This is a genomic window from Tardiphaga sp. 866_E4_N1_4, from assembly GCF_052076075.1.
Taxonomy (GTDB): domain Bacteria; phylum Pseudomonadota; class Alphaproteobacteria; order Rhizobiales; family Xanthobacteraceae; genus Tardiphaga; species Tardiphaga robiniae.
In genome coordinates this window covers 1,463,220-1,518,047 of record NZ_CP197242.1, presented here as the reverse complement: position 1 = coordinate 1,518,047, position 54,828 = coordinate 1,463,220, and the positions used below count along the sequence as shown (strand labels likewise).

Below are 54,828 nucleotides of genomic sequence, written 5' to 3'. Positions count from 1 at the left end.
GCATTCGATGGCCGATACGCTGGTGACGCCGATCAATGACAGCTTCCTCGATTTCGACGTGCTCGGCGCCGTCGATGCTACAAGCTACAAGGTGACCGGCGAGAGCCACTATTCGAAGATGGCACGCGAAGCGCGGCGCAAGCGCCGCCAGCACGATGGCTCCACCACGGACTGGATCGTGGTGCGCAACCGGCTCTCGATGCTCGGCTCGCACAACAAGATGCTGGTTGCCGGCGTCCTCGATCAACTTTCGCTGCAGCTCGGTTTCCGCGCCATCGACGGTCTCGCCGAGCGCGTGATGTATCGTGAGTTCTTCCCGCGTGGCCTGACGGCGCTCGACGATCTCAACGAAGCTACGCTCGGGCGACGCCCGAGCATGGGCCATGTCACGGCGCGCGAGGAAGTCATCGAACTGCTGCGCAAGTTGAAGCTGCCGCTCGATGAGCGTGGCCGTCGCCGCGCCGCCAACCGCGCCGAGTGGTTTGCCCAGGTCGACAAGCCGCTCGACGTTCACGACATCCTTGGCAACTGAGTCGCGTTCACGGTGCAAAGCCAGCGCTGCGCGTTCGGCGGGCTATGAACGATCCCGCACTCAACTTCACGCTGATACCACAGGTATCATTTTCTTTTACCGGGGAACGAGTCACCCCTTCGACAGTTGATTTGTCGTTGAAAACAGGGCGTTTTTGAAATTCCGATCCCTTGCGAAACTTGTTCAAAATCGCTCAATTCGACCGTGGCTTTCTTTAGCAACTGCACAAGAAACGGGTGCGGCGCACAATAACATGGCTCGGAATTCACAATATTTAGCCTTTCTGTCACCGGGCTGTGACATATATGCTGTTGAAGCAGCCGCTTGAGGCCATTCCGGCCCATAAGTGCTGTAGCCGGCTGAGACCTATCTCTAGCTGGCCGATCAGGGACGAACATGAAACGCGGACTTCTCATTCTGCTTTCGGTTTGCGTGCTGACCACCGCCGCGTATTTCACCGCGTCGAAGTGGGCCATTCGGCATGAGACGCTGACGTTCTTCGACGCGTCGCGTAATCGTCCTGTGCAGGTCGACATCGCCGTTCGTCGCGACAAGGAAATGCAGGCCAATGCCGGCATGATCACTCTGCCGGTCGCGGTTCTCAATCACGGTAACACCGTCAAGTTCACCGAATACTCGTTCCTGGCAAACGTGTTTGCGGCGCGTGGCTATATGGCCGTCAGCATCCAGCACGATCTCGATACCGACGCTCCGCTCGTGACCAAGGTCGGCGAGCTCTATGTTGGCCGTCTGCCGGTCTATGAGCGCGGCGTTCAGAACATCAAATACGCGGTGAAAGAGCTGAAGAAGATTCAGCCGAACTCCGACTACGATCATCTCACGCTGGTCGGCCATTCCAACGGCGGCGACATCTCGATGTTCTACGCCAAGGAATTCCCTGATGACGTCAAGAAGGTCGTGACGCTGGATAACCTGCGCGTGCCGTTCATGACCGATGGCAAATTCAAGATCCTGTCGTTCCGTTCGCACGATACGGTGTTCAAGCCGGATCCCGGTGTCGTGCCGGATGACGAGATCTGCGAGAAGGCCGGTATCACGGTCGTCAACACCGGCGCGCAGCACACCGACATGAGCGATCGCGGTCCGGAAACCCTGAAGACCAAGATTCAGGGGCTGCTCGACAAGTTCCTTGACGACGACAGCAAGCTGTCGCCGGTCACCGGCAAGCCGAAGATCATCGAGCAGCCTGCGCAGCAGAGCAATGCGGCTGACCCGAACAAGATCGCGCAGTATACGCCGAGCGTGAATTGAGTCCTTTGCGGCGCGGTTGACCGCGCGGCCTATGCTCGCCACATGAAGCTTGCACCAAACGCGAGTTGTCATGGCCAGCGATCCCACGATCCCCAAATCGAAAACCGATACGCTGACCCAACCGTCGGCATCGGCCGACATCGCAGCATTTGTAGCAAAAGCGAAAGCCATGGCGCCGCATGCAGCGGGCGGGCGCGGGCGGCTGGTGTTTGCGCTCGATGCCACCATGAGCCGACAGCCGACCTGGGACATGGCCTGCACGCTGCAGGCCGACATGTTTCGCGAAGCCGCATCGATCGGCAGTCTCGATATCCGTCTCGTCTATTTCCGTGGTCTCAGCGAGTGCCGCGCGACCGGCTGGATTTCGGATACCGCACAACTGGCGCGGCTGATGGGCAAGATCTCGTGCCAGGGCGGTCAGACCCAGATCGGCAAGGTGCTGTCGGAGACCCGGCGCGAGGCGGTGGCCTCAGGCGTGCGTGCATTGGTGTTCGTGGGCGACGCCATGGAGGAGTCCGTCGACGAGCTCTGTGCACGAGCCGGCGAGCTCGGCCTGCTGAAAGTACCGGTCTTCATGTTCCAGGAAGGGCAAGACCCGGCGGCCGAACAGGCGTTTCGCGAAATCGCCCGGCTGACCGGGGGAGCCTGGTGCCGGTTCGATCCGGGAGCGGCTGCGCAGCTCCGCGAATTGCTGCGCGCGGTAGCCGCCTATGCCGCTGGCGGACGTGAGGCGCTGACGCGGCTGGCATCGTCGGCGCCGGGTGCGGCAAAGCTGCTCGGCCAGATGCGATAAACGGTCTGCAAAACCGTTTCGCGGATCGCGGCAACCGACTATCTATCCCTCATGCCTACTTTGATCGCCGGCGCGCTCGCCGTCTTTGTGCTCTACATGCTGCTGCAGATGTTCCGCTCGGCCAACCCGGCGCTGCTGGCGCGCGGCATCAAGCTGGCCGGCGGTGTGCTGGCGCTGGCCGTCGCGGCCTTCACTGGGATCAAGGGCGAACTGGCGGTGGCGATCCCGCTCGGAATCTTCGGCGCGGGTCTCTTGGGCTGGGCGCCGTTCGGCACGGCGGGTTTTGGCAATATCGGCGGCATGTTCGGAGGCGGGACAAAATCGTCTGGCCAGACCTCGCAGGTCCGCTCGGCGTTTCTCGACATGACCCTCGATCATGACAGCGGCCAGCTCAGCGGACGGATCGTCGCCGGCCCTTATGCGGGGCAGTCGCTCGATGCATTCGACCTGCCGCAACTGGCGGCGATGATGGCCGGCTTCGACGCGGAGAGCGTGGCGCTACTTGAAAGTTATCTTGACCGCCGGTTTCCCGCCTGGCGTCAGAACGCGCAGGGCGATACGGCAGGGCGGCACGACCGCGCGGCGTCTGGCAGTAAAATGACGGAAGAGGAGGCTTATCAGATCCTTGGCGTGAAGCCGGGTGCGACCCGCGACGAGATCAGCCGCGCGCACCGATCCCTCATGAAGAAACTGCATCCCGACCAGGGGGGCTCGACGTACCTGGCGGCCCGTGTCAACGAGGCCAAGGACACTCTGCTTCGCACGCATCGCAGCTAACTCCAGCACGCTTTTACGCTACAACTGCGAGCAGCTTCCGTTTCTCTGAGAACGCCCCATCGCCCGCCGTTGTCCGGCATGGTCGATCAATCCCCGTCTGTATTTTGTACTGGCTAAGTCTTGACGAGAAGTTGTCACCACGGGGATTTATGGTGACCAAAAGCAAAATGGCCGGGACAATGTCCCGGCCATTTGCGTATCCGACGGTATCAGTCGATCAGTTCTTGATGGTGATGCAGGAAATCTCGGAACGCTTCAGCGTCTTGCAGACAGCTTCGGCTTTTTCGCGATCAAGGCCGGCGAAGCGGGCACGGTAGAGTTTCCTGTCGCCCTTGCCGACGACCGCTTCAGTGAACGGGTCGGCCTTGCCCAAGAGGCCACGGGCTTGTTCACGCGCGGCGTCGAGGCGGATCCGTGCTTCGCTCTCGCTCTCCAGTGCGCCGACCTGAATGATCCAGCCGGTGTGGATCGCGGCGGGTTTGATAGCGCCGCCCTGTTGTACCGTCTGCGGAGCGGGAGCCTGAGGAGCTGGCACGTTACGCGGGGCAGGGTCGGCATAGGCCATCTGGGTGCCGCTCTGAGCGGCGCCAGAGGCTGGAAGAACACCGAGAAGTCCATTGCCGGTTCCGAAGCCTGCCGGCTGGCGCGGCATCTCCGAGCGGGCATAGAGCGAATTGGTGGTCTCGGGCGAGCGGGCGGCGGGCTCAGAGCGCGCCGTGATGGCATTGGTGGCGGCCGGAGGGGCGGGTTGCTCGCCGCCGGCGGAGGCCAGCTTGTACTGACCGGACTTGACCTGGACGGTGCGGACCCGAACCGGCTTCATCGGCTCTGACGAGCCCGGAATGGTCGAGATGGGCTCGGATTGGATGACACCTGAATTCAGCGGGCCAGGCTCGGGCTTGCGGGCCTGCGGCATCGGCGCTGCCGGGGGCAGGGCTGCGGTGGCAGCGGCGAAGACGGACGGGCGCGCCGCTGGCGCGGCGGGACGAGCCGGGGGCTCGGAGACCGGTTCAGCGACGACCGGCGTTGCAGCAGCCACCTGGATGGCGCCGTTGACCTGTTTGGTTTCGATCGGACGCGCCTGGGCCTCGGCTTCGGCGACCTCGGTCGCGGCTTCGGACGGATTGCGCTCGGTGATCGCGGCCACGGTGCGGCGGGTGGCACCCTTGTCCAGGTTCTCGGCAAGCAGGTTGCGCATGGCCGCGTCGCGGGCGCCGCCGCTGCGGCCGCCAAGCACGACGCCGACCAGATGGCGGTTGCCGCGCTTCATCGACGAGACGAGGTTGAAGCCGGAGGCGCGGGTGTAGCCGGTCTTGATGCCGTCGACGCCTTCGACTGACCCGATCAGGCGGTTGTGGTTGCGGATGTTGCGGCCGCGATAATTGAAGGAGGCGGTGGCAAAGTAGCGGTAGTAGCGCGGGAAGCGATCCTGGATGGCGCGGCCGAGTACCGACTGGTCGCGCGCGGTGGTTACCTGCGCATCGTCAGGGAGGCCGGAAGCATTGCGATATACCGTGCGGCTCATGCCGAGCGCGCGGGCCTTCTTGGTCATCAGTTTGGCGAAATCGTCTTCGTCGCCGGCAATGGCTTCGGCGATGACAACGGCGGCGTCGTTGGCGGAGCGGGTCACCAGGGCCTTGATGGCATCTTCGACGCGCAGCGTCTGACCAGGGCGCAGGCCCAGTTTGGTCGGAGCCTGCACGGAGGCGTGCTGCGAGACGTCCATTTCGCTGTCCAGCGTGAGCTTGCCGGATTCCAGCTTCTCGAACAGCATGTACAGCGTCATGATCTTGGTCAGCGACGCCGGATGGCGCGAACCGTCGGGATTGTTGGACGAGAGAACCGCACCGGAATTGCCATCGACGATGATCGACGAGAAAGCGGGATTGTAACTGGAGACGCGCGCGACGTGGCTTCGCGATTTATGTCGGCGGCGGGCATCCGCACTGTCAGTCGTAAAGATGACCGCGATGCTGAGAGTTGCCAGCCCAAGAGCGCACACCCGCAAGGTGCGCGACGAAGCAAACGTTGTGCGAAGCATGGACTTCCCCGTCAGATCAGTCTCATTCCCCGGATCGTGAGGCTAAATTATGCCCAACAACCGGGGATGTGTCTCAGTTTTAAGCGTCAGCCTGAGCGGTTCTCTCGGCGGGATGGCAGAAGCATACGCGGCCATTCTGGCTAAGAGTATGTACTCATGCAGTTTTTGGGCTTTTTGGCCCCAACGCACCAATGCAAGAAATCAGGGTAGGTCCGGCGAGTTTCCAAAAGGTTAAGCAACCCTTGCCAGTTACCCGTGCATTTATTGCCAATGGTAAAAATTGTGCATCGCACAGGATTCTTGACGTCATTGTGCACCGCACGATAGATGGGCAGGTCAGATCAGACCGGGGTCCACCCGGCCGCGGCTGACCCGTTCAATCCGGGAAAGGATTTGCAGTGATCAAGGTCGAAGACATCCAGCAGTACGGCAAGGAGCAGTTCGAGAGTGCTGTCGCATCGGCAGCCACGCTTCAGAACGGTGCACAGGCTATCGCTGTCGCGGTTGGCGACTACACCAAGAAGTCGTTCGAGGACGGCAATGCCTTCGTGACCAAACTGTCCGGCGTGCAGTCGCTCGACAAGGTGCTCGAAGTGCAGACCGAATACGCCAAGTCGGCCTATGAATCCTTCGTCGCTGAATCGCACAAGATCAGCGAACTCTATGTCGATCTCGCCAAGCAGGCCTACAAGCCGTTCGAAGGCTTCGTCGCCAAGATGACCCCGGCGCGCTAAACGATACGGTCTTCAAATCAAAACGCCCGGCCTGATGGCCGGGCGTTTTTGTTTGAAGGTGCGCTCGGTCTTACTTGGCGACGCGGAGCTTGTTCAGCGAGTTGCCGATCGCTGTGAACGCTGCGGCGATGCCGGCGTTGGTGCTTGTAGGAAAGAAATTACCGGCATCGGCACAGGATTTCAGAACTGCGGATTCCGGGTCGCCGCCGGTGTTGACCTGGATGGTGTAGACAACGATTGCCTGATTATTGCTGTCAGGCTTCTTGATGTTGGCACACAGTAATTTCTGTCGATCGTCAACCTGTGTCGACCAATTACTGCCGTCACCATACCATCGGTCCTTGGTATTCATGCCGTCCGACAAGATGATAAGTGCATCTGTGTATTTGTAGTTCGAATCCTTGACCGGTGCCGGAAATGGATCGCTACCGATCTGCAAGGTGCGCCAGGCCCATGCCATGCCGATAGCCTGGTTGGTGCCGCCGTTGGCGGTTAAGTCGGTGATCTTCTTCTTGAGCGTATCAGCGTTGCTAACATTGTTGGTCGAACCATAGACCGACGTCATCCCCAGAATGGCTGCGGGGCATGCATCGTACTGGTAGGCCGGATAGCGTGCCGTGCCCGACGGGGCTTCGTTGGTGGTGTCGTAAGGCTGATCGCGGTCAGTGACGCAGCCATTCCAGGCGTTCTTGTTGGAGCTCGCGTTCCAGGTTTTGTTAGCCGCTTGGCACTCGGCTTTGGTATCGTAGTACGAACTGCTGCAGGATCCATATTCGTCCCATTTGAGCCAGGTCGCGTTCTTGTTCGACGCGCCGACATTGACCATCTGCGCAAACGGAATGATCGAGACATAGGTGTCCTCGGTCATGCGCGAGTTGGCGCTCAGTGTATCGATGAGGCCCGTTGCTGCGTCCTGCATCGCCTTCAATTTTCCGGTCCCCATACCCATCGACCCGGTGACGTCGAGCGCCATGGCAACGCGCATGCGCGTCGAGCCCCAGGTCGTGGTCGAGCCGCTGCTAATCCCTAGTTGCGGGAAGCCGACCATCTTCATGAAATCGGTTGCGACGGCACCGGAGCCGTTGACCGTGACCGTGGAGCCGTCCTTGGTGTTGGTCGTGTAGCTCGCCGTTACCGTGATCTGGCCGGCATTCGTATTGGTGTACAGCGCCTTGAAATAGGCGGTCGCCTTCGAGGTGACATCGGTCGTCGACATGGTCGGATTGGCGGACAGGTCCTTCGAAACCATCAGGGCTGCAGAGTCGAGCGCCGCCTGCATCGCCGAGCGGGCCGCGTTGGCCCGGGAGTAGTCGACGGCGGCGCCCACGAAGCCGAGCAGGGGCACCAGAGCGACGGCGAAGGTCATCGCGATATTGCCGCCGTCGTGGCGTGCAAATCGGGATGCGATGCGCTTCGCGTGGCTTGAAATCGATTGAATAAACATCGTGACCGCCAATGGTGAGTTTCTGGAGGTCATTTCGGGGGCGGCGGCTGAACAGGTGGTAAAGGCGTCCTCAGAAAATCGGTAAAAGGCCAACTATTGGCGTGCCGCTGCGTCAGCGCCCGGTATTATCGTGAACGACGGTTAAATGGCTCGTTTGCTTATCCGGTCAAATCGAGCACAATCGGTTAACCCTGACCGAACCGGGGGCCATCAGGCGGGGTGCGCGGCGAGCCATTCAAGGTGCTTGCAGTGCGCTTGCGAGAACGGCCACAGGAACCCATATTGGCTCCATCGGTCCTGTAACGGACAGCGTCGCACCCATGCGGCGACCCGGGGCGCCTCTGTGCCCGAGGCGTCCGGCAGCACGTCGTGGCTGGGGACGCTGTCAATTCGGGGCTGGCCAATATCGGCTAGGGACTTTTATACAGGCGCTATGTTCCAGAAACCTTCGAAATTCATGCCTGACGGCATCCTGATGCCTGTGGCCGGCGCCCTCGACGATCGCCGCCGGCGGCCGCATGGCATGGCAGAGGACGACAACCGGTCCAATGCGCCCGGTGGGCCGGCCACCTCGGTCATCACCAAGGTCAAACCCAAGACCAAGCGTCCCAACCTCTATCGCGTGCTGATCCTCAACGACGATTACACGCCGATGGAATTCGTCGTCCATGTGCTGGAAAAGTTCTTCCAGAAGGACGCCGAGGCGGCGACGCAGATCATGCTCCACGTTCATCATCACGGGATCGGGGAATGCGGCGTTTTCACCTATGAGATCGCCGAAACCAAAGTGACGCAGGTGATGGATTTTGCGCGCAAGCACCAGCACCCTTTGCAATGCGTGATGGAAAAGAAGTAGCCTCGCGTGAATTCCCGGAAACTGGGAACGGGTCTTGCATTGAACTGATGTGAGTCGAACGCGGTCGTTCGGCTGCGTCAACAGCGCATGTGACAATGCGCTGGAATGAACAGACGTGCTCTGCGGACGCGTCACAACAAGCAGCGGGAACCAGCCTTTCACCACGATCAGACATCACTATATGTGAGAAAGGTTCTTGTTGCCTGACCCGGCAACGACGATCATGATGGTGGGGGCCAACGAGGACGCGGAATGCCAACTTTTTCTCAAAGCCTTGAACAATCGCTGCATCGGGCGCTCTCGATTGCGAACGAGCGGCACCACCAATATGCGACGCTGGAGCATCTCCTGCTGTCGCTGGTGGATGACAGCGACGCAGCGGCAGTGATGCGGGCGTGCAGCGTCGATCTCGACAAGCTGCGCGGCAGTCTGGTCAATTATCTCGAAACCGAATTCGAAAACCTGGTGACGGATGGCGGAGATGACGCCAAGCCGACTGCCGGTTTCCAGCGCGTGATCCAGCGCGCCGTCATTCACGTGCAGTCGTCGGGTCGCGAAGAAGTGACCGGCGCCAATGTGTTGATCGCGATCTTCGCCGAGCGCGAAAGCCATGCCGCGTATTTCCTGCAGGAGCAGGACATGACGCGTTACGACGCGGTGAATTACATCAGTCACGGCATTGCCAAGCGGCCGGGCGTTTCCGAGGCGCGGCCGGTGCGCGGCGTTGACGAAGAGACCGAGACCAAGAACGGCGACGACGCCAAGAAGAAGGGCGAGGCGCTCGACACCTATTGCGTCAACCTCAACAAGAAGGCGCGTGACGGCAAGATTGATCCGGTGATCGGGCGTACGGCCGAGATCAATCGCGCGATCCAGGTCCTGTGCCGTCGTCAGAAGAACAACCCGCTGTTCGTCGGCGAAGCCGGCGTCGGCAAGACGGCGATCGCCGAAGGTCTGGCCAAGCGCATCGTGGACGGCGACGTGCCGGAAGTGCTGTCGGCTGCCACCGTGTTCTCGTTGGACATGGGCACGCTGCTGGCCGGCACGCGTTATCGCGGTGACTTCGAGGAACGCCTGAAGCAGGTGCTCAAGGAACTCGAAGCGCATCCGAATGCGATCCTGTTCATCGACGAAATCCACACGGTGATCGGCGCCGGCGCCACCTCGGGCGGCGCGATGGATGCCTCGAATCTGCTCAAGCCGGCTCTGGCTTCGGGTGCGATCCGTTGCATGGGTTCGACCACCTACAAGGAATATCGCCAGCACTTCGAGAAGGACCGTGCTCTGGTGCGCCGGTTCCAGAAGATCGACGTCAACGAACCCACTGTTGAAGACGCGATCTCGATCCTGAAGGGGCTCAAGCCGTATTTCGAGGATTACCACAAGCTCAAATATACCAACGAAGCCATCGAGGCCGCGGTGCAGCTCTCGTCGCGCTACATCCATGACCGCAAGCTGCCGGACAAAGCGATCGACGTAATCGACGAGTCGGGTGCGGCGCAGATGCTGGTGGCCGAGAGCAAGCGCAAGAAGACAATCGGCATCAAGGAAATCGAGACCACGATCGCGACCATGGCGCGGATCCCGCCCAAGAGCGTGTCGAAGGACGATGCCGAGGTGCTGCGGCATCTTGAGTCGACTTTGAAGCGCGTGGTGTTCGGCCAGGACAAGGCGATCGAAGCCTTGGCGGCATCGATCAAGCTGGCGCGTGCCGGCTTGCGCGAGCCGGAGAAGCCGATTGGCAGCTACCTGTTCTCGGGCCCCACCGGCGTCGGCAAGACCGAAGTGGCGAAGCAGCTGGCGTCGTCGCTGGGTGTCGAGCTTATTCGGTTCGACATGTCCGAATATATGGAGCGGCACACCGTGTCGCGCCTGATCGGCGCGCCTCCCGGCTATGTCGGCTTCGATCAGGGCGGTCTGCTCACCGATGGCGTGGACCAGCATCCGCATTGCGTGGTGCTGCTCGACGAAATCGAGAAGGCGCATCCTGATCTGTACAACGTGCTGCTGCAGGTGATGGATCACGGCCGGCTGACCGACCATAACGGCAAGCAGGTCTCGTTCCGCAACGTGATCCTGATCATGACGACCAATGCCGGCGCCGCCGACATGGCGCGTGCGGCCTTCGGCTTCACCCGCGGCAAGCGGGAAGGCGAGGATCAGGAGGCGATCAACCGGCAGTTCGCGCCGGAATTCCGCAACCGCCTCGATGCAGTCGTGTCCTTCGCACATCTGAATTCGGATGTGATCGGCATGGTGGTGGAGAAGTTCGTGCTGCAGCTGGAAGCCCAGCTCGCGGACCGCGACGTCACCATCGAACTGTCCGATCCCGCCAAGGCCTGGCTGATCCAGCACGGCTATGACGAGCAGATGGGTGCGCGCCCGATGGGCCGCGTGATCCAGGAGCACATCAAGAAGCCGCTGGCCGACGAACTGCTGTTCGGCAAGCTCAAGAATGGCGGCCACGTCCGCGTCATCCTGAAGAAGGACGAGGCGGTGCTTGGTGTCGAGCAGGAAAGCATCGGCTTCGAATTCGTCGACGGTCCGGTGACGCCGAAACCGGAGAAGCTGCCGGCCAAGCGCGGCGCCGCCAAGAAGCCGAAGTCGGGCAAGGGCTCGGGTTCGGCCAAGGGGCCGCTGGAGAAGGCGTAAGCCATCGGGCGATTGAACAATTGAAAACGGCCGGTGAGAAATCACCGGCCGTTTTTGTTTTGGGGGATACGCTCTCTGTCCTCATGGTGAGGAGGCGCCTCTTCGGCGCCGTCTCGAACCATGAATGCATATGCACCCATCCTTCGAGACGCGCGCAAGCGCGCTCCTCAGGATGAGGGCTGAGTTTGCGGTTTTGTTATTTGGCCAAACGCCTTACTGCCCCAGCAGTTTCTGAATCTGCTTTTGCAATTCGCGCTTTTTCTTCTCGCTCTTGCGCAGGCGCTCTTCGATGTCGGAGCTTTCCTTGCTCTCCTCCGGCGGATCGGTGAAGGCGACGCCGACGATGTTGTCGCGCCACCAGACGATCCTGGCGAGGAACGAGCGGCCCTTTCGCGCGATGTTGAGTGTCAGCTCATCCTTCGGCAGCCGCGCGCCGCTTCCAAATTCGATGCGGGCGCCGTCTTCGGAAATGTCGCGCACGACACATTCCTTGGCCTTCTGGTCCTTGGACGCGACGGCACCGTAGATCACCTTGTCCCTGACGTTCTTGCGCCGCTCGTCCATGTCCTGAGGCCCCCTGAGGTTACAGGCGGGGACTGTACGCAGTTCCATCCGGCGGGGAAGGCTCTCGCGCGGATTGAGCGGATTTAACGTAAACCAAAGTTAAGGGCGATCGCCGAAAGACGGGGTGATCGGCCTCAGGGCGGGCTCAGGCCGCCGTCTCGCGCAATCCGCGGGCAATGTCCTTCTGCTTGTCGAATTCGGCCCGGCGGCGCGCCAGTTCCTCGGCGCTGAGCAGGGCGACATTGTTGTAGTCGCGCTTCCAGACGGCATCCCTGGCCCAGCGCTGCGGCGACTGCAGGGTCGTCTGTGATCCCACAGCGGATTCCAGCAGGCGCAGCGCCAATTCCAGAGTTTGCGCCTGGGAGGCCTTATCATGCGGCTTGCCGGCGGAGTTACCCAGGGGAAAGTCGCTGAACAGGAAACGGGGCACGGCAGCGTGTTCGACAATGTCCTTGGCGCAGCCCGCTACCACAGTGGCAATGCCATTGGCCTCCAGCTCGCGGGCGACGAGACTGATGGTCTGGTGGCAGACCGGGCAATTCGGCACCAGGACGGCGACATCAACACCATCGGCTTTGGCGCGCTTGACGATCTCCGGCGCGTCGGTCTCAAGGGTCACGCGGTGGCTGCGATTGGTCGGCGCGCCATAGAAGCGCGGCGCGACACTGCCGATGCGGCCCGACGCCGCGAGTGCGCGTAGCGCCGGCAGGGGAAACCAGGTGCCGCTGTCGTCCGCCGTCGTGTGCACGCGATCATAGGCAATGTGCGAGATGCGCAGGTCATGATCGACCGACGTATCGCCGTCATAGACCTGATAGAACTTGGCGCCGCCATTATAGAGCGCGCCCGGACCCTGATCGCCCTTGGCGGGATCGAAGGGGGCTGCGGTGGTGACGATGGCGACGCGCGACTGCGCCAGCGGCTTCTTCAGCGGCTGGAACGGCGCGTCGATGTGATGGGCCCAGCGATAGGGAACATCATAGCCGATCGCCTGATAATAGGCGCGGGTGCGGGCCATATACTGGATCGGAACATCGTCGTCGCTGGCAAAGCCGGATGTGTCGTCGCGCGCGTCGGCCATTGTTTGCACTCCCGCTTTTGCCGTCTTTCATTCATAGCTAGCTGCTGGGGTCCCGCTGTCAAGGCGCGGGGAATCCGCGCGGGATCAGGCATGGCGTTCGGAAGCATCATCGGCCGGATAATTTGCCTCGCGGCGCTGTTGCTTGCGCCGGTCGCGGGCGTGCGCGCCGAAGAGCTGCCGGTCAGCGAATTGGCGAAGCCCGGCGCGGACCGGATGATGCCGATGGCGGCGCCGTCGAAGCCAAATCTGGCACGTGACAGTGACGCACGCGAGTCGATGTGTCTGATGATCGAGTCCGCAGCGCGGGCTAACGACCTGCCGCTGGAATTCTTTGCCCGTGTGATCTGGCAGGAGAGCCGGTTTCAGCCCGATGCCGTGGGTCCCGTGACGCGCAATGGCCAGCGCGCGCAGGGCATCGCACAATTCATGCCGGGCACGGCCAATGAGCGGCGTCTGCTCGATCCGTTCGATCCGGTGCAGGCGCTGCCGAAATCGGCGGAGTTTCTCAGCGAGCTGCGCAACCAGTTCGGCAATCTCGGCCTCGCGGCTGCGGCCTATAATGCAGGACCGCGCCGTGTGCAGGACTGGCTCGACGGCAAGGGATACATGCCCGGCGAGACGCGCAACTATGTCTCCGCCATTACGGGAGCGACGGTCGAGGACTGGCAGGCTATGGGCCGCAACGGCAAGACGCCGCCGCGTGCCGCGACGTCGAGCTGCCGTGAATTGATGGCGCTGCTGCAGCGCGCGCCCAATCCCTTCGTCACGCAACTGGAAGCGCGCGTGAAGCTCGGCGAAGCACGGCCATGGGGTGTGCAACTGGCGGCAGGCTTCAATCGTGATCGTGCTCTGATGTCCTATGCGCGCGTGATGCTGCGTTTGCGCACGGTGGTCGGCGAACGCGATCCCAATCTGTTGAGTTCGCTGTTCCGAAGCCGCGGCACGCGAACCTTCTATCAGGTGAGGATCGGGACCGACACGCGTGACGAGGCCAACGATCTCTGCGGCAAGATCCGCCGGGCCGGGCAAGGCTGTCTGGTGCTGCGCAATGGCAGAGCGTGACTGCTGGCACCCCATGCATTGGCGCCTCTTGACGCCGGCGGCTTTCGGCAGCCTATGACACGTCGCATCAACCAAGAAGAAACAAACCCACGTGTCGCTTCCTGCACTGGATTCACCGAGATGGCAGGGCAGTGCGGCGGCCTTCCTTTACGGCATGCGGTCGGTCACCACGACCATCCTGACGCTGGTACTGTTCGCGACCTATATCGGCATCGGCGCGCTGGCCCATGACACGCATTTCAGCCTGTTCTGGGCGCTCGCCAGCACATTGTTCGTCTGGGCCGGCCCCGCACAGATTATTCTTCTCGTCGCGCTCGGCTCTGGCGCCACGGTCATTCAGGCGGCGCTCGCGGTCACCGTGAGTGCGATCCGTTTGTTTCCCATGGTGGTGTCGGTGCTGCCGATGCTGCGCATGCCGGAGACCAAAAAGCGGCAACTGATCCTGCCGTCGCATTTCATCGCAGTGACGCTGTGGGTGGAATGCTTCCGGTTAATGCCGCTGGTCCCGCGCGAGCGACGCATCGCCTTCGTCAACGGTCTCGGCCTCGGACTCGTCTTGTCGTCGCTGACCGCGACGTTCATCGGCTATCATCTCGCAGCCAATCTGCCGCCGCTGTTCGGCGCGGCGATCCTGTTGCTGACGCCGCTGGCATTTCTGCTATCGACGGCGCGCAACTGCAAGCAGCTCGCCGATGTCGTGGCGCTCGTGCTCGGTCTCGCGCTGTTTCCTGTCGTGTCGCTCTTCAACACCGGTGTCGATATTCTGATCTCCGGCGTCTCGGCCGGGACGATCGCCTATGGCGTGCATCGCTGGAGGCGGCGATGAGCGACTTCATCGGCGACTGGCATGCGCTCCTTGTACTGCTGCTGGCGGGTTTCCTGCCCAATGAAGTCTGGCGCATGCTCGGCCTGTGGCTCGGTGGCGGCGTCGATGAAGAGTCCGAAATCCTAGTCTGGGTGAGGGCGGTGGCCACTGCAATCCTCGCCGGTGTCATCGCGCAAATTCTTGTCGTGCCGCCCGGCGCACTCGCGAGTATTCCGCCGCCGCTGCGCTATGGTGCGGTGGCTGTCGGCCTCGTCGTCTTTGTCGCTTTCCGGCGCTCGATCTTTCTCGGCGTCGCATGCGGCGAGCTGGTGATGGTCACCGGCAAATACATCCTCGGTTGATAGACGACAGCGTCAGGCTGTATCGGCCTTGTATGACTGCGTGAACGCGATAGTCTCCGCTCAACTTAAAAATAGGGGTTGGGAGCCGATATGAGATCGCGCGCAAGTTCTGCCTTGATAACCGGCATCGTTATCGCTGCGCTGGGTTTTGCCGCGCCGCTCGCCCGTGCGGCGGAATATCCGACGCGCACGATCAAGCTCGTGGTGCCCTATGCAGCCGGCGGGCCGACCGACGTGCTCGCGCGTCTCGTGGCGGATTATCTCGGCCGCGACCTCAAGCAAACGACGATCGTCGAGAACAAGCCGGGCGCGCAGGGTGCCATCGCCGCCGAAATGGTGACGCGTGCAGAGCCCGATGGCTACACGCTGTTTGTCACGGCCGCGTCCATCATGGTGCTCAATCCGCTGCTCTACAAAAAGCTGTCCTACGATCCGCAGAAAGATCTGCGGATGCTGACGGTGGTGACCGATCTGCCCGTCGTGATGGAAGTGCATCCGTCCGTGCCGGCCAAGACGGTGAAGGAATTCGTGGCTTACGCGAAGGCCAATCCGGGCAAGCTGAATTTCGGCTCGGCCGGCACCGGTGGCACCATTCATCTCGCAGGTGAGATGTTCAAGCAGATCGCTGGCGTCGAGATGACCCATGTGTCCTACAAGGGGGCGGGACCGGCGCTGACCGATCTCCTCTCCGGCAATATCCAGGTGATGTTCGACACGCTCTCTACGGCGTTGCCGCCGGTGAAGGCCGGGTTGCTGCGGCCGCTCGGCGTCAGTTCGAAAGAACGCAGTCCCGATCTGCCCGACGTGCCGACCGTCATCGAGAGCGGCTACCCCGATTATCAGGTCGGCGTCTGGTTCGGTCTGGCGGGATCGTCGAAACTGCCGGACGATGTCGTCAAGACCGTGATGGCCAGCATGGATCGCGCCCTGAACGACAACACCTTCCGTGCCTCGCTGGAAAAGATTGGCTTCCCGGTGCTGCGACCGAAGACGGTCAAGGAGATCAACGAATTCGTTGACGAGGACCGGGCGCGGTGGTCGAAGGTGATCAAGGCGCAGAACATCTCGCTGGATTGATCAGAATGGTGGGCAATGGTTCGTGAAAGTGAAATCCGCGCCGGCGAACTCGCCGTCGATGCACCGAAGCCGAACCATGCGGGCCTCGTCTATATCGGGCGCATCCGCACGCCCTGGACGTCGCGGCTGGAAACGCCGCGGCAGGGCCGCCATGACGGCCCGGTGTGCCGGCTCGAGATCTTCGAGCCGTGGGTGCCGGGGCTGAAAGACCTCGACCTCTACAAGCATCTCGAAGTGATCTACTGGCTGCACCTGTCGCGCCGCGACCTGGTGCTGCAGAGCCCCAAGAACGACGGCAATGCGCGCGGCATCTTCTCGCTGCGCACGCCGGTGCGGCCAAACCCGCTCGGCACATCCATGGTGAAGCTGGTGGGGATCGAGGGATCGACCGTGCTGGTGCGCGGGCTGGATTGTCTGGACGAGACGCCGCTGCTGGACGTGAAACCCGACCGCTGCGAGTTCACACCGCTGGCGCCGCCGCAGCCGGGCGACTTTCAGACGGAGTAGGGCTCGGCCGCCCGCTCTCTGCCCTCATCCTGAGGAGCGACCTCTTGGTCGCGTCTCGAAGGATGGCCGCAAACTCAATCATGGTTCGAGACGGCGCCCGAGATGGGCGCCTCCTCACCATGAGGATGGTGTTTGTGGCTACAGCGCCGCCAGTGCCGCGATCAGTTTCGTCGCGTTGTCTTCCAGCACCTTCGGGTCTTCCTTGCGCGACGCAGGCGGCAGCAGGCCGACATTGTCGTGGCGCGGCATCACATGCATGTGCAGGTGAAACACCACCTGGCCGCCGGCGGCCTCGGAATATTGTGCGACGGTCATGCCGTCGGCCTTGAAGGCCTGTTTGCAGGCAGCGGCGATCTTGTGGGCGGCGCGGATGACATGGGCGTAATCGTCCGGCGTGATGTCGAAGATATTGCGCGCCGGCGCCTTGGGGATCACCAGCGTATGGCCGGGGGAGCGCGGCATGATGTCGAGGAAGGCCAGCACGTGGTCGTTCTCATAGACCTTGTAGCAGGGGAATTCGCCGCGCAGGATCTTGGCGAAGATGTTGTTCGGGTCATACGCGGTCATGGAATCCTCCGGAGAATTTCGGCGCAAATTTGGGCGACTGTCGCTGCCAGAGGGGAGCCGGTCAAGACGGCTTAATCCTGCTCGTCGCCCTTCCTGAACGGGCCGGCTTCGGTCAATTCGCGGACGGCCTCCGCGACATATTCGCGCTCGCGCTGAAGATATTCGCCGACGGCCTGACGCAGTCCGCGATCGGCGATGTAATGCGCCGAATAGGTGGTCTGCGGCAGATAGCCCCGTGCGATCTTGTGTTCGCCCTGGGCGCCAGCCTCCACGGTCTTCAACCCGCGGCGAATGGCGAAGTCGATGGCCTGATAGTAGCAGACCTCGAAATGCAGGAACGGGTGATGCTCGACGGCGCCCCAGTGGCGGCCGAACAGCGTATCCGAGCCTATGAAATTGATGGCGCCGGCGATCCACTTGCCATCGCGCCTGGCCATGATCAGCGCGACGTCATTGCTCATGCTCTCGGCGATCAGCGCATAAAACTCGCGTGTCAGATAGGGGCGACCCCATTTGCGCGAGCCGGTCTCCATGTAGAAGGCGAAGAACGCGTCCCACGCATCCTCGGTGATCTCATTGCCGGTGAGGGGGTGGATGGTGATGCCATTGGCCAGCGCATCGCGGCGCTCGCGCTTGATCGCCTTGCGATGGCGCGAATTCAGCGTTGCCAGGAAATCGTCGAAGGTGGCGTAGCCGTCATTGCGGAAATGAAACTGCTGGTCGGTGCGCTGCAGGAAGCCGCGTGCAGCAAGGAATTGCCATTCGCTCTCGCGCGCGAAAGTGACATGGACAGACGATGCATCGGTGGCCTCGCAGAGACCGACGAGGCCGCCGGCCAGCGCCGCGCCGACGCGTTCCACATCGACGCCGTCGCGGATCAGCAGGCGCGGGCCGGTGGCGGGCGTGAACGGAACCGAGGCCTGCAGCTTCGGGTAATATTGCCCGCCGGCGCGCTCATAGGCATCGGCCCAGCCGCGGTCGAACACGTATTCGCCCTGCGAGTGCGATTTCAGATAGCAGGGCACGACACCGACGATGCGGCCATCACTCTTGGCGATCAGATGGCGCGGTCCCCAGCCGGTGCGGGCGCAGGCCGAATTCGACTTCTCGACGGCCGTGAAAAAGGCATGGGACACGAACGGGTTGTAATTGGCTTTCGAGGCGCAACCATTGGCCGCTGGGGCCAGCGTATCGAGGCTCTCAATGCCACCGAGATCGGCATGACCGGTGGCGCAGGCATCCCAATCCGTGGCCGGAATCTGGCTGATGGACGCCACTGCTTCGAGGGTAATTTCCGATGACGTCATCAATCACTTGAACCGGTCATATGCGATCAACCGTCGCGGTGACCGCTCCTAAGATTGTGCATCGCGCCGGACACTTCAAGTCCCGGCCGCAACGCCTTCAGTTTACGGCACAAAGCCCTCGAAGGTCATCTGGTCGGCATAGTGGGCGGTGATGGCGCGCTGTTCCGGCGTGCGCACGGTCCAGGTCAGGAGCGCGCAGCCGAACAGGTTGCGGGCGATCCAGGGCGCCGGGGCCGGCAGTTCCTTGACCCAGTAGGAGACGAAATGCGGCCGGGTGCGGAAGGCATGGCGGAGATGGCGCATGCCGTCGCGCTGGGCTGGCGTCAGTGTCAGCCACTCGCCGTCGTCATAGCTGCGCTGGGCGGTGATGCCGCGCGGGATCTCGGGGGCGATCTCGCGCATCGCGAGAACCTGATCGGGATCGAACGACATCCAGGCAACCGGGCCGCGATAGGTTTTGAGAATCTCGGCGACGCGGGCGACCAGTTTGCGATCGCCGTTGAAATGGCTCTTGATCTCGATCACGAGCCCGACGCGGCCATCGATCAGAGCGAGCAGATCGCCGAGCGACATCATGCGCTCGGGTGTGTCCTTGAAATTGATCTGTTTCAGTTCGGCGGATGTCTTGGAGAGCAGGGCGCCGGAGCCCTCCGTCAGGCGGCCGAGTTTATCGTCATGATGCACCATCGCCTCGCCGTCGGCGGTGAGCTGCACATCGGTCTCGATGCTGAAATTGCCGGATATGGCGGCGTGCATGGCGCCGGGCATGTTCTCGATGATGCCGCGGGTGTGATCGTGCAGGCCACGATGCGCGACCGGCCGGGCGATAAGCCAGTCAGGTGCGCGCATCGGGATTGTCCTGCATCAGAGCGTTTTCAAGCGAAGTGGATACCGGTTCGCGTGAAGAAAACGCGTCAAAACGAAAAGCTAGATGACTTCGAACACGGCGTCGATCTCGACCGCGCAATCGGCGGGCAGCGAGGCGACGCCGACAGCGGCGCGGGAATGCCGGCCCTTGTCGCCGAAGGCCGCGACCATCAGGTCGGATGCGCCATTGATGATCTTCGGCGCGTCGATGAAATCCGGCGTCGAATTGACGAAGCCGCCGAGACGGACGACGCGGGCCACCTTGTCGAGATCGCCGAGCGCAGCCTTGACCTGGGCCAGGATGTTGATGGCGCAGCCGCGCGCCGCATTGACGCCCTGTTCGAGCGTGACGCCGGCGCCGAGCTTGCCCTTGGCGATCAGCTGGCCGTCGGCGCCCATGCAGATCTGACCGGAGACGAACAGCAGATTGCCCGTGCGGACGAAGCCGACATAGTTCGCTACCGGGCTCACCGGCTCGTGAAGCTTGACCCCCAGATCCGCAAGTTTCTGCTCGACCGTTCCTGCCATCGTGATTCCCCAAACAATTGATGATGTGCCTGAACAAAAGTCCCCAAAGGGTTCAGGCACTGTCTGTTTCACCCATACCGCGTCGCCGCGCAAGTGACGATCCGGCGACACCGGGTCGCCGCCGCAACTGTGCGGATTTGGCAAGATTCGCTGCAGAATATGGCATTTCCGCAGTGCGAATCCGGCGTGGCCGTAGTTGCGACGCAATAGGACGCTCTCTATTGTTGTAGTTCCAGAATCCAGGGAAAACCCATGCGCCGCATTTCCTCCGTTTCGCGCCTCCAGGCCGCTTCGCTGGCACTGACCATTGCGACCTTCGTAGCGCCGGTGTCGGCATTCGCGGCTCCGCCTGCTGCGGGCACGCCGTTCGTCGCGCATCAGGCGCTGTATGAGCTGAAGCTGTTGAAGTCGCGGGGCAATGCCAGCGTCAACAGCGCCAGCGGCCGCATCCTCTATAATTTTACCGGCAGTGCCTGCGAAGGCTACACGTCGGACTTCCGTCAGGTCTCGGAGCTGAACAGCGGCGAGGACAAGACCACGCTGAGCGACCTGCGCTCCACCAGCTGGGAAGCCGGTGACGGCAAGAGCTATCGCTTCAAGATCGACACCCGCATGAATGATGGCGATGCCAGCGCCGTTGACGGCATGGCGGAGCGCGAGGGCGATCACGTCACCGTCAAGCTGAAGCAGCCGGTGGCGAAGACCTTCACGCTGGAGGGCTCCACGGTGTTTCCGACCGAGCAGATCCATCGCATCATTGCCGCCGCACGCGAAGGCAAGTCGGTGCTGGAACTGAATGTCTATGACGGGTCGGATACGGGCGAGAAAGTCTACAGCACGCTCACGGTGATCGGGCAGGCGATCCCCGGCGACCGCAAGGTCAGCGAACCCGATCCTTCGACGGGCGATGACGGGATGAAGAAGCTGACGCGCTGGCCGGTCACCGTCAGCTATTACGACAAGTCGGCCAAATCCTCCGACGGCGGCGAGCAGACGCCGGTCTATGCGATGTCGTTTGAACTCTATGAGAACGGTGTCTCGCGGTCGCTGATGCTGGACTACAATGACTTCGTCATCGGCGGCGCCATGAGCAAGTTCAATGTGAAGGACAGCAAGCCTTGTAAGTGAGGGATGCCCCTCGCCCCGCCGGGCGAAGCTTTGCTTTGCAAGGCGGGGAGAGGGTCGCGCGGACGAAGTCCGCGACGGGTGAGGGGGACTCTCCGAGAGCTGAGCAGGTGGAGAGTCCCCCTCACCCGACTTCCACGCGCTTCGCGTGTTTCAGTCGACCTCTCCCCGCAAGCGGGGAGAGGTGAAGTTCGTCACTCCGCCCGCGACAACCGCATGCTGTCCAGCAAACGCAGGCCACCGCCGCTTTCACTCTTCAGCAGCTTCTTCACCGCGCTCGATGCCGCGATCTCGTAATGGTCGGCATAGGCTTCGTGGTTCTTCTCGATATCGTCGAGACGATACAGATAGTTCACCATCAGACTGGCGGACTCGCGCAGGCCCTTGGCTGAGGTGTCGCCGAGCCAGTCGATACGCTCGAGCCGTGCGCCATTGCCGAGATGGAAGCGGGCGACGGAATCGATCGGGCCGCCGCGCGGGCTCTTGGCTTTCAGGAAGTAGTGCGCGGCGAGCTGCTCCATCACCGGTTTGAGCTGCGCCGTCAGCGCTGTGTCGTTGACCCATAGCGGATCGGCGAGCATGTCGACCAGCGCCTGATCCTCATTGGACAGGTTGAGGTCATCGGCCTTCTTGAGCCACTTCATGAAACCCGGCACCGGTGACAGCGTCACGAACGTATCGAGCTTCGGCAATTCGCGGCGCAGTTCCTCGACCACCTGCTTGATCAGGAAATTGCCGAAGGAAATGCCGCCGAGGCCGCGCTGGCAGTTGGAGATCGAATAGAACACCGCGGTGCGCGCGCGCTCGATCGGCACCGGCTGGCGATCGACGGCCAGCAGCGGCGCGATGGCGCCCGGAATGGTTTCGGTGAGCGCAACTTCGACGAAGATCAGCGGTTCATCGACAAGGGCCGGGTGGAAGAACGCGTAGCAGCGGCGATCGACGGGATCGATGCGGCGGCGCAGATCGTCCCAGTCGTGGATCTCATGCACCGCTTCATATTTGATGACTTTTTCGAGCACATTGGCGGGCGTGGACCAGTCGATCTTGCGCAGCACCAGAAATCCCCTGTTGAACCACGATGCCAAGAGATGAACGACGTCGCGATCGACGGCGTTGAGGTCTTTGTTACCATTCTTCAGATCGAGAAGATCTTCACGCATCTTCACGAGTTCGCTGGTCGCGTTCGGCGCGCGGTTCAGCCGGCGAAACAGTTCCTGCCGCTGCGGCTCGGATGCGAAATGCAATTCGCCGGAGACGTCGCCGGTCGGCTTGGCACGCCATGCTTCGATGGCCTTCTCAAGCTTGTCACGATCGGGACCGTAATTCTGTGCGAGGTTCTCGAAGAAGGTGAGACGACCGGCCTCGTCGAGACTCTTGTAGCGATCGAGCACGCCGCGCGCGAGGACCGTGCCGGACGCTTCGCCGCGTCCGGACAACAGCTCCGTACAGAGTTCGATCAAATCCGATGCGTTCTGTTTGGGATCGACAGATGCGGGACCGAGCCGCAGCAGAGTGCGTCCGCGTTCCGAGATGGATGCGAGGAGGTCGGAGAAGAAGGAGTCATTGCTCATGGTGAATCAATTCCCGGGCTGGCAGTTCAACCAGTCTGCTTCAATATAGCCCATAGCGAGGCATATTGCGCGATCATTTGAAGCATGAAACAATTGTGAGTGGGGAGCGCTTCGGCAAGAGAATTGCATTCGTTTCTGACTGCGGCCGGATCGCTGAAAACAGAGGAATTCAGGATGAAGCGGATCGCATCGAAGCGTGGCGTTGTGGCGGCTCTGGCACTCGGAGCGTTGCTGAGCAGTGGCTCGGCATTTGCCCAACAAACCATCAAGGTTGGCTGGACCATCCCGGCCGAAGAATCCAAATACTGGATGATGAAGCGTCCGCAGGAATTCGCGGATCTCGGCAAGAAATACAATATCGAGTGGGTGCAGTTTCAGGGCACCGCGCCGATGACGCAGGCACTCGCGGCCGGCGCGCTGGATTGCGCGACGCAATCGGTGCTGGCACTGGCGCAGGGCGTGCAGAGCGGCAACCTCAAGGCTTCGATCGTCGCGCAGCACGTGTTCGAAAAGCCGGGCAGCTTTTCGGTCTATTGGGCAGTAAAGGACGACTCGCCGATCAAGACCATCGCCGACCTCAAGGGGAAGACGATGTCGATCAACACGCTCGGCTCCGGCATCTATGGCCCGATGGCGATCCTGCTGAAGCAGGCCGGTCTCGATCCGGCCAAGGACGTCAAGCTGGTTGAAGTCGGCTTCGCGCTCTCGGAAGAGGCGTTGCGTTCGGGCCGCGTCGACTCCGCCGTGATGAACCAGCCTTTCGCCGCGCGCATGGAAGCCAAGGGCGGCACCCGCAAGCTGTTCTCGCTGTCGCAGCAGCAGGACGGCATCGTGCACATTCTCGAAGCCTGCCGTGCCGACTTCATCGAGAAGAATCCGGAACTGGCCAAGATGTATGTACGCGATCTGACGCTGGGCATGCAGAAGGCGCTGGCCAACCGCGACGAAACGCTGAAGGTAGTCAATGAAGTGATGAAGGCGCCGATCCCGGTGCTGGAAACCTATCTGCTGAAGGACAATGATTTCGCCAGGGATCCGGGTGCTGCGCCGAATTTCGACGCGATCCAGAAGATGCTCGACACCTATGTCGAATCCGGAATGCTGCCGAAGAAGCTCGACGTCTCCGAGCTGAAGGGCAAGGTCGTCGCGCCGATCAAGTAACGGCGAGCGACATCGACAATGACGTGATGGTCGGGCATGTCCCGGCCATTTTCGTTTGAATTGTAGGATGGGTAGAGCGGCGTTACGCGCAGCGTAGCGCTGCGAAACCCATCGCCCACATGCACTGAAAGTGATGGGTTTCGCTGCGCTCTACCCATCCTACGCTGGGAGCTGTTCTACTCGCTCACCACGTCCGACATGCCGCTGTCGATCAGGAGATCCAGCGTGTATTTGATGGTCGCGCGCTCGTCGTCGCTGAAGCGCTTCAGCAGCTCTGTCTCATGTTCGAGCGCCGCCTTCTGCACGGGCTTGACGCGCGCGCGGCCTTTCGCGGTCAGGTAGAGCGTGACGCGGCGCCGATCGTTGGATGTGCTCTTGCGCTTCAACAGCTCGTCGCGCTCCATGCGGTCGAGCACCTTGGTGAGACCGGGCTGCTTCATCAGCGCCATCGCGGCGAGTTCGCCGACCGACAGCCCTTCGACATCGGCGAGGCAGGCTAGCACGCGCCATTCCGGCACGGTGAGGTCCCATTCCTTCAACCGCGCATGAAACGAGCTGGATACATTGAAGCTGGCGCGCGCCAGCAGATAGGACAGGTAGCTGCGCGCAAAACTGTTGCTGGCCAGGGCCGGCGCACGTGGCTGTGCCTTGTCGATGCGGCGCAGTTGTCCGGAGTGGAAGACGAGGGGGTCGTGATTGCGTTCGACGAAATGCACGACTTCACCGACCAGGATCGTGTGGTCGCCGCCGGGATAGCGCGCCCAGGTCTTGCATTCGAAGATCGGCGCGAGGCCCTCAATCAGCGGTGCGCCGCTGATGCCCGGCGCATGGGCGATATCAGCAAACTTGTCGGAGCCGCGACGGCCGAAACGCATCGCGAGCTCGCCATGATCGGCGCCGAGAAAGTGAATGGCGAAGGCATCAGCTTCGACGAAGGGATCGTGGCTGGGCGAAGATTTAGCGACGCTCCACAGCACCAGCGGCGGATCGAGCGACACAGATGAGAAGGAGTTCGCGGTCATGCCGACGGGATGGTCGCCATTGGTGGCGGTGACGACGGTGACGCCGGTCGGGAATTGGCCCAGCGCCTGACGAAACGTCGCGGGGTTGACCGCCTGCGCCTTGTCCGGGAGCTTGTTATCCGCGACCTTGTCCTGCGCCGTCTTGTCAAACGCCATGGAATTCGCCGCTCCGCGACACCCGCGACTGCTCAAAATACAGCGCCGGATTGTCCTTCAAGATTAAAAATATTCCTTTTCATATAACATGACCGCGCCTATCATCCAACCATAATCGCTTTAAAACACGGAGAAACGGCATGCTGGCGGATCGCATCGAGGCGAAATGGATCGACGCATTCTGCGAGATCTTCGAGCGCTGCGCGGTCAAGCCCGGCGACACTGCCGCCATCCTCTCCGAGACGCAATCGCGCGCATTGAATGTGCACATTGCCGAATTGGCATTGCTCCGCATGGGCGCGCGGCCGTTCCATGTCGTGGTGCCGACGCCGCGCAACAAGCAGGTCGTGCCGATCCGCTCCACCGGCGCGTCGGAAGCGATCCAGCAGCTCGGGCCGGTGGTGTCAGCATTGCAGCAGGCCGGTTTCGTCGTCGACTGCACCATCGAAGGCCTGATGCATGCGAAGGAAACACCGGAGATCCTGAAGGCCGGCGCGCGCATTCTCGTGATCTCCAACGAGCATCCGGAAGCGCTCGAGCGCATGGTGCCGGACTCGGCGCTCGAGAAGCGCGTGCGCGCGGCGGCGAAGATGCTGCGCGGCACGAAGCACATGAAGGTGACCTCGAAGGCGGGCACCGATCTCGACGTCAACATGGAAGGCGCGGCCACCGTCGGTGTCTGGGGCTGGACCGACAAGCCGGGCACGCTGGCACATTGGCCGGGCGGCATCGTGGTGAGCTTCCCGAAGAGCAAGACCATCAATGGCACCGTGGTGATGGATGCGGGCGATATCAATCTGACCTTCAAGCGCTATCTGACGTCGCCGGTGAAGATGTTGTTCAAGGACGACTATCTCACCGAGCTCACGGGCGAGGGCGCCGATGCCGAGATGATGAAGCGCTATCTCGCCGCCTGGGGCGATCGCGAAGCCTATGCCGTGTCGCATGTGGGCTGGGGCATGAATCCCAATGCACGCTATGAGGCGCTGCAGATGTATGACCAGCGCGACACCAACGGCACGGAAATCCGTGCGGTGGCCGGCAATTTCCTGTTCTCCACTGGCGCCAACGAATTCGCCGGGCGCTACACCGCCGGCCATTTCGATCTGCCGATCTTCAAGACCACAATCACGCTCGATGGTGTGGACGTGATCAAGGACGGCGAGTTGCAGGACGTGTTCGGCTGAGTCCGAACACGTCGCTCCAAGCTCCGGGCTATCTGGTTACGGGCACTATCTCTTCTGCCGAGATCAAGCCAGCCTGAGGCAGCCGATAGCCCTTAACAATTGCATAGATCGCCGGGATCACAATCAGTGTGAGCAGCGTTGACGAGATCATGCCGCCGATCATCGGCACCGCGATGCGCTGCATGATCTCCGAGCCCGTGCCGGTGCTCCACATGATCGGCAGCAGGCCCGCCATGATGGCGACCACCGTCATCATCTTGGGACGGACGCGTTCGACGGCTCCTTCCATGATGGCGTCGTACAGGTCGTTGCGTGTCAGCGGCCGTCCTTCAATATCCCGTTGGGCCTGGATCGCAGTCAATGCTTGATTCAAATAGATCAGCATTACGACGCCGGTCTCGGCGGCAACGCCGGCCAGCGCAATGAAACCGACGACGACTGCAACCGACAGGTTGAAACCGAGCCACCACATCAGCCAAAGGCCGCCGACCAGCGCGAACGGCAGCGACAGCATGACGATCATCGTTTCGGTGATCGACCGGAAGTTCAGGTACAGTAGCAGGAAGATGATCAGCAGCGTCACCGGCACGACGATCTTCAGGCGCGCCGTCGCGCGTTCGAGATATTCGTACTGGCCGCTCCACATCACGTAGTAGCCGAGCGGGAATTGAATGCTCGCCTGGACGGCACGCTGCGCATCGGCCACGTAGCCGCCGAGGTCGCGGTCGCGGATGTCGACATAGATGTAGGTGGTCAACTGTCCGTTCTCGGTACGGATCGACGTCGGCCCTCTCGCCAGCGCAATCCTGGCGACTTCGCCGAGTGGGACCGCGCCACCTCCGGGCATCGGCACCAGCACGTCGCTGGCGATGGCCTGCGGACTGTCTCTGAGGTCGCGCGGGTACCGCATGTTGACGGTGAAGCGTTGCCGGCCTTCCACGGTCGTCGTTACCGTCTGGCCGCCGAGCGCGGTTCCGATCACGTCCTGGACGTCCTGGATCATGATGCCGTAGCGGGCCAATGCCTCTCGATCCGGTGTCACATCGAGGTAGTAGCCGCCGATGCCGCGCTCGGCATAGGCCGACGATGTGCCCGGTACCGCCTTGAGCACCTGCTCGATCTGCTTGGCAAGCCGGTCGATCTCGACGAGGTCGGTGCCGATCACCTTCACGCCGATGGGTGTGCGGATGCCTGTCGACAGCATGTCGATGCGGGCCTTGATCGGCATGGTCCAGGCATTCGACACGCCCGGAAACTGCAGCGCCTTGTCCATCTCGGCGATCAGTCCATCGACCGTGAGACCGGGTCGCCACTCCTCCTTCGGTTTGAGGTTGATGATTGTCTCGAACATTTCAGAGGGGGCGGGATCGGTCGCCGTGGCAGCGCGCCCCGCCTTGCCGTAGACCGAAGCCACCTCCGGAAACGACCGGATGATCCTGTCCTGCATCTGCAGCAGTTCTCCGGCCTTGGTGACGGAGATGCCCGGCAGCGTCGTCGGCATGTACATGAGCGTGCCCTCGTTCAGACTGGGCATGAATTCGGTCCCGAGCTGACGAGCCGGCCAGACACTCGCCGCGAGAATGGCGAGTGCGAGCAGGACGACCAGCGTCTTCGCGCGCATCACAACGGTGATGACAGGCCGGTAGACCCAGATCAGAAAGCGGTTGATCGGGTTCTTGTGTTCCGGAACGATCCGGCCGCGAACGAAGATGATCATCAGGGCCGGGACCAGCGTCACCGACAGGATGGCGGCGGCTGCCATCGAAAACGTCTTGGTGAACGCCAGCGGGCTGAACAGACGTCCTTCCTGGGATTCCAGCGTGAAGATTGGCATGAACGACACGGTGATGATCAACAGGCTGAAGAACAGTGCCGGGCCGACTTCGGAGGCTGCCTCGATCAGGACCTCGACACGCGACTTGCCGGGATCCGCGCGTTCGAGATGCTTGTGGGCGTTCTCGATCATGACGATGGCGGCGTCGACCATGGCGCCTATAGCGATCGCGATGCCGCCGAGACTCATGATGTTGGAGCCAAGACCGAGTAGCTTCATGGCGCCGAACGCCATCAGCACGCCGACCGGCAGCATCAGGATCGCAACCAGGGCACTGCGGACATGCAGCAAGAACAAAATGCAGACGAGTGCGACGACAGCGCTTTCCTCCAGCAATGTGTGCTTGAGCGTGGCGATGGCGGCGTTGATCAGGTTGGAGCGATCGTAAACCGGAACGATCTCGACGGAATTCGGCAGACTGCTGGCGATCTCCTTGAAACGCTTCTTGACGTTCTCGATGACGTCGAGCGCATTGACGCCGAAGCGTTGCAACACGATGCCGCTGGCGACTTCGCCTTCACCATTGAGTTCGGTGATGCCGCGCCGCTCGTCGGGGCCCAGTTCGACGCGCGCGACGTCGCGCAACAGGACTGGCGTGCCGTTGTTCGACTTGAGCACGACATTGCCGAGGTCGTTGATCGACTTCAGATAGCCCTTGCCGCGGATGACATATTCGAATTCGGACAGCTCCACCGTGCGACCGCCGACGTCGGCGTTGCTGGCGCGAATGGCATCCCGCATCTTCTGCATGGTGATGCCGAGGTCGCGCATCCGAAGCGGATCGAGCACGACGTTGTATTGCTTGACGAAGCCGCCAACGCTGGCGACTTCGGCGACGCCTTCGGCTTTGGCGAGCGCAAACTTCAGATTCCAGTCCTGGATCGCCCGTGTGTCGGCAAGGTTCAATTCCTTGGACATGATCGCGTACTGGTAGACCCAGCCGACGCCGGTGGCGTCGGGGCCCATCGTCGGCGTGACGCCGGCGGGCAGGCGGGACGTGGCTCCGTTCAGGAATTCGAGAACGCGCGACCGGGCCCAGTAGATGTCGGTCCCGTCTTCGAAGATGACATAGACGAACGACACGCCGAAGAACGAGAATCCGCGCACCACTTTCGACTTCGGCACCGTGAGCATTGCCGTTGTCAGCGGATAAGTGACCTGATCCTCGATCACCTGCGGCGCCTGGCCGGGATACTCCGTATAGACGATGACCTGCGTGTCGGAGAGATCCGGGATGGCGTCGAGCGGCAGATGCGCGAGCGCGTAGATGCCCGCGGCTGCGGCAAACCCTGTGCCGAACAACACCAGCAGCAGATTGCGCGCCGACCATGCGATGATGCGGGCGATCATTGTGGGCTCCTCGCGTCGGAAAAGCCCTTCAACGCTGCCTTCAGATTGCTTTCTGCATCGATCAGGAAATTGGCCGAAATGACGACTGGTTCGCCGTCTGCGACTCCCTCGCGGATTTCGACATAGCCGCCGCCGCGACGGCCGAGTCCGACGCTGCGCGGTTCGAAGCGCCCCTGTCCTTTGTCGATGAACACCGATTGCTGGGTGCCGGTGTCGATCACAGCGCTCTCGGGGACGGACACGACCGGATCCGCACCTCCGGTCTCGATCGAAGCGTCGATATACATGTCCGGTAGCAGAGCGAGATCGGCGTTTGTGAGTTCGATACGGACACGTGTCGTCCGGGTCTCGCGATTGACCTGCGGGTAGATGACGTTGATCTTGCCGGCAGACTGCCTGCCGGAGAGGCTACGCGTCCGGACGGTCACCGGCTGTCCGACGGCAATGGTTCCAAGATCGCGCTCCGCGACATCGACCATTGCCCAGACCAGCGACGTGTCGGCGATACGAAAGAGGATGTCGCCGGGTTGCGCCCGCATTCCTTCGATGGCGTTGCGCTCAAGAACGATGCCGTCCCGCGGTGCGGCCCAGGCGATGGAGATCGGGACGATACGGCTCTTCTCGATTTCGGCAATCACCGTGTCCGGAACGTCGAGATTCATGATCCGTTGACGTGACCCGCGCCCGTACAGTCCATCGCCGCCCGTCGTCTTCGACGTGATCGTCGCGACGTATTCCGCCGCAGCGGACGAGACCGCGGGGCTGTAGATATCCATCAAGGGCTGCCCGCTGCGGACCTTCGTGCCGGTGGTGACGTCGGCAACCTTCTGCACCCAGCTTTCCGCGCGCATCGAGATCACGGAGATGCGCCGCTCGTCGAGCTGGATCGTGCCGGGTGCACGGATCGTCGTCAGGATCACGCGCCTAGCGGCTGGCTCGGACTTCACGCCCGTGCGCTGTATCTTGCCCGGAGAGAGCTTGACCGATCCATCGTCGGAATCGTCGCCGTCGAATACCGGGATGTAATCCATCCCCATGGAGTCCTTCTTCGGCGTTGGCGACGCGTCAGGAAGTCCCATCGGATTGCGGTAATACTTGATCCTACGCTCCGTACTCACCGAGTTTGGACCCGGCATCGGCTCGGTTACGATATCCTCGAAGCTGATGTCAGCGTTTGCCGGAACGGCGCGGTAGTTGCGGCCGTCCGGCGTTTTCGTCGGCGTCGACGAGTATGCGGGCTTCCCGTCCGGATCCTGATAGTAGATCGGCGCCTGGATTTCTTGTGCCGAAGCGGCAGTGACGGCGACAACGTTGCGCGTCAACGGTCGCTGCGCGATGATGAATCCGCCTCCGGCCGCCGCGATGAACGCGGCGGCGGTACCAGCTAAAACGGCGCGGTTCATTTCTGCGCCGTGATGACGAGCTTGTTCTCGACGGAGCCGGTTTCTCCCTGCACCTTGGCGCCCAGAGAAAGCTGCCAGCGACCGGCCATTCCGAAAGTGGCCTTGAACTTGTAGGTGCCGGGCTCGGCCCCCGATACTGGCGTGACCTTGGTGGCCATCTCCTGCATGCCGTCAGGAGCCATGTCGAGACGGGTTGCGAAAATAACGGCATCCGGCACGGGCTTGCCGGTCTTGGTGTTCATCAAGCGGACGGTGATGATCTTGTCGGGTCCGGCCTGAACGGACTGATCGACGAGCTCGAACGTGTAGTCCTTGATGTCAGCCAGTGCAGCCGTGCTTACGCCGCCCAAAGCGACAGCGATCAACGCGGCCCGGAAGGCGCGCGGGGAGTTAAACCTCTTCATGATTTGGTATCCTCGATTGAATCTGATGTGCCGCGAACGGCATGCGTCATCCGCGCGCCTGGAGGCACGCGGCAGCGACGGCGCTCAGCGCCGCTCAGATCGAAGTGCGAGGAGGGTGGTCTGGAGGCGGGCGGTTGACGCCATCAGTCAGCGCGTCATTCAGCACCGAGTGGTACGTTCGGACGGCGTGGCGAACCGTCATGGGTGGCGCCAGGGAGGGCCCCGCCTGGGCGGTCTTCAATATACAAATCGCGAGAAGGGGACAGTCCTGGCAATCCTTACTCTTCTGTTCGGATGGGCAGCAGGGCATGTCTCCAGACATCGCCGACATGTCGGTCATCGTGGCCGACGGACCGTTGGCAGTCGCCGGAGTCACCATTGGCGCCACCGACAGGCCGATGGTCACGAAGATCGCCAGAAAGAATTTCAGGAGTCGACGAAGATCCATATTCGACCATCTCACGGCCACCACAGCGTGGGAAGCCCGGGCACATCACAACTTCGCAATCCCTATGGGGATTATGTCCTTGGCTTCTCCGGTCCGTCATAGGCGATGCCGCGGATCACCGCGGCGCTGCCGAACTTCTTCCTGAGGTCGTCCATCGCCCGCTCGGCATGCGACGAGCGGCGGTCGAGCATGTTGTCGTCGCCGGCCTCGTTGCCGGGCTTGAGCGCGCTGACGCCGGTGCCGATCAGGCGGAAGGCGGTGCCGTCGATTTCCTTTGCCAGCATCTCGCGACTGATATCGAAGATACGCGCCGCCATCTGCGTCGGCGACTGGATCGACTGCGAGCGGGTGCGCTGGCGGAAATCCGCGGTCTTGAGTTTCAGCGTCACCGTTGTGCCGGACAATTCGCTGCTCTTGAGACGCGATGAAACCTTCTCCGACAGTCGCCACAGAATCTTTTCCAGCGTGGCGTAGTCGCGGATGTCTTCGTTGAACGTCGTCTCGTTGGAAATCGTCTTGGCGCCGCGATCGGCGACAACAAGGCGGTCGTCGATGCCGCGCGCCAGGCGCCACAGCCTGCGGCCTTCGCCGCCGAACTGCTTCATCAGGTCGGTCTCATCGGCGCGCTGCAGATCGCTGATCTTGCGGAAGCCGCGCTGCGAGAGTTTCTCCGCGGTCGCCGGGCCGACGCCGTAGATGAAGCTGACGGGCCGATCCGCGAGCATCGCCACAGCGTCTTCCTGATCGAGCGTGGCGAAGCCGCGCGGCTTGTCGAGGTCGCTGGCAATCTTGGCGAGGAATTTGTTGACCGACAGGCCGACCGAAACCGTGATGCCGACAGTGCGTTCGATATCGGCGGCGAATTTCGCCAGCACCTTGGCGGGAATCATGCCGTGGACGCGCTGCGTGCCCGACAGGTCGAGGAAGGCTTCGTCGATCGACAATGGTTCGACCAGCGGCGTCAGCGCCTGCATGGCATGGCGGACCTCGCGGCCGACGCGGACATATTTCGCCATGTCAGGCCGCACCACGACGGCGTCGGGGCAGAGATCGAGCGCCTTGAACATCGGCATCGCCGAGCGCACGCCATAGGTGCGCGCGATGTAGCAGGCCGCAGACACCACGCCACGCTTGCCGCCGCCGATGATGACGGGCCGATCGACGATGTCGGGATTGTCGCGCTTCTCAACGGTGGCGTAGAACGCATCGCAGTCGATATGTGCCAGCGTCAGCGACGGCAGTGCGTGGTGTCGCACCAGGCGCGGCGACCCGCATGACGTGCAGCGCTTGACGCGTGCATCCAGATCGACAAGGCAATCCCGGCAGAAGCAGCGCGGTCCGCTCAGCTCTGCCGGAGAGGGGCTCACGTAAAGTCCTGCCCGCGGGGATCGAGCGCCTGCCGCGCGGCGGCGATGGTGGTGGGGTCCAGTTGCGACGACGCCGAAAACGCCTTCACGGTCTCGTCGTCGCGCAGCACGAAATCGAGCACGCTGACGAGGAACTGTGGATCCTTGGCAGCCGAGCGGAGAGTCTCCGGACCGATTCCACTCTCGGACAGGAACAGGCCCAGCCGCTCAGGTTCCCCGGCAACGAAGGACAGCGCCTGAATCGCAACGATTTCAGCAACTTCGCTGGGGTGGCGCTGGGGTTTTTTCATCACGCGTGTTTGCCTTTCCGTAACTTATCGTCTCTATTTTAAATCATCATGCCCGAGTCACCGGGGCGATTCCAGTTGCAGGGATATGCGCGGTACACGGGCACTTCGGCGGGTGGCCGAAGTGAATTTGGAAGTTCGCTTCGAACATCACATTGGCCGGTGACGCAGGGCAATCATGCTCCGCGAAACAAGAACGCTCGGGTTCTGGATTGGAGGGCGGGATGGCAAAAACCGTCCTGATCGTGGAGGACAACGAGCTCAACATGAAGCTCTTCCGTGACCTGCTGGAAGCCCATGGCTATCAGACTGTCGGCACGAGCAATGGCTATGAAGCGCTCGATCTTGTCCGCTCGCTGCGCCCCGATCTCATCCTCATGGATATTCAGCTACCGCAGGTCTCCGGTCTCGAAGTAACCGGATGGATCAAGAAGGATCCTGCGATCAGCATGATCCCCGTCGTCGCCGTCACAGCCTTCGCCATGAAGGGCGACGAAGAACGTATCCGCGAAGGCGGCTGCGAAGCCTATTTGTCAAAGCCCATTTCGGTCGGAAAATTTATCGAAACCGTGCGTCGGTTCATCGGTTAGGGAGTTCCCTATGTCAGCGCGTATTCTTGTCGTCGATGACATCCCCGCCAACGTGAAACTTCTGGAAGCCCGTCTCTCGGCGGAGTATTTCGACGTCATCACCGCGTCCAACGGCGCACAGGCGCTGGAAGTCTGCGCGCGGTCCGAATGCGACCTGATCCTGCTCGACGTCATGATGCCCGACATGGACGGCTTCGAAGTCTGCCGTCGCCTGAAAGCCAATCCGAAGACGCATTTCATTCCGGTGGTGATGGTCACGGCGCTGGATTCGCCGTCGGATCGCGTGCGCGGTCTGGAAGCCGGCGCCGATGACTTCCTCACCAAGCCCGTCGCCGATGCCGTGCTGGTGGCGCGCGTGCGCTCGCTGACGCGTTTGAAGATGATGACCGATGAGCTGCGCATGCGCGCCATCACCTCGCTGGAAATCGGCGTGCAGGCGCCTGAGCGCAGCGCCGTGTCTGATCTGGGTGTGGGTGGACGCATCCTGCTGGTTGACGATCGTCCGTCATCCTATGAGCGGCTGGCACCTGTCCTGTCGGCCGAACACACCGTCGATGTCGAACCCAATCCGACCGAGGCGCTGTTTCATGCCGCCGAGGGCAATTACGATCTGCTCATTGTCTCGCTGAGCCTCGAGAATTACGACGGATTGCGGCTGTGCAGCCAGGCGCGTTCGCTGGAGCGCACGCGGCAGATTCCGATTCTCGCGATTGCTGATGCCGATAACAATCCGCGGCTGTTGCGTGGTCTCGAGATCGGCGTCAACGACTACCTGATGCGCCCGGTGGACAAGAACGAGCTGCTGGCCCGCGCCCGCACGCAGGTCCGCCGTCGCCGTTACACCGATCATCTGCGCGACAACGTTCAGCACTCCATCGAAGCTGCGATCACCGACGGTCTGACCGGACTGCACAACCGCCGTTACATGGAAAGCCATCTGGAAACGCTGGCAGAGCAGGCGGCCACCCGCGGCAAGCCGCTGGCGCTGATGATGCTCGACATCGACTTCTTCAAGTCGATCAATGACAATCATGGCCATGATTGCGGTGACGACGTGCTGCGCGAATTCGCCGTGCGCATTCGCAAGTCGATCCGGGGCATCGATCTGGCCTGTCGCTACGGCGGCGAGGAATTCGTCATCGTCATGCCCGAGACAGACATGCACGTCGCCGGTATGGTGGCCGAGCGTCTGCGCCGCTCGATTGCAGGCGAGCCGTTCTCCATCGACAAGGGCAACAAGCGCATCGAGGTCACGATCTCGATCGGGTTGTCGACGCTGGAGAAGAAGGGCGAGCCCGTCGCCGACGTGCTCAAGCGTGCCGACGTGGCGCTGTATCGCGCCAAGCATGATGGCCGCAACCGCGTGGTTGCTGCGGCCGCGTAAGCCACGATCACAGCCGCGTTCGTGCTGACGGCTGCGACCATCGCGACGGCGGCGCGATGGGGCGTGATCCCGTATCGAAAGTCTGCGTGACCTGCCGGGCCGCGCAGTAAGCCGGGCGCGTCATGCGTGCGCGCAGATAGGCGTCGGCTTCTTTCGTCGGCAATTCCTTATCGATCACGAGTTTGTCGAGCGCGCAGGCGAGGGCATCCGCGCCCGGCTTGGTGCCGGTGGCGTCGCAGGTCCAGCCGCTCAGGAATACAGCTCTGGTATCGAAGCGCGAGCTGAAGGCAAGGCACTGTTTCCAGCGGCCATCGGTCTCGACGCGCGTTTCGACGGCATGGACAGGGCCGTAGCGCGTTTCCAGATCGAAGTGCGTGGAGAGCGTCTGGAAGCGCATGTTGCGCAAAAGCTTTGTTTCGCGCGGTTCGAAAGTCGGCCGCGTCTGGAGGCCGCCCGGGGGCGGGAATGCGATCGCCACGGTGAGATCGATCCCGCGATGATCCAGTGCCCCGTATTGCATGACCTCAACACGGCCAAGCAGTCCACTGGTGATGATATCGGAGCTGACGGGTAACCTTGTGAAGCTGCCGTCAGTGATCCTGAAAGCTGGCTTGTCCTGGACCACCTGGACGCGATTGCCCCAGAGCCAGATCACCCCGAAGGCGATGAGCCCGAACACGATCATTCCGAAAAAATAGAATGCGTAGCGAACGAAAACGCCCGCTAGAGACACCGCAGACGTGAACTGGCCAGCCGTCGTGTCTGAATCGCGGAAAGACAAGGGTTGCTCCCGATGCAAATCAATTGCGTCGAATGATACCGACTTGTCGCACGAAATGACGTGAATACCGTTTCAATCGCAGGCTTCATGCCCGCCATAGTTGTGGCAGGGTAAATGCGATACTGCGCGCATCGCTAAAATTGAAACGATTGAGCCGGGCTTCTTGCGAGGAGAGGTTAAAAGAAAACGGGACCCGAAAGGGCCCCGTTCAAAATCCGTCAGCAGCTGTGTTCAGCGCTTACTTGATCTTGGCTTCCTTGAATTCAACGTGCTTGCGCGCGACCGGGTCGTACTTCTTCTTGACCATCTTGTCGGTCATGGTGCGCGAATTCTTCTTGGCGGTGTAGTAGAAGCCGGTGTCCGCGGTGGAAACGAGCTTGACCTTGATGGTGACCGCTTTGGCCATGGCAGAACCTCTGAATGTCGGGAATCGGGTGACAGCCAGAGAACTGGCCGTGTTGGGGCGCAACCTAGCCCCGAACGCCCCAAAGTCAAGGTTTTCTGGGTGGAAAAACCACTCCAATTCAGGCTGGTATCCCGGAAAGAGCCGGTTTTCAGGCTACGGCTGGCCTGAATCTCCGGTCAATCGACATCAGAGCGTCTTGTAGAAAAAGCTGGCCCCATCCCGGGTGCTATTGTCCGGGTTGGTGGCGTAGCCGGGAACTTCGCCGAATTTGGTCCAGCCGAGCCTGGCGTAGAGTCGTACGCCGGCGCCGCCTGTGGCGGTATCCAGTGTCAGCAGCGTATGGCCGATCCGCTGCGCTTCATGTTCCGCCGCCAACAGCAGCGCGGCGCCCAGTCCCTGACATCGCGCACGGCGGTGCACCAGCATCTTGGCAATGTCCGAGCGGAAGGCCTGATTCTCCTGTGGCGCCGGGGTCAATTGCACGGTCCCGTCGATGCGATCCCCGGCCTCTGCCGTAAAGATCAATCGCTCGCCGCGGGTGTGGCTCGCGAGCGTACCGTCCCACCACGCCTCGGCCTTTGCGCGAGTCATCGGCCAGACAAAATTGACCGAGGCCCCGCCTTCGACCGAGTCGACGAGAAGATCGATGAGGCTATCGCGTCTGGCCCACGCCTCGTGCGGCGTGAGGAGATGGATGGCATGCGCACTCATGGATTTGTCCGGGTGGGATCGCAGCATAACAGGCGGGAGCAGTAGCTGATGCGATCCCCCACAGCGGAGTCAAGTCGCGGGAGGGAAGAACCGATTTTCGGGCCGCGGGAGCCCTAGGTTCTCTCTGAGCGTCTTCCCCTCATACTCGGTGCGGAAAATACCCCGTCGCTGCAGTTCCGGAATAACCCGGTCGACGAAGTCGTTCAGGCCCTCCGGCAGGTAGGGGAACATGATGTTGAAACCGTCCGAGGCCTCGGTTTCCAGCCATTCCTGCATCTGGTCGGCGATGGTCTGGGGCGTGCCGACGAAAGCCGAGCCGCCATAGCCGCCGAGGCGTTGGGCGAGCTGGCGCACGGTCAGGTTCTCGCGTTTCGCGAGGGCGATCACGCGCTCGCGGCCGCTCTTGCTGGCATTCGTCTCGGGGATCTCGGGCAGGGGACCATCGGGATCGAAGCCGGACGCATCGGTGCCGAGATTGATCGAAAGGGAGGCGATGGCGTTGGCGTAATGCACCTTGCTGTCGAGCAGCGCGCGCTTTTCCTTGGCTTCCTCGACGCTGTCGCCGACCACCACGAAAGCGCCCGGCAGGATCTTGAGATGGTCGCGGTCGCGGCCGAGCGCGGCCATGCGGCCCTTGATATCCGCATAGAGCTTCTGCGCGTCACCGATCGCGCCGCCGCCGGTGAACACTGCTTCTGCGGTTTCGGCGGCAAGCTGCTTACCGTCTTCGGATGCGCCGGCCTGCACGATCACCGGCCATCCCTGCACGGGCCGGGCAATATTCAGCGGGCCGCGGACCGAGAGATACGGGCCCTTGTGATCGAGCACATGCATCTTCTCGGGATCCATGAAGATGCCGGTCTCGACGTTGCGGATGAAGGCATCGTCGGCAAAGGAATCCCACAGCCCGGTAACGACGTCGTAGAACTCGCGCGCTCGCTTGTAGCGCTCGGCATGCTCCATGTGATCGTCTAGGCCGAAGTTGAGCGCGGCATCAGGATTCGACGTTGTCACGATATTCCAGCCGGCGCGTCCGCCCGAGATGTGATCGAGCGAGGCAAAGCGGCGGGCGACGTGATAGGGCGCGTCAAAGGTGGTGGAGCCGGTGGCAACAAGGCCGATATTGTCGGTGACGGCAGCAAGCGCTGACAGCAGCGTGAAGGGCTCGAATGACGTCACCGTGTGGCTGCGCTTCAGCGCCTCGACGGGCATGTTCAGCACGGCGAGATGATCGGCCATGAAGAAGGCGTCGAACTTGCCGGCCTCGAGCTTGCGGATCATCTGTTTGAGGAAGGGAAAGTTGAAGTTGGCGTCAGGCTGAGCGCCCGGATAGCGCCATGCGCCGGTGTGGATGCTGATCGGGCGCATGAAGGCCCCGAGCTTCAACTGACGCTTCGCCATCTGGAATTCCCCGTGATGCTGGTCGGGAACAGATAGGGACGCCGACGCGCGCAGGTAGATGCTGCTCACGAGAAGATTATTGCGATTTGTGGATTATCTGCAGAACCTCATCCTGAGGAGCGGCGTCTTCGCCGCGTCTCGAAGGATGGAGGCCGGCGCTCATGGTTCGAGACGGCGCTGAAGTAGCGCCTCCTCACCATGAGGACGGAGCTCACACCCGCTTCGGATTCAGCGTTGGGTCCATCGCGAATTGCGTTTCCAGGTAGTCGATCATGGCGCGGGTCTTCTGCGGCACGAAGCGGCGCGAGGGATAGACCGCGCTGATCGGCACCGATTTCGGTTCGAAGGCTTCAAGCAACACTATGAGACGGCCGGTCTCGATCTCATCGGTGAAATGCCAGATCGGCACGAAGCCGATGCCGAGGCCGGACATCACGGCTTCGCGAATGCCTTCCGAACTCTGCGTGCGCACTGGTCCCGTGGCTTCGATGGCGATCGGGCCGTCCGGACTTTCGAAGCGCCAGGTCACGCCGGTGGTGAAGCGCGTATAGGGGATGCAATCGTGACCCGCGAGATCGGTAGGATGCGCCGGCATCGTCTTGCCGCGCAGATAGGACGGCGAGGCCACGAGGATGCGGCGGGTAACGCCGATCTTCCTGGCGATTAGCGCGGGATCGGTGACGATGCCGGAACGGATGGCCAGATCGATGCCGTCCTCGACGAGGTCGCTGAAGCCGTCGCTCATCACGAGGTCGATGCTGACATCGGGATAGCGCGACAGAAATCCCTTCAGATGCGGCATCACACGTAGCCGCCCGAACACCACGGGAAGCGCCAGCTGCAATGTGCCTGATGGTCTGGCCCGGCGTCGTCCTACCGCGCCCTCGGCCTCGGCAACGGCTTCCAGCGCCAGTTTGGCGCGCTCGTAGAAACTGCGGCCGTCATCGGTGAGCGTCAGCTTGCGGGTGGTGCGGGTGAACAATCGGGTGCCGAGATGGTCTTCCAGCGTCGCCACCTGGCGGCTGACGGTCGGCTGACTGGAATTCTGCTCCTCAGCCACACGGGTGAATGAGCCCGCTTCGACGACGCGGATGAAAGCCTGGAAAAGGGCGACTGTATCGGTCATTCATCCAAAATACGGATAAATAATATCCGAACAAGCCCATAACTGCTAACGGGCGAATGGACGATGTTCTCGATGTCGGACGGCGATGGCGCCGCCCCAAAATCAGATGGAGAGCATCATGACCCGCAAACTCGAAGGCAAAATCGCAGTCGTCACCGGTGGCAGCGCCGGCATCGGCCTGGCCGCGGCGCAGCGTTTCATCGACGAGGGCGCCACCGTGTTCATCACCGGCCGCCGTCAGGCCGAGCTCGATGCCGCCGTGAAGCAGCTCGGCCCGAAGGCGGTCGGCGTGAAGGCGGACGCCGCCAAGCTCGCCGATCTCGCGCATCTGTTCGATACGGTGAAGGCTGCCAAGGGCAGGATCGACGTGTTGTTCGCCAATGCCGGCATCTTCGAGGCGACGCCGTTCGGCGGCATTCGCGAGGACGATTACGACCGGATGTTCGATATCAATGTGAAGGGCCTGCTGTTCACGGTGCAGGAAGCGCTGCCGCTATTGAGTGATGGTGCGTCGGTGGTCCTGACGGGCTCGGTGGTCGGCATCAAGGGCTTCCAGGCTTCCACGGTCTACAGCGCGACCAAGGCGGCTGTGCGCTCCTTTGCGCGCTCGCTGACGGCGGATCTCAAGGATCGCAAGATCCGGGTCAATGTCGTGAGCCCCGGACCGATCGCGACGCCCGGTATGGATGCCTATGCCGATGGCGAGACGCAGAAGTACCTCGCGGGTCTCGTGCCGCTGGCACGCCTCGGCAGCGCCGACGAAATCGCCAAGGCGGTTCTGTTCCTGGCATCGGATGACTCCAGCTTCGTCGCCGGCGCAGAATTGTTCGTCGACGGTGGCCTCGCGCAGATCTGACGACGGGCTTGGCAGAGCAGGAAGACGCCGCGGATGCGGCGTCTTCTCGTGTCAGAAATTATGCATGTGCGCGCTGGCGCGATACTCGCTCGCCATCAGCTCTTCGTTTTCAGCGACCTGAATCCACGAGATGGCGAGCTGCAGCAATGCACGAACTTTGCGCGGGTCGGCTTCCACGCTGGCCCGCTGGCTGAGTGCCGACGCCTTGCGACGATACTCCAGCGACGCGCGTGTAAATGTCGAAGGTTCAACCTCCGATGTCCAGTTCATCTGCCCCATAACTGGGAGTTCCTATTAGCGCAAAATTAGCAGCTAGTACTGCGTTGCACCAATTATCCCGCTAAGGAAACAGCTAAATAAGCCGAACATCGTGATCGGATTATCTGATTTTCTCAGATATTTCCCGGCAGCATGTCGAGCTGCATCTTGCCGCTGTACCAATGGAAGAAGGGCAGTGGCGCGTCGTGACGGAGCGGGCCGGTGGCGAGACGCTGCTGCAATTGATTGAGCACGTTCTTCGTCATTGCGTGCGCGTCGGCGAGATGCGCGGAGCCGAGTTCGACCCAGACCAGTTCCACCAGTTCGGCATCGGCATGCACAACGCCCTCGACGCGATGCGCGATCGACGATGCGTCAGCTGTGAAGAAACGCGTATCGAAGCGCTTGATACGGCCGGGTGGTGTGATGGCGCGCGCAATCAGGAACAGGCCTGAGGGATCGGGCAGGAGACCTGCATCGCTGAAGGCTTCCCATACGCCGGGGAGCTTCCTGGTCGCGCCATCAACCTTGCGGCCGAGGCAGAGGCCGGTTTCTTCGCAGGCTTCGCGGATCGCGGCGACAGCGAGCGAACGCGCGCGGGACGGCGGCGTCTTCGGGCTGCCCTTCATCAGGTTGGCTTCAAGCTCCGGCGGCACAGGTGCAGCCACCGGAATCTTGTTGTCGGTCTTGTCGACACTGCCGCCGGGGAAGACGAACTTGCCGGGCATGAACACGACCTTGTCGTGACGCTTGCCAACAAGCACTTTCGGAATCGGGCCGGAGCGATCGACCAGCATCAGGGTCGCAGCGTCGCGCGGACGCTTATAGGGATGGTGGTCGGCTTCCTTGCCGATCTCGACTGCGTCGCTCATTCCGTCTCCTGAAATTCTTCTTATTACGTGTTGTTCAAGTAGACGGAGAACGTATCAGTCGGCCGCGCCGTCGCCAAATCCGTGCATGCGGAATGCCCACTGCAATCCGACCACGGCTCCCTTGACCGGCTGCAGCAGCAACAGCGACGCGATCAGCGTGATCGGCAGGTAGATCGCAAGTTGCAGCGCGACCGATGGCGAGTAGTTGGTCTCGATCCACAATGCGATCGGCACGACGATGTGACCGACGATGACGATCACGAGATAGGCGGGAAGATCATCGGCGCGGTGTGCAGAGAAATCCTGTCCGCACTTGTCGCAGTGATCGGCGGTTTTCAGGAAGGCGCGAAACATCTTGCCTTCGCCGCAGTTCGGGCAACGGCAGGCGAAGCCGCGCTTCATCGCGGTCCACACATTGCGTTTGGCGGAGGAATCCAGCGTCGCGCTCCAGATCTTCGGTGTGGTCAATGTCATCATGACGTTACCCCTTTTTCGGCTTGCCGGGGTTACCACCGGCACGAGCCTTGTCAGCTTTGGCAGCCTGCCGGGCATTGCGACCGGGTTTGGCTTTCTTGGGCGCCTTGACCTTCTTCGACGATTTGAACTTCGTCGCACCAGAAGGTTTGGCACCCGGATGACGCGGCCGGTCTGCAGCGTCATTGCTGCGGGCATGTTCGCGTCGGCGGCTCCGTGGGGCGGCATTGCCCTCGGAGAGCATTTCGAACCGCAAGGCTCCTGCGACCGGTGCCGCCTCGACCAGACGGACGTCGACGACGTCGCCCAGCCGATGCATGGCACCACTGCGTGTACCGACGAGGGCGTGGCGAGCTTCGTCATAGTTGAAGTATTCGGTGCCCAACGTGCGGATCGGGATCAGGCCATCGGCGCCGGTCTCGGTCAATCGGACAAAGAGTCCAGCCCTGGTGACGCCGGAAATCCGGCCGCGGAAGGTGGCGCCGATCTTGTCGGCCAAGAAGTGCGCGATCAGCCGGTCGGACGTCTCGCGCTCGGCCTTCATGGCCCGGCGTTCGGTGGCCGAAATCTGCGCCGAGATTTCGCTCAGCGTTTCCACGGTTTCGGTCTCGGGCAGTGCGCCTTCGCCGAGCCCGAGCGCACGGATCAGCGCGCGATGCACGATCAGATCTGCGTATCGCCTGATAGGTGAGGTAAAATGCGCGTAGCGGCGCAGGTTCAGACCGAAATGTCCGTAATTCTCGGCGGCATATTCCGCCTGGGCTTGCGAGCGCAAAACCACTTCATTCACCAGCGGTTCGGAATCCTGACCTTTGACCTGTGACAGCACCCGGTTGAATACCGATGGCCGCAATGCGCCCGCTTTGGCGAACGGCATGTCGAGGGTCTTGAGGAATTCCTGCAGGTTGTGAACCTTCTCCACGGAAGGCTCATCATGTACCCGATAGATAAGCGGCAGACCCTTCTTTTCAAGCGTCTCCGCTGCGGCCACGTTGGCCAGGATCATGAACTCTTCGATGAGTTTATGCGCATCGAGACGCGCCGGCACGATGACGCGATCGACGGTGCCGTCCTTCTTGAGCAGAATCTTGCGCTCGGGAATGTCGAGGTCGAGCGGATCGCGTTCGTCCCGCGCCAGCTTCACCTGCGCATAGGCCGCATAGAGCGGCTTCAGGATCGGTTCGAGCAGCGGGCCGGTGGTATCGTCGGGATGGCCGTCGACCGCGGCCTGCGCCTGCGCATAGTTCAGCTTGGCCGCCGAGCGCATCAGGATGCGATGGAATGTATGTGACTTCTTGCGGCCATCGACGCCGATGACCATGCGCACGGCGAGGGCGCCGCGCGGCTCGCCCGGCACCAGCGAACACAGGTCGTTGGAGATGCGTTCGGGCAGCATCGGCACGACGCGGTCGGGGAAGTACACGGAGTTGCCGCGGATCAGCGCGTCGTGATCGAGCGCCGAGCCGGGACGCACATAGAAGGCGACATCGGCGATGGCGACGCTGACAATGTATCCGCCTGCATTGTTCGGATCGGAATCGAGCTCCGCGTAAACGGCGTCGTCGTGGTCCTTGGCGTCTGGCGGATCGATGGTGACCAGCGGCACGTCGCGCCAGTCTTCGCGTCCTTGCAATGTCGCAGGCTGCGCGGCTTCCGCTTCCTTCAGCGCATCGCGGGAGAACGCCTGCGGGATATCGTGGGAATGGATCGCGATCAGGCTGACCGCTTTCTCGGAGGAGAGCGAACCGAGCCGTTCCTTCACCTTGCCGGAGCCGAGGCCATAGCCACGCGTGCGAATGAGATCGACACTGACGAGATCGCCGTCCTCGGCGCCATTGGCGTCTGACGCGGCGATGTTGAGTTCGCGCCCGGCCTGCTTCTTGTCGACCGGGATCAGGCGTCCGCCGCCATTCGGCAGCGCGCGATAGATGCCGAGCAGGCGCGTGCGGGCACCTTCGAGGACGCGCACGACGCGGCCCTGATAGCTGGCTAATTCGCCCTCGTTCTCGATCTTCTCGATACGCAGCAGCGCGCGGTCACCGACACCGGCGGCGGTTCCGGGCAGGGGACGGCGCGGCGTGTGAATGCGAATTTTTGGCACCGTCCCGTCTGCCTCGTCCCATTCGACGGGCGTGGCGATCAACTCGCCATCGGTATCACGCGAGGTGATGTCGACCAGCACTGTCGGTGGCAGCGCTGCGGGCTCGCGCACGCTGCGGCCCTTTTTGGCGATGGCGCCTTCGTCGGCGAGTTCGCGCAGCATGCGCTTGAGCTCGACACGGGCGGCGTTCTTCAGTCCGAATTCACGCGCGATCTCGCGGGTGCCGATCTTGCCGGGATACGCGCGAACGAACGCGACGATGGCATCCCTGGTTGGAAAGCTGCTGTCACGTTTCTTGTTCACAATTATCCGTTCTAGCCAGCGCTCTTCTTCGCGACCGTTTTCACAGCCTTCTTGGCGACCGTCTTTTTCGCCTTGACCGGTGCGCGCGCCTTGCTGGCAGCAGCGCCCTCAGCCTTGGGCTTGGCTGCGGCTTTCTTCGCAACAGCCTTCTTGGCCGCCGGCTTCTTCTCGGCTGCGTCGGCCTTCTTGGCGACAGCCTTCTTCGCCGGTGCCTTCTTGGCGCCGCGCTTCGGCTTGATGCCGCCCTTGGCCACACGCTCGTCGATCAGCGCGATGGCCTCTTCGAGCGTGATCGTCTCCTGCGTCTTGTCGCTCGGGATCGTCGCATTGACGCCGCCCGCGGTGACATAGGCGCCATAACGCCCGCCCTTCACGGCAACGCCGCCGAGGGTCGGATGGTCGCCGAGCGGCTTGCCGGGATCGGCGCCGAAGCGGCGGCCTGATGGGCCCTTGGCGATCTTCTCGGCGATCAGCGTGACCGCGCGATTGAGGCCGATATCGAACACCTCGTCGCCGGCTTCCAGGCTGGCATAGGTTTTCTCATGCTTCACGAACGGTCCGAAACGGCCGAGACCTGCGGTGATCGGCTCGCCGGTCTCCGGGTGCTTGCCGATCTCGCGCGGCAGCGACAGGAGCTTGAGTGCCAGATCGAGTTCGACATCGCTGGGCGACGTGTTCTTCGGAATACCGGCACGCTTCGGCTTCTCGCCTTCTTCGTAATCCTTGGCGTCGCCAAGCTGGATATAGGGCCCGAAGCGTCCGGCCTTCACCGCGACTTCGAGACCTGACACCGGATCGGGGCCGAGCACGCGATCGGCGTTGGCGCCGCTATCGGCGGCGAGCGGACGCGTGTAGCGGCATTCCGGATAGTTCGTGCAGCCGACGAAGGCGCCGAACTTGCCGGCCTTCAGATTGAGACGACCGGTGCCGCAGGTCGGGCACTGGCGCGGATCGCCGCCATCTTCGCGCGGCGCGTAGATGTGCGGGCCAAGCATCTCATCGAGTGCGTCGAGCACCTGCGCCACGCGCAGATCCTTGATCTCGTTCACGGCGCCGATGAAGTCGGTCCAGAAATCCTTGAGCACCTGCTGCCAGGAGATCTCGTTGTTGGAGATCCTGTCGAGGTTCTCTTCCAGCGCCGCGGTGAAATCGTATTCCACATATTTGGCGAAGAAGTTCTCGAGGAAGGCGACGACGACGCGGCCCTTGTCCTCGCCATACAGGCGCTTCTTTTCGAGACGAACGTAGCCGCGATCCTTCAGCACCTGCAGGATCGATGCATAGGTCGAGGGACGGCCGATGCCGAGCTCTTCCATGCGCTTGACCAGCGAGGCTTCCGAGAAGCGCGGCGGCGGTTCAGTGAAATGCTGGGTAACCGCGAGGTTTTCTTTCTTCAGCGCTTCACCTTCGCTCATGGCGGGCAGGCGGCGTGAATCTTCATCCTCGGCGTCGTCGTCCTTGCCTTCCTGATAGACGGCAAGGAAACCATCGAACTTCACGACCTGACCGGTGGCGCGCAATTCGAGCAGGCGCGAACCTGCCTTGGCAGCGATATCGACGGTGGTGCGCTCCATCTCGGCGGATTCCATCTGGCTGGCGATGGTGCGCATCCAGATCAATTCATAAAGCCGCGACTGATCGCTATCGAGACGGCCGCGCAGGCTCGCCGGGCGACGCGACATATCGGTCGGACGGATCGCTTCATGCGCTTCCTGCGCGTTCTTGGCCTTGCTCGTATATTGCCGCGCGGCGTCCGGCACATATTGCTTGCCGTAGTCTTCGCCGATGACGGAGCGGGCCTGCGTGATGGCGGAGGGATCGATCTGCACGCCGTCGGTTCGCATATAGGTGATGAGACCGGTGGTTTCGCCGCCGATGTCGATGCCTTCATACAGACGCTGCGCGATGCGCATGGTGTGCGCGGGTGCAAAGCCGAGCTTGCGACTGGCTTCCTGCTGCAGCGTGGAGGTGGTGAACGGCGCCTGCGGATTGCGGCGCGCGGGTTTTGCGTCGACCGTGGAGACCGTGAAGTTGGCGGCTTCGATGGCCTTCTTGAAGTCTTCGGCTTCCGCACCGGTGCCGATATCGAGACGCTGGATCTTCTTGCCGTCAGCGCCGACCAGGCGGGCTTCGAAACTCTCGCCGCGCGGCGTCGCCAGCGTGGTCACCAGCGACCAGTATTCGCGCGGGATGAACTTCTCGATTTCCTGCTCGCGGTCGCAGACCAGGCGCAGCGCGACCGATTGTACGCGGCCGGCGGAGCGGGCGCCGGGCAGCTTGCGCCACAGCACAGGAGAAAGCGTAAAGCCCACCAGATAATCGAGTGCACGGCGCGCCATATAGGCGTCGACCAGTGCGCCATCGATCTCGCGCGGGTTCTTCATCGCGTCGGTGACGGCCTGCTTGGTGATCGCGTTGAACACCACGCGTTCGATTTTCTGGTCCTTCAGCGCGCGCTTCTGCTTGAGGACTTCGAGCACGTGCCAGGAGATCGCTTCGCCTTCGCGATCAGGGTCGGTCGCGAGGATCAGCTTGTCGGCGCCCTTGACGGCCTTGGCGATGTCGTTCAGTCGGCTAGCCGCCTTGGGGTCGATCTCCCAGATCATCTGGAAATTGGCGTCGGGATCGACCGATCCGTTCTTGGCGGGAAGGTCGCGGACATGGCCGAACGACGCCAGGACCTCATAGTCCTTGCCCAGATACTTGTTGATCGTCTTGGCCTTTGAAGGCGACTCGACAATGACGAGATTCATGTGATTCCAATAACTTACAGGGGGAATCCGGCTTGGGTCTGCGAGAGTCGCGCCAGCCGTTTCGCGGCGAACATGGGTGCGAAGGGGTCCCGTGTCAAATCGTGAGTTGTTGATGGCCGCGTCTGTTGGTTCCCAATCACTTACCAAGGGTTGTAAAATGCAACCATTAGGGGTGTGATTTGATGCTTCGTTGGTGCTGATTTCGCCCGGACTGCCCGGGTAGGGAATGCCTATGACACCGCCCATTCCGGACGATCAGGCGCAGGGCGATGGTGGGCCCGAGGAGGCGGCTCTTTATATAAAGAGTGCGGTCCGCGATCTGTCGCGGATGGCGCGCCGCCATCGCCACGACATGCTCGCTTACCTGCTCGACATGGCGCATCTCGAAACCGAGGAAATCCTGCGGCTGCAAGGACTGCGCAAGCCCTCAGGCAGTTGAGGGCACAATCGTGGTGTCGCCATAGCCGAGCAGCCTGCCGTCGGCCGCATGCAGTTCCAGCTTCTTGATCTGCTTGCCACTCTTGCGATCGACCATGATGGTCGTCGGTTCGCCGGGCTTGAACGCATAATCCTCGCCCCACTGGCGCAGCGCCACCATGATTGGATGAACCGCCTGGCCTTTCGGGGTCAGGACATAGTCCTGATAGGCGCTGCCGTCGGCTGCCGGCTCCAGTTTCAGGATGCCGTCCTCCACGAGGGCTTTCAGCCTGACGGCGAGAATGTTCTTCGCCAGTCCGAGACTCTTCTGGAATTCGCCGAAGCGCCGCGCGCCCAGCATGGCGTCGCGGATGATCATCATCGTCCAGCAGTCGCCGATCACCTCCATGGAGCGGGCGACGGGGCAGGTGGAGTCCTTGAGACTGGTGCGTTTGGCCATGCGACTTTCCAGCGGCGGGAAAAAGAAATGCAGTGATTAGCGGACATGTGGTTGCATTATGAAACCATCCGCCCTAAATGGCAATGTGGTTTTAAAAAGCAACCACTTGATCATCAGGAGATCACCATGCGTTTGGCGAACAAGACGGCGCTCATCACGGGCGGCAATAGCGGTATTGGACTGACCACGGCGAAGCTCTTCGTCGCTGAGGGCGCCAAGGTCGCCATCACTGGTCGCGACAAGGCGAGGCTCGACGCGGCGGTGGCCGAACTCGGCCCGAATGCGATCGGCATCGTGGCTGATGCGACTGACATTGCTGCCACCGAGAATGCCGTGGCCAAAGCTGTCGAGAAATTCGGCAAGCTCGACATCGTATTCGCCAATGCAGGCATCAGCGCGCATACGCCAGTGGGTGGCACCGCGCTCGATGTGTTCGAGTCCGTCTTGAAGACCAACATCACCGCCGTGTTCTTCACCGTGCAGGCGGCAGCCGCGCATCTCAACGATGGCGCGTCGATCATTCTCAACGGTTCGGTGATCTCCGTGCTCGGAAATCCCGGCTATGCCGCCTATGCCGCGAGCAAGGCGGGCGTGCGCGCGATGGCCCGCGTGATGGCGTCCGAACTGTCGCCGCGCAACATCCGCGTAAACGTGGTCTCGCCCGGTGGCACGACGACACCGATCTGGGATCGCACCGCGCCGACGCCGGAAGCCAAGGTGGCGCTGGAGGCCAGGATTTCGCAGACCATTCCGCTCGGCCGCTTCGGTAAGCCTGAAGAGGTCGCCAAGACGGTGCTGTTTCTGGCATCCGACGATTCATCGAACGTGCAGGGGGCGGAGATCTTTGTCGATGGCGGCGTCACGTCGTCGCCAGCCGGCGCGCCGGCGTTTCGTGGCTGATCGCTGATCAAACAGTGCAAGAGTGCCGGCGTTCTCGAACGCGTTCGAGGTACGTCGGTATCTCTTGAAGATAATGTTTGGATGCGCTGAACCATTGCGGCTGCCGGTCAGACATTTGAAGCGGGCTGGAGCGACGCACAGGAGGCCACATGACCAAAGTCGCGCGCATCTCCGAACCTGCGGTCATTTCTGCAAGTACCGAAAGTCACCCACTCGCTACGGTCGCACTGTTTAGCGCAATCGGCCTGTTGATCTCGTTGAGCGTTTTGTTGCTCGATAAATATGTGCCGGGTGAGTGGTTCTGAGGTTTCGCTTCCCGACGAGCAAAACCGCTTGAACCGGCGGGCCGGTTCAAGCTCGTTATGGCAGTCTTGGCTTACGCCGCGTGCAGATCTGTCGCTGCCTGCAAGGCACCGGCAACGGCTTTCTCGCGTAGCTCCGGTCCCATCATGATGCCGTCGGCGGCGATGAATTCGAGATTGGTGACGCCGATGAAGCCGAACACCCAGCGCAGATAGGTTTCGAGATGTTCGCCGGCAGCCGTCGGCATGTCCGCGCCGTAGAAGCCGCCGCGTGAAATGGCGACGATGACGCGCTTGCTGCCCGCGAGGCCTTCGGCACCCTTGTCGCCGTATTTGAATGTCTTGCCGGCGACGAGGATGCGATCAATCCACGCCTTGAGCTGGCTCGGAATGGTGAAGTTGTACATTGGTGCGCCGATCACCACGATATCGGCAGCAAGAAACTCCTCCAGCACGGCACTACCGGCGGCGAGATCGGGCTGAAGCGCCGCATCGGGCGCTGCGCCCTGCGCGACGGCGAGATGGGAGCCGGACAGATGCGCCAGCGGCGTGGTGGTGAGATCGCGATAGGTGGTCTCAAGGCCAGGATTGGCCTTGGCCAGCCGGTCGGTAATGGCGGCGGAAACCTGCCGGCTAACGGAATGGGGGCCGAGAACGCTGGAATCGATATGGAGCAGTTTCATGTGGTCACCTCATGGTATAGGTTTGTAACTGACGCTACATGAGTGACTGGCCGAAACCGCACAAGAAGGCACAATTTTGAAACCCGAGCACAAAAAGGTGCCTGCTTTGCCGGCGATTCCGCATCAGGAGAGCGATTGTCGCGGCGTTGCCTCGGTGTTGGCGCGGGTCGGCGACAAGTGGAGCGTGCTGGTGATCATGCTGCTCAGGGACGGCCCGCGGCGCTTTAACGAATTGAAGCGCATGATCGGAGGCATCTCGCAGCGGATGCTGACCCTGACGCTGCGCGGGCTCGAACGCGACGGTCTGGTGACGCGTACCGTGTTTCCGACCGTGCCTCCGCGTGTGGACTATGAACTCACGGATCTCGGCCGAGGCCTGAGCGATCCGGTCATAAAGCTCGGCGAATGGGCGCAGCAACATCTGCCCGATATCGACACGGCGCGGAAAAACTTCGACGGGCGCAATTCGGAGGACTGAGTCCTCAGATCATCGACACCAGCCCGCCGCCATGACGCTCAAGCCGTCCGGCAAGCTCGAGCTCCAGCAGTACGATGCGGACGGTGGCGGCCGACGTGCCGGCGAGGCGGATGAGGTCGTCGATGCCGACCGGGCTTGGACCGAGCAATGCGATCACGCGTGCGCGGTCGCTGCTGTCTGGTTCATCGAATGACGTGACGTCGTCAGGTTCACGGCTCGGCAATTCGATCGGCCGCTCCATGATCGGCGCGACCGCATTGATCACATCGGAGGCTTCGGTCACCAGCGCTGCGCCTTGCTTGATGAGGTCGTTGGTGCCGGCGGCGCGGGGATCGAGCGGCGAGCCCGGCACGGCGAACACTTCGCGCCCCTGTTCTGCGGCCATCCGCGCCGTGATCAGCGAGCCCGAGCGATGCGCCGCTTCGATGACTACGACGCCGAGTGCGGCGCCCGAGATCAGACGATTGCGGCGGGGGAAATCGCGGGCGCGCGGGACATGGCCGAGCGGCATCTCCGAAATCGCGCCGCCGTTGCCCAGCAGGGCGAACAGCAGGTCCTCATGTTCGGGCGGATAGATCTTGTCATGACCGCCAGCCAGCACAGCCACGGTGCCGCCATTCAGACTGGCGCGGTGCGCGGCCTGATCGATGCCGCGTGCGAGGCCCGACACGATCACGAATCCGGCATCGCCGAGATCGCGCGCCAGTCTCTCCGCGAATTTCAGTCCCGCGCCGGACGCATTGCGCGAGCCGACGATGGCGATCATCGGCCGCATCAGCGCGTCCACTTTGCCGCGGATGCCGAGCAGCGGCGGTGCATCGTCGATCCCCGCCAATCGCGGCGGGTAGCCGGGCTCACCGGGCGCGATAAGCGCGACATCCATCTTGCGTCCGAGGTCGAGTTCACGCTGTGCATCGTCGGCGCTGCAGATCCGGCCGGCGCGGGTCGCACCGCCGCGGCGCGCCAGATCGGGCAGTCGCTCCAGCGCGACGCGTGCGCTGCCGAAATGGTTGATCAGCGACCGGAAGGTGCGCGGCCCCACATTGTCGCTGCGGATCAGCCGCAACCAATCGAGCCGCTGGGTGTCCGTAAGCTGTGTGCTGCCCTGTGAGATGCTGTCCAAGCCACGCTCCCCTGTGGAGAGCATCTATCAACTTAAGGATGCATTCAATTGACATTCGCACTTAAGGTGCGAGAGTAGGGGTGAGCCCTGATGGCTTGTGTTCAGTGATGGCAATGCTTTGGGACGTGAACAACTTCCAGCGGATCGGTGCATCGAGCAACGCCGCCGTTGGGCGTGAGTTCGAGGAAGCGGCGCAGATCTTCTTTCATTCCGAGGGCGTGCAGCTTGCGCGCAATTTCGTCGTACCCGTCGGCCACCGGCTGCAGAAGAACAAGCGCTTCGATCTCGGCAGCGCCAGCCCGCGCGTCCTGGTGGAGTGCAAGTCCTACACCTGGACAGTGTCCGGCAATCGGCCGAGCGCCAAGATCCGCGGCATGAACGAAGCCATGCTGCTGTTCGGTGCGGCGCCGCGCGACTATCGGAAGATTTTGTTCGTGCTCAAACATCTTCACCCACATTCGAAGGTGAGTCTGATCTCGCACTATATCAAGAACAACGGCCACCTGATCAGCCGCGGCGTCGAGATCTGGGAGTTCGATCTCGACGCGAAGCAGGGCGCTCGGGTGTTTTAAACCGACACTGACGCCGGGTTGATCGCGGCTAGCCTCGTTTGCCGAATTCCTCAGCCGCGATCCGGACCGCCTGCTGGACGGCGGGATAGCCGCTATAGGGGGCTAGGTTGAGCAATGTCTCCAGAATTTCGTCTCGGCTGGCTCCCACATTCAGAGCGGCATTGATGTGCACGCGAAGCGGTGTCTCGGCGGTCTTCGATCCGACGGCGGCGAGGGCTGCGCAGGCGGTTAGCTCTCGCGTCCTGGCGTCAATCCCCGTGCGCGAAAAGATCTCGCCATAGGAGTGTTCGACAATCATTCGCCCGAGGTCAGGGGCGATATCGTCAAAGCTTCGGACTACGGCATCTCCGGATGCACCCGAGGTCTTTCCGAGCGCCGCGCGTCCGCGCTGCAATCGCATCTGCCGGGTTTCGGTATTGGCCGGGCGGAACGATATAGGCTGGCTTACGGCGGTGTCGCCAAAGGCTTCCTTGGCAACCGCAAAGGCATTCAAGGCGCACGGAAAGCCACGATAGACGCTAACCTGCATCAAAAGTTCAACCACCTCGTCTCGCGTTATGCCTTGGGCTAGTGCGCCTTGGATGTGCTGGCGGAGGGCAGCGGCATGATTGCCGCCTGCCGCCAGCATGGCGACGATCACAAGCGCCTTGGCCTTGAAATCCAGACCCTGTCGCGAAAGTGCTTCGCCGAAAGCGAATTCGACCGAGAGCCGCGCCAGATCGGGCGAGGCTTTTTCAAACTCGCCGAAATATGCCTGCATGTCGCCGCCGGTGAGGCGGCTTACAGCTTCGCTGCCGTTCTGCGCGCGTCCGGTTCCATCGTCCGTGGCGAGCTCGACCGGCACGAAAGCGAGCTTTCGTTCGGCGAAAATGCTGCGCAACAGCCCGATCGCATTGATGGTCGGAGGAAAACCGAGCAAGGCGACGGAGACGAACATCAGTTCGACGAGGACGCGCGGCTCGCCGCCGACATTGAGATAGCCCGCCATATGATACTTCAGTTGCGGCTGGGCACTTCCATCGGCGAGCAGCATTGCCGCCGTACAAAGTTGTCGCAGCGGAAGCGCGAGCCCGGGCCGAGACAGCACGTCGCCATACGGATACTCCACAGTGAAGCGCGCGAGATCCGCAGATACTTCCGCCAGGCTGTTGACGGGGCCGTCGAAATTCTCGCCGCCGACCTTGCGCAGTATGTCGAGGCCGCGTGCGAATCGCTCATTGCCCATTGCTGTTGTTCCTGCATTGGCTTCTTGCGCGCGAACGGCCAACGAAGCCCCCGCTGCGCCGAGCGCTGTGAGAAAGTTGCGGCGGGAGGCAATTTTGTCCGGCGGACTGTCCTCGCTGGCGGGGGCGTCCGCGTTCTCCTGCGGGGCGATCTCAATCTTTAAGGGCGCGCGCGAGCGTTTCGCGGATGTGCCGTGTCTGGTGATCCGTGGCAGCGTCATTGTCCTTCTCCACCGTGTTCAGGCCGGAATAGCCGGCGATTTTGGTGTCGAGGACGGCAAGGCAGTCATGAAGTTCGGCCAGACGAGCACGGACGTTGGTCCGATGTTGCTCGAGGATGAGCCGACGGTCTTCCGTGGTTTGCGAACCTCGCTCGCGCAGCTGAGCGTATCGCAGCATGTCGCGGATCGGCATCCCGGTCGTCCTGAGGCGTCCGAGAAAGGCAATCCACACCAAGATGGAAGCGTCATATTCGCGTTGACGGGAGGCGTTGCGCGGTGCGCCAGGAAGCAGCCCGATCCGCTCGTAATAGCGGATCGTGTGTGCTGACAGGCCGGCGCGCTTTGCGAGTTCTCCGATTTTCATGGTCTGTCTTCTCGTCACGACGCTGACCTTGCTACAGGTTAGAGTGCGCTCTAAGTCAACAGCAAATACTTCTTCGCTCGGAGCTGACGAAGCGGCATTCGCATGCAGTTATCGGCATCAAAAGCGGTGATGCCGGATCGGGATCAGGCCGTGCAGGCAGCACGGTGGTGAAGGATATCGACCGTTCGCGATCACGAACATAGGCAGCCTGACTCAATTTTTCGCGCCGATCTTGCCTTCGGTGCCGTTCAGCAATCGCTTGATGTTCTCGCGGTGCATGAACCACAGCAGCAGCGTCAGCGCGGTGGCCAGCACGGCGAGTTGCGGTGCCTTGGCCCACCACAGGAAGATCGGCGTGATGGCGCTGGCGGTCAGGGCCGAGAATGACGAGTAGCGCGAGGTGAAAGCGCAGGCGAGCCAGGCGAGGCAGAACACGATGGCGGCCGGCCAGTACAGGCCGAACATGATGCCGATATAGACGGCGACGCCCTTGCCGCCCTTGAAGCCGAGCCAGACCGGGAAGAGGTGACCGAGGAAGGCGAAGAGACCGGCGATCATGGCCGGGATTGGACCACCGACGCTGCCGGCGATGATCACGGCGACGGTGCCCTTGAGGGCGTCAAGCAGCAGCGTCGCCGCTGCGAGGCCCTTGCGGCCGGTGCGCAGCACGTTGGTGGCGCCGATATTGCCCGAGCCGATGGTGCGGATGTCCTGCGTGCCGGCGAGCTTGGTCAGCACCAGTCCGAACGGGACGGAACCGAGGAAATAACCGAGCGCGGCGGCGAATATGTAGAGAACGATCATTGGACCTCTATTCTAAAACGCGCTTCGCACTTTCGTGCTCCCAGACGCGCTCCGCGCTTTCGGTGTCCTAAGACACGCATATGGCGTTAGACGTGCTCGTAAACGGTGCGTCCGCCGAC

55 protein-coding genes (2 of these 55 running past the window's edge) are annotated in these 54,828 nt (G+C 62.0%); 23 read left to right on the top strand and 32 right to left on the bottom strand.

Going from position 1 to position 54,828, the window contains the following annotated elements; translation table 11 throughout:
• From AB8B20_RS07545 to AB8B20_RS07530, 4 genes are all read left to right on the top strand, one after another.
• Nucleotides 1–532, top strand: the 3' portion of a protein-coding gene (locus AB8B20_RS07545) for a division plane positioning ATPase MipZ (protein WP_184517799.1). 392 nt of this gene lie to the left of the window's left edge; only the last 532 of its 924 coding nucleotides appear in the window; its start codon lies off the left edge, out of view; it ends in the stop codon at nt 530–532.
• 396 nt (nt 533–928) lie between these two features.
• Nucleotides 929–1,804, top strand: a complete 876-nt coding sequence (locus AB8B20_RS07540) for an alpha/beta fold hydrolase (protein WP_093761275.1) — start codon at nt 929–931, stop codon at nt 1,802–1,804.
• A 70-nt stretch (nt 1,805–1,874) separates the two neighbouring features.
• Nucleotides 1,875–2,597 (top strand): VWA domain-containing protein, encoded by a 723-nt coding sequence (locus tag AB8B20_RS07535; RefSeq protein WP_439072168.1) that lies wholly within the window; start codon nt 1,875–1,877, stop codon nt 2,595–2,597.
• Between the two features lie 51 nt (nt 2,598–2,648).
• Entirely contained in the window at nt 2,649–3,374 is a 726-nt protein-coding gene (locus tag AB8B20_RS07530; protein ID WP_439072167.1) for a DnaJ domain-containing protein, read from the top strand.
• A gap of 217 nt (nt 3,375–3,591) precedes the next feature.
• On the opposite strand, the gene AB8B20_RS07525 is transcribed toward AB8B20_RS07530, so the two are convergent.
• The gene (locus tag AB8B20_RS07525; protein ID WP_439072166.1) at nt 3,592–5,415 is read right to left on the bottom strand and encodes a serine hydrolase; all 1,824 of its coding nucleotides are present in this window, start codon (nt 5,413–5,415) and stop codon (nt 3,592–3,594) included.
• A gap of 398 nt (nt 5,416–5,813) precedes the next feature.
• On the opposite strand from AB8B20_RS07525, the gene AB8B20_RS07520 reads away from it, so the two are divergent.
• Complete coding sequence (locus tag AB8B20_RS07520; RefSeq protein WP_068734393.1) at nt 5,814–6,149, top strand: phasin family protein; 336 nt, start codon at nt 5,814–5,816, stop codon at nt 6,147–6,149.
• Nucleotides 6,150–6,219: 70 nt separating this feature from the next.
• On the opposite strand, the gene AB8B20_RS07515 is transcribed toward AB8B20_RS07520, so the two are convergent.
• Entirely contained in the window at nt 6,220–7,593 is a 1,374-nt protein-coding gene (locus AB8B20_RS07515; RefSeq protein WP_439072165.1) for a TadE/TadG family type IV pilus assembly protein, read from the bottom strand.
• Between the two features lie 523 nt (nt 7,594–8,116).
• On the opposite strand from AB8B20_RS07515, the gene clpS reads away from it, so the two are divergent.
• Nucleotides 8,117–8,449, top strand: a complete 333-nt coding sequence (gene clpS, locus AB8B20_RS07510; RefSeq protein ID WP_068734422.1) for an ATP-dependent Clp protease adapter ClpS — start codon at nt 8,117–8,119, stop codon at nt 8,447–8,449.
• 252 nt (nt 8,450–8,701) lie between these two features.
• On the top strand, nt 8,702–11,101 hold the full coding sequence (gene clpA / locus AB8B20_RS07505; protein WP_439072164.1) for an ATP-dependent Clp protease ATP-binding subunit ClpA: 2,400 nt from the start codon (nt 8,702–8,704) through the stop codon (nt 11,099–11,101).
• 213 nt (nt 11,102–11,314) lie between these two features.
• Here the strand turns inward: clpA and AB8B20_RS07500 are convergent, their stop codons facing one another.
• Both AB8B20_RS07500 and AB8B20_RS07495 read right to left on the bottom strand, forming a co-directional pair.
• Nucleotides 11,315–11,665: a PilZ domain-containing protein gene (locus AB8B20_RS07500; RefSeq protein WP_309945238.1), complete on the bottom strand. Its 351-nt coding sequence runs from the start codon at nt 11,663–11,665 to the stop codon at nt 11,315–11,317.
• A gap of 145 nt (nt 11,666–11,810) precedes the next feature.
• Complete coding sequence (locus AB8B20_RS07495) at nt 11,811–12,746, bottom strand: glycine/sarcosine/betaine reductase selenoprotein B family protein (RefSeq protein WP_439072163.1); 936 nt, start codon at nt 12,744–12,746, stop codon at nt 11,811–11,813.
• 90 nt (nt 12,747–12,836) lie between these two features.
• On the opposite strand from AB8B20_RS07495, the gene AB8B20_RS07490 reads away from it, so the two are divergent.
• The 5 genes from AB8B20_RS07490 to tsaA all read left to right on the top strand — a co-directional run bounded on the left by AB8B20_RS07490 (nt 12,837) and on the right by tsaA (nt 16,559).
• A complete protein-coding gene (locus AB8B20_RS07490) occupies nt 12,837–13,808 on the top strand; it encodes a transglycosylase SLT domain-containing protein (protein ID WP_439072162.1) in 972 nt (323 codons plus the stop codon).
• Between the two features lie 91 nt (nt 13,809–13,899).
• On the top strand, nt 13,900–14,634 hold the full coding sequence (locus tag AB8B20_RS07485; protein WP_176454522.1) for an AzlC family ABC transporter permease: 735 nt from the start codon (nt 13,900–13,902) through the stop codon (nt 14,632–14,634).
• Nucleotides 14,631–14,975: an AzlD domain-containing protein gene (locus AB8B20_RS07480; RefSeq protein WP_068734408.1), complete on the top strand. Its 345-nt coding sequence runs from the start codon at nt 14,631–14,633 to the stop codon at nt 14,973–14,975. Before AB8B20_RS07485 ends, AB8B20_RS07480 begins: the two co-directional genes overlap by 4 nt.
• A gap of 90 nt (nt 14,976–15,065) precedes the next feature.
• Nucleotides 15,066–16,052, top strand: coding sequence for a Bug family tripartite tricarboxylate transporter substrate binding protein (locus tag AB8B20_RS07475; protein ID WP_439072161.1), 987 nt, complete (start codon nt 15,066–15,068; stop codon nt 16,050–16,052).
• Nucleotides 16,053–16,067: 15 nt separating this feature from the next.
• Nucleotides 16,068–16,559, top strand: coding sequence for a tRNA (N6-threonylcarbamoyladenosine(37)-N6)-methyltransferase TrmO (gene tsaA, locus AB8B20_RS07470; protein ID WP_092144388.1), 492 nt, complete (start codon nt 16,068–16,070; stop codon nt 16,557–16,559).
• Nucleotides 16,560–16,697: 138 nt separating this feature from the next.
• On the opposite strand, the gene AB8B20_RS07465 is transcribed toward tsaA, so the two are convergent.
• From AB8B20_RS07465 to AB8B20_RS07450, 4 genes are all read right to left on the bottom strand, one after another.
• On the bottom strand, nt 16,698–17,126 hold the full coding sequence (locus AB8B20_RS07465; protein WP_089263737.1) for an HIT family protein: 429 nt from the start codon (nt 17,124–17,126) through the stop codon (nt 16,698–16,700).
• 71 nt (nt 17,127–17,197) lie between these two features.
• Nucleotides 17,198–18,433, bottom strand: coding sequence for a GNAT family N-acetyltransferase (locus tag AB8B20_RS07460; protein ID WP_439072160.1), 1,236 nt, complete (start codon nt 18,431–18,433; stop codon nt 17,198–17,200).
• Between the two features lie 102 nt (nt 18,434–18,535).
• Complete coding sequence (locus tag AB8B20_RS07455; RefSeq protein ID WP_439072159.1) at nt 18,536–19,282, bottom strand: glycerophosphodiester phosphodiesterase; 747 nt, start codon at nt 19,280–19,282, stop codon at nt 18,536–18,538.
• Nucleotides 19,283–19,360: 78 nt separating this feature from the next.
• Nucleotides 19,361–19,828, bottom strand: coding sequence for a RidA family protein (locus AB8B20_RS07450; RefSeq protein ID WP_089263740.1), 468 nt, complete (start codon nt 19,826–19,828; stop codon nt 19,361–19,363).
• Between the two features lie 252 nt (nt 19,829–20,080).
• Here AB8B20_RS07450 and AB8B20_RS07445 point away from each other — a divergent pair, with 252 nt between their 5' ends.
• The gene (locus tag AB8B20_RS07445) at nt 20,081–20,956 is read left to right on the top strand and encodes a cell envelope integrity EipB family protein (protein ID WP_093761299.1); all 876 of its coding nucleotides are present in this window, start codon (nt 20,081–20,083) and stop codon (nt 20,954–20,956) included.
• 191 nt (nt 20,957–21,147) lie between these two features.
• Here the strand turns inward: AB8B20_RS07445 and AB8B20_RS07440 are convergent, their stop codons facing one another.
• On the bottom strand, nt 21,148–22,527 hold the full coding sequence (locus AB8B20_RS07440; RefSeq protein WP_068732361.1) for a malonyl-CoA decarboxylase: 1,380 nt from the start codon (nt 22,525–22,527) through the stop codon (nt 21,148–21,150).
• A 174-nt stretch (nt 22,528–22,701) separates the two neighbouring features.
• Here AB8B20_RS07440 and AB8B20_RS07435 point away from each other — a divergent pair, with 174 nt between their 5' ends.
• Complete coding sequence (locus AB8B20_RS07435; RefSeq protein ID WP_120292027.1) at nt 22,702–23,688, top strand: ABC transporter substrate-binding protein; 987 nt, start codon at nt 22,702–22,704, stop codon at nt 23,686–23,688.
• 176 nt (nt 23,689–23,864) lie between these two features.
• Here AB8B20_RS07435 and AB8B20_RS07430 read toward each other — a convergent pair whose 3' ends face one another.
• A complete protein-coding gene (locus AB8B20_RS07430; protein WP_439072158.1) occupies nt 23,865–24,866 on the bottom strand; it encodes a flavin reductase in 1,002 nt (333 codons plus the stop codon).
• Nucleotides 24,867–25,006: 140 nt separating this feature from the next.
• On the opposite strand from AB8B20_RS07430, the gene AB8B20_RS07425 reads away from it, so the two are divergent.
• Entirely contained in the window at nt 25,007–26,053 is a 1,047-nt protein-coding gene (locus AB8B20_RS07425; protein ID WP_439072157.1) for a peptidase M29, read from the top strand.
• A 28-nt stretch (nt 26,054–26,081) separates the two neighbouring features.
• On the opposite strand, the gene AB8B20_RS07420 is transcribed toward AB8B20_RS07425, so the two are convergent.
• The 5 genes from AB8B20_RS07420 to AB8B20_RS07400 form a co-directional block, all read right to left on the bottom strand.
• On the bottom strand, nt 26,082–29,237 hold the full coding sequence (locus tag AB8B20_RS07420) for an efflux RND transporter permease subunit (protein ID WP_439072156.1): 3,156 nt from the start codon (nt 29,235–29,237) through the stop codon (nt 26,082–26,084).
• Nucleotides 29,234–30,640, bottom strand: a complete 1,407-nt coding sequence (locus AB8B20_RS07415; protein WP_439072155.1) for an efflux RND transporter periplasmic adaptor subunit — start codon at nt 30,638–30,640, stop codon at nt 29,234–29,236. The genes AB8B20_RS07420 and AB8B20_RS07415 overlap by 4 nt, the downstream gene beginning before the upstream one ends.
• On the bottom strand, nt 30,637–31,044 hold the full coding sequence (locus AB8B20_RS07410; protein ID WP_439072154.1) for a FixH family protein: 408 nt from the start codon (nt 31,042–31,044) through the stop codon (nt 30,637–30,639). The genes AB8B20_RS07415 and AB8B20_RS07410 overlap by 4 nt, the downstream gene beginning before the upstream one ends.
• Nucleotides 31,045–31,563: 519 nt before the next feature.
• A complete protein-coding gene (locus AB8B20_RS07405; protein ID WP_309945264.1) occupies nt 31,564–32,859 on the bottom strand; it encodes a DNA polymerase IV in 1,296 nt (431 codons plus the stop codon).
• Nucleotides 32,856–33,149: a DUF3572 domain-containing protein gene (locus AB8B20_RS07400; protein ID WP_089263750.1), complete on the bottom strand. Its 294-nt coding sequence runs from the start codon at nt 33,147–33,149 to the stop codon at nt 32,856–32,858. The genes AB8B20_RS07405 and AB8B20_RS07400 overlap by 4 nt, the downstream gene beginning before the upstream one ends.
• A gap of 221 nt (nt 33,150–33,370) precedes the next feature.
• Between AB8B20_RS07400 and AB8B20_RS07395 the strand changes: the two genes are divergently transcribed.
• Together AB8B20_RS07395 and AB8B20_RS07390 are read left to right on the top strand one after the other, a co-directional pair.
• Nucleotides 33,371–33,736, top strand: coding sequence for a response regulator (locus AB8B20_RS07395; protein WP_068732379.1), 366 nt, complete (start codon nt 33,371–33,373; stop codon nt 33,734–33,736).
• Between the two features lie 10 nt (nt 33,737–33,746).
• On the top strand, nt 33,747–35,120 hold the full coding sequence (locus tag AB8B20_RS07390; RefSeq protein ID WP_439072153.1) for a PleD family two-component system response regulator: 1,374 nt from the start codon (nt 33,747–33,749) through the stop codon (nt 35,118–35,120).
• Between the two features lie 7 nt (nt 35,121–35,127).
• On the opposite strand, the gene AB8B20_RS07385 is transcribed toward AB8B20_RS07390, so the two are convergent.
• The 5 genes from AB8B20_RS07385 to AB8B20_RS07365 all read right to left on the bottom strand — a co-directional run bounded on the left by AB8B20_RS07385 (nt 35,128) and on the right by AB8B20_RS07365 (nt 39,545).
• On the bottom strand, nt 35,128–35,901 hold the full coding sequence (locus tag AB8B20_RS07385) for a hypothetical protein (protein WP_439072152.1): 774 nt from the start codon (nt 35,899–35,901) through the stop codon (nt 35,128–35,130).
• A gap of 238 nt (nt 35,902–36,139) precedes the next feature.
• A complete protein-coding gene (gene rpmG, locus AB8B20_RS07380) occupies nt 36,140–36,307 on the bottom strand; it encodes a 50S ribosomal protein L33 (protein ID WP_068732385.1) in 168 nt (55 codons plus the stop codon).
• Between the two features lie 186 nt (nt 36,308–36,493).
• Nucleotides 36,494–37,018, bottom strand: coding sequence for a GNAT family N-acetyltransferase (locus AB8B20_RS07375; protein ID WP_439072151.1), 525 nt, complete (start codon nt 37,016–37,018; stop codon nt 36,494–36,496).
• A gap of 69 nt (nt 37,019–37,087) precedes the next feature.
• Complete coding sequence (locus AB8B20_RS07370; protein WP_439072150.1) at nt 37,088–38,419, bottom strand: LLM class flavin-dependent oxidoreductase; 1,332 nt, start codon at nt 38,417–38,419, stop codon at nt 37,088–37,090.
• Nucleotides 38,420–38,630: 211 nt separating this feature from the next.
• A complete protein-coding gene (locus AB8B20_RS07365) occupies nt 38,631–39,545 on the bottom strand; it encodes a LysR substrate-binding domain-containing protein (protein ID WP_439072149.1) in 915 nt (304 codons plus the stop codon).
• 118 nt (nt 39,546–39,663) lie between these two features.
• Here AB8B20_RS07365 and AB8B20_RS07360 point away from each other — a divergent pair, with 118 nt between their 5' ends.
• Nucleotides 39,664–40,401 (top strand): SDR family oxidoreductase, encoded by a 738-nt coding sequence (locus AB8B20_RS07360; RefSeq protein ID WP_439072148.1) that lies wholly within the window; start codon nt 39,664–39,666, stop codon nt 40,399–40,401.
• Between the two features lie 51 nt (nt 40,402–40,452).
• Here AB8B20_RS07360 and AB8B20_RS07355 read toward each other — a convergent pair whose 3' ends face one another.
• The 5 genes from AB8B20_RS07355 to topA all read right to left on the bottom strand — a co-directional run bounded on the left by AB8B20_RS07355 (nt 40,453) and on the right by topA (nt 47,162).
• Nucleotides 40,453–40,680, bottom strand: a complete 228-nt coding sequence (locus AB8B20_RS07355) for a hypothetical protein (RefSeq protein ID WP_439072147.1) — start codon at nt 40,678–40,680, stop codon at nt 40,453–40,455.
• 113 nt (nt 40,681–40,793) lie between these two features.
• Entirely contained in the window at nt 40,794–41,531 is a 738-nt protein-coding gene (locus tag AB8B20_RS07350) for an NUDIX hydrolase (protein WP_439072146.1), read from the bottom strand.
• A gap of 54 nt (nt 41,532–41,585) precedes the next feature.
• Nucleotides 41,586–42,008 carry a DUF983 domain-containing protein gene (locus AB8B20_RS07345; RefSeq protein ID WP_439072145.1) on the bottom strand — a complete coding sequence of 141 codons (423 nt, stop codon included), beginning with the start codon at nt 42,006–42,008 and terminating at the stop codon, nt 41,586–41,588.
• Nucleotides 42,009–42,012: 4 nt separating this feature from the next.
• Complete coding sequence (gene rnr, locus AB8B20_RS07340; RefSeq protein WP_439072144.1) at nt 42,013–44,409, bottom strand: ribonuclease R; 2,397 nt, start codon at nt 44,407–44,409, stop codon at nt 42,013–42,015.
• 11 nt (nt 44,410–44,420) lie between these two features.
• A complete protein-coding gene (gene topA / locus AB8B20_RS07335) occupies nt 44,421–47,162 on the bottom strand; it encodes a type I DNA topoisomerase (RefSeq protein WP_439072143.1) in 2,742 nt (913 codons plus the stop codon).
• 232 nt (nt 47,163–47,394) lie between these two features.
• Between topA and AB8B20_RS07330 the strand changes: the two genes are divergently transcribed.
• A complete protein-coding gene (locus AB8B20_RS07330; protein ID WP_244528458.1) occupies nt 47,395–47,601 on the top strand; it encodes a hypothetical protein in 207 nt (68 codons plus the stop codon).
• Here the strand turns inward: AB8B20_RS07330 and AB8B20_RS07325 are convergent.
• The gene (locus AB8B20_RS07325) at nt 47,590–48,039 is read right to left on the bottom strand and encodes a winged helix-turn-helix transcriptional regulator (RefSeq protein WP_093761332.1); all 450 of its coding nucleotides are present in this window, start codon (nt 48,037–48,039) and stop codon (nt 47,590–47,592) included. The genes AB8B20_RS07330 and AB8B20_RS07325 overlap by 12 nt on opposite strands.
• A gap of 126 nt (nt 48,040–48,165) precedes the next feature.
• On the opposite strand from AB8B20_RS07325, the gene AB8B20_RS07320 reads away from it, so the two are divergent.
• Entirely contained in the window at nt 48,166–48,939 is a 774-nt protein-coding gene (locus AB8B20_RS07320) for a glucose 1-dehydrogenase (protein WP_089263762.1), read from the top strand.
• 149 nt (nt 48,940–49,088) lie between these two features.
• Entirely contained in the window at nt 49,089–49,244 is a 156-nt protein-coding gene (locus tag AB8B20_RS07315; RefSeq protein ID WP_439072142.1) for a hypothetical protein, read from the top strand.
• A 71-nt stretch (nt 49,245–49,315) separates the two neighbouring features.
• Here AB8B20_RS07315 and AB8B20_RS07310 read toward each other — a convergent pair whose 3' ends face one another.
• On the bottom strand, nt 49,316–49,924 hold the full coding sequence (locus AB8B20_RS07310; RefSeq protein ID WP_120292059.1) for an FMN-dependent NADH-azoreductase: 609 nt from the start codon (nt 49,922–49,924) through the stop codon (nt 49,316–49,318).
• Between the two features lie 97 nt (nt 49,925–50,021).
• Between AB8B20_RS07310 and AB8B20_RS07305 the strand changes: the two genes are divergently transcribed.
• A complete protein-coding gene (locus AB8B20_RS07305; RefSeq protein ID WP_231080341.1) occupies nt 50,022–50,402 on the top strand; it encodes a winged helix-turn-helix transcriptional regulator in 381 nt (126 codons plus the stop codon).
• A 4-nt stretch (nt 50,403–50,406) separates the two neighbouring features.
• Here the strand turns inward: AB8B20_RS07305 and dprA are convergent, their stop codons facing one another.
• Nucleotides 50,407–51,549, bottom strand: coding sequence for a DNA-processing protein DprA (dprA, locus tag AB8B20_RS07300; protein ID WP_439072141.1), 1,143 nt, complete (start codon nt 51,547–51,549; stop codon nt 50,407–50,409).
• 83 nt (nt 51,550–51,632) lie between these two features.
• On the opposite strand from dprA, the gene AB8B20_RS07295 reads away from it, so the two are divergent.
• The gene (locus tag AB8B20_RS07295) at nt 51,633–52,097 is read left to right on the top strand and encodes a hypothetical protein (RefSeq protein WP_439072140.1); all 465 of its coding nucleotides are present in this window, start codon (nt 51,633–51,635) and stop codon (nt 52,095–52,097) included.
• 28 nt (nt 52,098–52,125) lie between these two features.
• Here the strand turns inward: AB8B20_RS07295 and AB8B20_RS07290 are convergent, their stop codons facing one another.
• From AB8B20_RS07290 to AB8B20_RS07275, 4 genes are all read right to left on the bottom strand, one after another.
• The gene (locus AB8B20_RS07290) at nt 52,126–53,322 is read right to left on the bottom strand and encodes a carboxymuconolactone decarboxylase family protein (protein ID WP_439072139.1); all 1,197 of its coding nucleotides are present in this window, start codon (nt 53,320–53,322) and stop codon (nt 52,126–52,128) included.
• Between the two features lie 151 nt (nt 53,323–53,473).
• A complete protein-coding gene (locus tag AB8B20_RS07285; protein ID WP_120292065.1) occupies nt 53,474–53,905 on the bottom strand; it encodes a MerR family transcriptional regulator in 432 nt (143 codons plus the stop codon).
• Between the two features lie 213 nt (nt 53,906–54,118).
• Complete coding sequence (plsY, locus tag AB8B20_RS07280) at nt 54,119–54,709, bottom strand: glycerol-3-phosphate 1-O-acyltransferase PlsY (protein WP_439072138.1); 591 nt, start codon at nt 54,707–54,709, stop codon at nt 54,119–54,121.
• Nucleotides 54,710–54,795: 86 nt separating this feature from the next.
• Nucleotides 54,796–54,828: the final stretch of a dihydroorotase gene (locus tag AB8B20_RS07275; protein ID WP_439073040.1), read on the bottom strand. Its footprint extends 1,269 nt past the window's final position; the window shows 33 of its 1,302 coding nt (coding positions 1,270–1,302); the start codon falls outside the window, past its right edge — the gene reads right to left on this strand; the stop codon is at nt 54,796–54,798.

What these genes read in the sequence shown, in the direction of transcription:
- AB8B20_RS07540 (WP_093761275.1), top strand. Translation starts at nt 929, where the DNA reads ATGAAACGCGGACTTCTCATTCTGCTTTCGGTTTGCGTGCTGACCACC.
- AB8B20_RS07535 (WP_439072168.1), top strand. Translation starts at nt 1,875, where the DNA reads ATGGCCAGCGATCCCACGATCCCCAAATCGAAAACCGATACGCTGACC.
- AB8B20_RS07530 (WP_439072167.1), top strand. Translation starts at nt 2,649, where the DNA reads ATGCCTACTTTGATCGCCGGCGCGCTCGCCGTCTTTGTGCTCTACATG.
- AB8B20_RS07525 (WP_439072166.1), bottom strand. Translation starts at nt 5,415, where the DNA reads ATGCTTCGCACAACGTTTGCTTCGTCGCGCACCTTGCGGGTGTGCGCT.
- AB8B20_RS07515 (WP_439072165.1), bottom strand. Translation starts at nt 7,593, where the DNA reads ATGTTTATTCAATCGATTTCAAGCCACGCGAAGCGCATCGCATCCCGA.
- clpS (WP_068734422.1), top strand. Translation starts at nt 8,117, where the DNA reads ATGGCAGAGGACGACAACCGGTCCAATGCGCCCGGTGGGCCGGCCACC.
- clpA (WP_439072164.1), top strand. Translation starts at nt 8,702, where the DNA reads ATGCCAACTTTTTCTCAAAGCCTTGAACAATCGCTGCATCGGGCGCTC.
- AB8B20_RS07500 (WP_309945238.1), bottom strand. Translation starts at nt 11,665, where the DNA reads ATGGACGAGCGGCGCAAGAACGTCAGGGACAAGGTGATCTACGGTGCC.
- AB8B20_RS07495 (WP_439072163.1), bottom strand. Translation starts at nt 12,746, where the DNA reads ATGGCCGACGCGCGCGACGACACATCCGGCTTTGCCAGCGACGACGAT.
- AB8B20_RS07490 (WP_439072162.1), top strand. Translation starts at nt 12,837, where the DNA reads ATGGCGTTCGGAAGCATCATCGGCCGGATAATTTGCCTCGCGGCGCTG.
- AB8B20_RS07480 (WP_068734408.1), top strand. Translation starts at nt 14,631, where the DNA reads ATGAGCGACTTCATCGGCGACTGGCATGCGCTCCTTGTACTGCTGCTG.
- AB8B20_RS07475 (WP_439072161.1), top strand. Translation starts at nt 15,066, where the DNA reads ATGAGATCGCGCGCAAGTTCTGCCTTGATAACCGGCATCGTTATCGCT.
- tsaA (WP_092144388.1), top strand. Translation starts at nt 16,068, where the DNA reads ATGGTTCGTGAAAGTGAAATCCGCGCCGGCGAACTCGCCGTCGATGCA.
- AB8B20_RS07465 (WP_089263737.1), bottom strand. Translation starts at nt 17,126, where the DNA reads ATGACCGCGTATGACCCGAACAACATCTTCGCCAAGATCCTGCGCGGC.
- AB8B20_RS07460 (WP_439072160.1), bottom strand. Translation starts at nt 18,433, where the DNA reads ATGACGTCATCGGAAATTACCCTCGAAGCAGTGGCGTCCATCAGCCAG.
- AB8B20_RS07455 (WP_439072159.1), bottom strand. Translation starts at nt 19,282, where the DNA reads ATGCGCGCACCTGACTGGCTTATCGCCCGGCCGGTCGCGCATCGTGGC.
- AB8B20_RS07450 (WP_089263740.1), bottom strand. Translation starts at nt 19,828, where the DNA reads ATGGCAGGAACGGTCGAGCAGAAACTTGCGGATCTGGGGGTCAAGCTT.
- AB8B20_RS07445 (WP_093761299.1), top strand. Translation starts at nt 20,081, where the DNA reads ATGCGCCGCATTTCCTCCGTTTCGCGCCTCCAGGCCGCTTCGCTGGCA.
- AB8B20_RS07440 (WP_068732361.1), bottom strand. Translation starts at nt 22,527, where the DNA reads ATGAGCAATGACTCCTTCTTCTCCGACCTCCTCGCATCCATCTCGGAA.
- AB8B20_RS07435 (WP_120292027.1), top strand. Translation starts at nt 22,702, where the DNA reads ATGAAGCGGATCGCATCGAAGCGTGGCGTTGTGGCGGCTCTGGCACTC.
- AB8B20_RS07430 (WP_439072158.1), bottom strand. Translation starts at nt 24,866, where the DNA reads ATGGCGTTTGACAAGACGGCGCAGGACAAGGTCGCGGATAACAAGCTC.
- AB8B20_RS07425 (WP_439072157.1), top strand. Translation starts at nt 25,007, where the DNA reads ATGCTGGCGGATCGCATCGAGGCGAAATGGATCGACGCATTCTGCGAG.
- AB8B20_RS07420 (WP_439072156.1), bottom strand. Translation starts at nt 29,237, where the DNA reads ATGATCGCCCGCATCATCGCATGGTCGGCGCGCAATCTGCTGCTGGTG.
- AB8B20_RS07415 (WP_439072155.1), bottom strand. Translation starts at nt 30,640, where the DNA reads ATGAACCGCGCCGTTTTAGCTGGTACCGCCGCCGCGTTCATCGCGGCG.
- AB8B20_RS07410 (WP_439072154.1), bottom strand. Translation starts at nt 31,044, where the DNA reads ATGAAGAGGTTTAACTCCCCGCGCGCCTTCCGGGCCGCGTTGATCGCT.
- AB8B20_RS07400 (WP_089263750.1), bottom strand. Translation starts at nt 33,149, where the DNA reads ATGAAAAAACCCCAGCGCCACCCCAGCGAAGTTGCTGAAATCGTTGCG.
- AB8B20_RS07395 (WP_068732379.1), top strand. Translation starts at nt 33,371, where the DNA reads ATGGCAAAAACCGTCCTGATCGTGGAGGACAACGAGCTCAACATGAAG.
- AB8B20_RS07390 (WP_439072153.1), top strand. Translation starts at nt 33,747, where the DNA reads ATGTCAGCGCGTATTCTTGTCGTCGATGACATCCCCGCCAACGTGAAA.
- rpmG (WP_068732385.1), bottom strand. Translation starts at nt 36,307, where the DNA reads ATGGCCAAAGCGGTCACCATCAAGGTCAAGCTCGTTTCCACCGCGGAC.
- AB8B20_RS07375 (WP_439072151.1), bottom strand. Translation starts at nt 37,018, where the DNA reads ATGAGTGCGCATGCCATCCATCTCCTCACGCCGCACGAGGCGTGGGCC.
- AB8B20_RS07370 (WP_439072150.1), bottom strand. Translation starts at nt 38,419, where the DNA reads ATGGCGAAGCGTCAGTTGAAGCTCGGGGCCTTCATGCGCCCGATCAGC.
- AB8B20_RS07365 (WP_439072149.1), bottom strand. Translation starts at nt 39,545, where the DNA reads ATGACCGATACAGTCGCCCTTTTCCAGGCTTTCATCCGCGTCGTCGAA.
- AB8B20_RS07360 (WP_439072148.1), top strand. Translation starts at nt 39,664, where the DNA reads ATGACCCGCAAACTCGAAGGCAAAATCGCAGTCGTCACCGGTGGCAGC.
- AB8B20_RS07355 (WP_439072147.1), bottom strand. Translation starts at nt 40,680, where the DNA reads ATGGGGCAGATGAACTGGACATCGGAGGTTGAACCTTCGACATTTACA.
- AB8B20_RS07350 (WP_439072146.1), bottom strand. Translation starts at nt 41,531, where the DNA reads ATGAGCGACGCAGTCGAGATCGGCAAGGAAGCCGACCACCATCCCTAT.
- AB8B20_RS07345 (WP_439072145.1), bottom strand. Translation starts at nt 42,008, where the DNA reads ATGATGACATTGACCACACCGAAGATCTGGAGCGCGACGCTGGATTCC.
- topA (WP_439072143.1), bottom strand. Translation starts at nt 47,162, where the DNA reads ATGAATCTCGTCATTGTCGAGTCGCCTTCAAAGGCCAAGACGATCAAC.
- AB8B20_RS07330 (WP_244528458.1), top strand. Translation starts at nt 47,395, where the DNA reads ATGACACCGCCCATTCCGGACGATCAGGCGCAGGGCGATGGTGGGCCC.
- AB8B20_RS07325 (WP_093761332.1), bottom strand. Translation starts at nt 48,039, where the DNA reads ATGGCCAAACGCACCAGTCTCAAGGACTCCACCTGCCCCGTCGCCCGC.
- AB8B20_RS07320 (WP_089263762.1), top strand. Translation starts at nt 48,166, where the DNA reads ATGCGTTTGGCGAACAAGACGGCGCTCATCACGGGCGGCAATAGCGGT.
- AB8B20_RS07315 (WP_439072142.1), top strand. Translation starts at nt 49,089, where the DNA reads ATGACCAAAGTCGCGCGCATCTCCGAACCTGCGGTCATTTCTGCAAGT.
- AB8B20_RS07310 (WP_120292059.1), bottom strand. Translation starts at nt 49,924, where the DNA reads ATGAAACTGCTCCATATCGATTCCAGCGTTCTCGGCCCCCATTCCGTT.
- dprA (WP_439072141.1), bottom strand. Translation starts at nt 51,549, where the DNA reads ATGCTCTCCACAGGGGAGCGTGGCTTGGACAGCATCTCACAGGGCAGC.
- AB8B20_RS07295 (WP_439072140.1), top strand. Translation starts at nt 51,633, where the DNA reads ATGGCAATGCTTTGGGACGTGAACAACTTCCAGCGGATCGGTGCATCG.
- AB8B20_RS07290 (WP_439072139.1), bottom strand. Translation starts at nt 53,322, where the DNA reads ATGGGCAATGAGCGATTCGCACGCGGCCTCGACATACTGCGCAAGGTC.
- AB8B20_RS07285 (WP_120292065.1), bottom strand. Translation starts at nt 53,905, where the DNA reads ATGAAAATCGGAGAACTCGCAAAGCGCGCCGGCCTGTCAGCACACACG.
- plsY (WP_439072138.1), bottom strand. Translation starts at nt 54,709, where the DNA reads ATGATCGTTCTCTACATATTCGCCGCCGCGCTCGGTTATTTCCTCGGT.